The 57,671-nt window shown below is 67.3% G+C and carries 43 protein-coding genes (1 of these 43 running past the window's edge); 25 read left to right on the forward strand and 18 right to left on the reverse strand.

Features of this window, described 5'->3' with window-relative positions; all coding sequences use genetic code 11:
* Window positions 1–143: 143 nt before the first annotated feature.
* Window positions 144–1,862, reverse strand: coding sequence for a gamma-glutamyltransferase (gene ggt / locus PEM_RS14205; RefSeq protein WP_065196510.1), 1,719 nt, complete (start codon window positions 1,860–1,862; stop codon window positions 144–146).
* Between the two features lie 686 nt (window positions 1,863–2,548).
* Between ggt and ilvC the strand changes: the two genes are divergently transcribed.
* From ilvC to leuB, 9 genes are all read left to right on the forward strand, one after another.
* Window positions 2,549–3,523, forward strand: a complete 975-nt coding sequence (ilvC, locus tag PEM_RS14210; RefSeq protein WP_053499062.1) for a ketol-acid reductoisomerase — start codon at window positions 2,549–2,551, stop codon at window positions 3,521–3,523.
* Window positions 3,524–3,562: 39 nt separating this feature from the next.
* Window positions 3,563–5,299 (forward strand): acetolactate synthase 2 catalytic subunit, encoded by a 1,737-nt coding sequence (gene ilvG / locus PEM_RS14215; protein WP_005419106.1) that lies wholly within the window; start codon window positions 3,563–3,565, stop codon window positions 5,297–5,299.
* Window positions 5,283–5,534, forward strand: a complete 252-nt coding sequence (locus PEM_RS14220) for an ACT domain-containing protein (protein WP_005419108.1) — start codon at window positions 5,283–5,285, stop codon at window positions 5,532–5,534. The genes ilvG and PEM_RS14220 overlap by 17 nt, the downstream gene beginning before the upstream one ends.
* 96 nt (window positions 5,535–5,630) lie before the next feature.
* On the forward strand, window positions 5,631–6,722 hold the full coding sequence (locus PEM_RS14225; protein WP_053499063.1) for a threonine dehydratase: 1,092 nt from the start codon (window positions 5,631–5,633) through the stop codon (window positions 6,720–6,722).
* The gene (locus PEM_RS14230; protein ID WP_111129280.1) at window positions 6,719–8,305 is read left to right on the forward strand and encodes a 2-isopropylmalate synthase; all 1,587 of its coding nucleotides are present in this window, start codon (window positions 6,719–6,721) and stop codon (window positions 8,303–8,305) included. The genes PEM_RS14225 and PEM_RS14230 overlap by 4 nt, the downstream gene beginning before the upstream one ends.
* A gap of 10 nt (window positions 8,306–8,315) precedes the next feature.
* Window positions 8,316–9,089: a class I SAM-dependent methyltransferase gene (locus PEM_RS14235; protein ID WP_111129278.1), complete on the forward strand. Its 774-nt coding sequence runs from the start codon at window positions 8,316–8,318 to the stop codon at window positions 9,087–9,089.
* Window positions 9,090–9,149: 60 nt separating this feature from the next.
* A complete protein-coding gene (gene leuC / locus PEM_RS14240) occupies window positions 9,150–10,568 on the forward strand; it encodes a 3-isopropylmalate dehydratase large subunit (protein WP_069139238.1) in 1,419 nt (472 codons plus the stop codon).
* Window positions 10,568–11,146, forward strand: a complete 579-nt coding sequence (gene leuD / locus PEM_RS14245; protein ID WP_005419117.1) for a 3-isopropylmalate dehydratase small subunit — start codon at window positions 10,568–10,570, stop codon at window positions 11,144–11,146. The genes leuC and leuD overlap by 1 nt, the downstream gene beginning before the upstream one ends.
* Window positions 11,136–12,197 carry a 3-isopropylmalate dehydrogenase gene (gene leuB / locus PEM_RS14250; RefSeq protein WP_095377955.1) on the forward strand — a complete coding sequence of 354 codons (1,062 nt, stop codon included), beginning with the start codon at window positions 11,136–11,138 and terminating at the stop codon, window positions 12,195–12,197. Before leuD ends, leuB begins: the two co-directional genes overlap by 11 nt.
* Before the next feature lie 170 nt (window positions 12,198–12,367).
* Here the strand turns inward: leuB and PEM_RS14255 are convergent, their stop codons facing one another.
* Complete coding sequence (locus tag PEM_RS14255) at window positions 12,368–13,141, reverse strand: SDR family oxidoreductase (RefSeq protein WP_005419120.1); 774 nt, start codon at window positions 13,139–13,141, stop codon at window positions 12,368–12,370.
* A 117-nt stretch (window positions 13,142–13,258) separates the two neighbouring features.
* On the opposite strand from PEM_RS14255, the gene PEM_RS14260 reads away from it, so the two are divergent.
* Window positions 13,259–14,164, forward strand: coding sequence for a LysR family transcriptional regulator (locus tag PEM_RS14260; RefSeq protein WP_111129276.1), 906 nt, complete (start codon window positions 13,259–13,261; stop codon window positions 14,162–14,164).
* A gap of 128 nt (window positions 14,165–14,292) precedes the next feature.
* Here PEM_RS14260 and PEM_RS14265 read toward each other — a convergent pair whose 3' ends face one another.
* Complete coding sequence (locus PEM_RS14265; RefSeq protein WP_119706118.1) at window positions 14,293–17,454, reverse strand: efflux RND transporter permease subunit; 3,162 nt, start codon at window positions 17,452–17,454, stop codon at window positions 14,293–14,295.
* 4 nt (window positions 17,455–17,458) lie between these two features.
* The gene (locus tag PEM_RS14270; RefSeq protein ID WP_111129274.1) at window positions 17,459–18,589 is read right to left on the reverse strand and encodes an efflux RND transporter periplasmic adaptor subunit; all 1,131 of its coding nucleotides are present in this window, start codon (window positions 18,587–18,589) and stop codon (window positions 17,459–17,461) included.
* Window positions 18,590–18,708: 119 nt separating this feature from the next.
* Here PEM_RS14270 and PEM_RS14275 point away from each other — a divergent pair, with 119 nt between their 5' ends.
* The 3 genes from PEM_RS14275 (at window position 18,709) to PEM_RS14285 (ending at window position 21,547) form a co-directional block, all read left to right on the forward strand.
* Window positions 18,709–19,389: a TetR/AcrR family transcriptional regulator gene (locus PEM_RS14275; protein ID WP_005419125.1), complete on the forward strand. Its 681-nt coding sequence runs from the start codon at window positions 18,709–18,711 to the stop codon at window positions 19,387–19,389.
* Window positions 19,390–19,524: 135 nt separating this feature from the next.
* Entirely contained in the window at window positions 19,525–20,172 is a 648-nt protein-coding gene (locus tag PEM_RS14280; protein ID WP_111129272.1) for a protein-L-isoaspartate O-methyltransferase, read from the forward strand.
* 16 nt (window positions 20,173–20,188) lie between these two features.
* Entirely contained in the window at window positions 20,189–21,547 is a 1,359-nt protein-coding gene (locus PEM_RS14285; RefSeq protein ID WP_005419128.1) for a TolC family outer membrane protein, read from the forward strand.
* A gap of 103 nt (window positions 21,548–21,650) precedes the next feature.
* Here the strand turns inward: PEM_RS14285 and PEM_RS14290 are convergent, their stop codons facing one another.
* Complete coding sequence (locus tag PEM_RS14290) at window positions 21,651–22,901, reverse strand: amino acid transporter (RefSeq protein WP_111129613.1); 1,251 nt, start codon at window positions 22,899–22,901, stop codon at window positions 21,651–21,653.
* Window positions 22,902–23,124: 223 nt separating this feature from the next.
* On the reverse strand, window positions 23,125–24,423 hold the full coding sequence (gene waaA, locus PEM_RS14295; RefSeq protein WP_005419132.1) for a lipid IV(A) 3-deoxy-D-manno-octulosonic acid transferase: 1,299 nt from the start codon (window positions 24,421–24,423) through the stop codon (window positions 23,125–23,127).
* A gap of 60 nt (window positions 24,424–24,483) precedes the next feature.
* Here waaA and PEM_RS14300 point away from each other — a divergent pair, with 60 nt between their 5' ends.
* Window positions 24,484–25,401, forward strand: coding sequence for an LpxL/LpxP family Kdo(2)-lipid IV(A) lauroyl/palmitoleoyl acyltransferase (locus PEM_RS14300; protein ID WP_111129614.1), 918 nt, complete (start codon window positions 24,484–24,486; stop codon window positions 25,399–25,401).
* Between the two features lie 108 nt (window positions 25,402–25,509).
* Here the strand turns inward: PEM_RS14300 and PEM_RS14305 are convergent, their stop codons facing one another.
* The 4 genes from PEM_RS14305 to PEM_RS14320 form a co-directional block, all read right to left on the reverse strand.
* Window positions 25,510–25,959, reverse strand: coding sequence for a transposase (locus PEM_RS14305; RefSeq protein WP_032954504.1), 450 nt, complete (start codon window positions 25,957–25,959; stop codon window positions 25,510–25,512).
* 137 nt (window positions 25,960–26,096) lie between these two features.
* Window positions 26,097–27,428, reverse strand: coding sequence for an O-antigen ligase family protein (locus PEM_RS14310; protein ID WP_111129615.1), 1,332 nt, complete (start codon window positions 27,426–27,428; stop codon window positions 26,097–26,099).
* Window positions 27,409–28,524, reverse strand: a complete 1,116-nt coding sequence (locus tag PEM_RS14315; protein WP_111129616.1) for a glycosyltransferase — start codon at window positions 28,522–28,524, stop codon at window positions 27,409–27,411. The genes PEM_RS14310 and PEM_RS14315 overlap by 20 nt, the downstream gene beginning before the upstream one ends.
* 15 nt (window positions 28,525–28,539) lie before the next feature.
* Window positions 28,540–28,737: a zinc-finger domain-containing protein gene (locus PEM_RS14320; protein WP_005410967.1), complete on the reverse strand. Its 198-nt coding sequence runs from the start codon at window positions 28,735–28,737 to the stop codon at window positions 28,540–28,542.
* A 418-nt stretch (window positions 28,738–29,155) separates the two neighbouring features.
* On the opposite strand from PEM_RS14320, the gene PEM_RS14325 reads away from it, so the two are divergent.
* Together PEM_RS14325 and PEM_RS14330 are read left to right on the forward strand one after the other, a co-directional pair.
* Window positions 29,156–32,500: a GH92 family glycosyl hydrolase gene (locus PEM_RS14325; protein WP_095377948.1), complete on the forward strand. Its 3,345-nt coding sequence runs from the start codon at window positions 29,156–29,158 to the stop codon at window positions 32,498–32,500.
* A complete protein-coding gene (locus PEM_RS14330) occupies window positions 32,497–33,240 on the forward strand; it encodes a basic secretory protein-like protein (protein WP_111174811.1) in 744 nt (247 codons plus the stop codon). The genes PEM_RS14325 and PEM_RS14330 overlap by 4 nt, the downstream gene beginning before the upstream one ends.
* A 521-nt stretch (window positions 33,241–33,761) precedes the next feature.
* Here PEM_RS14330 and PEM_RS14335 read toward each other — a convergent pair.
* Window positions 33,762–36,053, reverse strand: a complete 2,292-nt coding sequence (locus tag PEM_RS14335; protein ID WP_005419150.1) for an NADP-dependent malic enzyme — start codon at window positions 36,051–36,053, stop codon at window positions 33,762–33,764.
* A gap of 230 nt (window positions 36,054–36,283) precedes the next feature.
* Window positions 36,284–37,627, reverse strand: coding sequence for a dicarboxylate/amino acid:cation symporter (locus tag PEM_RS14340; RefSeq protein ID WP_005419151.1), 1,344 nt, complete (start codon window positions 37,625–37,627; stop codon window positions 36,284–36,286).
* A 332-nt stretch (window positions 37,628–37,959) separates the two neighbouring features.
* On the opposite strand from PEM_RS14340, the gene PEM_RS14345 reads away from it, so the two are divergent.
* The 3 genes from PEM_RS14345 (at window position 37,960) to PEM_RS20320 (ending at window position 42,761) form a co-directional block, all read left to right on the forward strand.
* On the forward strand, window positions 37,960–39,129 hold the full coding sequence (locus PEM_RS14345) for a porin (protein WP_005419152.1): 1,170 nt from the start codon (window positions 37,960–37,962) through the stop codon (window positions 39,127–39,129).
* A gap of 66 nt (window positions 39,130–39,195) precedes the next feature.
* On the forward strand, window positions 39,196–41,844 hold the full coding sequence (locus PEM_RS14350) for a PAS-domain containing protein (protein WP_111129618.1): 2,649 nt from the start codon (window positions 39,196–39,198) through the stop codon (window positions 41,842–41,844).
* A 530-nt stretch (window positions 41,845–42,374) separates the two neighbouring features.
* Window positions 42,375–42,761, forward strand: a complete 387-nt coding sequence (locus tag PEM_RS20320; protein ID WP_005419165.1) for a hypothetical protein — start codon at window positions 42,375–42,377, stop codon at window positions 42,759–42,761.
* An 84-nt stretch (window positions 42,762–42,845) separates the two neighbouring features.
* On the opposite strand, the gene PEM_RS14360 is transcribed toward PEM_RS20320, so the two are convergent.
* Genes PEM_RS14360 through PEM_RS14375 form a run of 4 tightly spaced genes read right to left on the reverse strand, consistent with a single transcriptional unit; the run spans window position 42,846 to window position 46,656 of the window.
* Window positions 42,846–43,502, reverse strand: coding sequence for a response regulator transcription factor (locus PEM_RS14360; protein ID WP_005419171.1), 657 nt, complete (start codon window positions 43,500–43,502; stop codon window positions 42,846–42,848).
* Between the two features lie 28 nt (window positions 43,503–43,530).
* The gene (locus tag PEM_RS14365) at window positions 43,531–44,586 is read right to left on the reverse strand and encodes an ABC transporter substrate-binding protein (protein WP_095377943.1); all 1,056 of its coding nucleotides are present in this window, start codon (window positions 44,584–44,586) and stop codon (window positions 43,531–43,533) included.
* Window positions 44,583–45,974: a sensor histidine kinase gene (locus PEM_RS14370; protein WP_032954514.1), complete on the reverse strand. Its 1,392-nt coding sequence runs from the start codon at window positions 45,972–45,974 to the stop codon at window positions 44,583–44,585. The genes PEM_RS14365 and PEM_RS14370 overlap by 4 nt, the downstream gene beginning before the upstream one ends.
* Window positions 45,967–46,656, reverse strand: coding sequence for a response regulator transcription factor (locus PEM_RS14375; RefSeq protein ID WP_005419188.1), 690 nt, complete (start codon window positions 46,654–46,656; stop codon window positions 45,967–45,969). The genes PEM_RS14370 and PEM_RS14375 overlap by 8 nt, the downstream gene beginning before the upstream one ends.
* A gap of 242 nt (window positions 46,657–46,898) precedes the next feature.
* Here PEM_RS14375 and PEM_RS14380 point away from each other — a divergent pair, with 242 nt between their 5' ends.
* The 5 genes from PEM_RS14380 (at window position 46,899) to PEM_RS14400 (ending at window position 54,706) form a co-directional block, all read left to right on the forward strand.
* Window positions 46,899–48,038, forward strand: a complete 1,140-nt coding sequence (locus tag PEM_RS14380) for a porin (protein WP_111129620.1) — start codon at window positions 46,899–46,901, stop codon at window positions 48,036–48,038.
* 75 nt (window positions 48,039–48,113) lie between these two features.
* On the forward strand, window positions 48,114–49,442 hold the full coding sequence (locus PEM_RS14385; RefSeq protein WP_005419191.1) for a CitMHS family transporter: 1,329 nt from the start codon (window positions 48,114–48,116) through the stop codon (window positions 49,440–49,442).
* A 24-nt stretch (window positions 49,443–49,466) separates the two neighbouring features.
* Complete coding sequence (gene phbB / locus PEM_RS14390) at window positions 49,467–50,207, forward strand: acetoacetyl-CoA reductase (RefSeq protein ID WP_005419193.1); 741 nt, start codon at window positions 49,467–49,469, stop codon at window positions 50,205–50,207.
* A 201-nt stretch (window positions 50,208–50,408) separates the two neighbouring features.
* Window positions 50,409–52,706 (forward strand): TonB-dependent receptor, encoded by a 2,298-nt coding sequence (locus PEM_RS14395; RefSeq protein WP_111129621.1) that lies wholly within the window; start codon window positions 50,409–50,411, stop codon window positions 52,704–52,706.
* Between the two features lie 581 nt (window positions 52,707–53,287).
* Window positions 53,288–54,706 carry a DEAD/DEAH box helicase gene (locus PEM_RS14400; protein WP_005415154.1) on the forward strand — a complete coding sequence of 473 codons (1,419 nt, stop codon included), beginning with the start codon at window positions 53,288–53,290 and terminating at the stop codon, window positions 54,704–54,706.
* A gap of 276 nt (window positions 54,707–54,982) precedes the next feature.
* On the opposite strand, the gene PEM_RS14405 is transcribed toward PEM_RS14400, so the two are convergent.
* Together PEM_RS14405 and rsgA are read right to left on the reverse strand one after the other, a co-directional pair.
* Entirely contained in the window at window positions 54,983–56,236 is a 1,254-nt protein-coding gene (locus PEM_RS14405; protein ID WP_072167608.1) for a flavohemoglobin expression-modulating QEGLA motif protein, read from the reverse strand.
* A gap of 183 nt (window positions 56,237–56,419) precedes the next feature.
* Window positions 56,420–57,529, reverse strand: coding sequence for a ribosome small subunit-dependent GTPase A (gene rsgA / locus PEM_RS14410; RefSeq protein ID WP_053501006.1), 1,110 nt, complete (start codon window positions 57,527–57,529; stop codon window positions 56,420–56,422).
* Window positions 57,530–57,643: 114 nt separating this feature from the next.
* Here rsgA and PEM_RS14415 point away from each other — a divergent pair, with 114 nt between their 5' ends.
* On the forward strand, window positions 57,644–57,671 hold the 5' portion of the coding sequence (locus PEM_RS14415; protein WP_111127545.1) for a pyridoxal phosphate-dependent aminotransferase. 1,247 nt of this gene lie beyond the right edge of the window; only the first 28 of its 1,275 coding nucleotides appear in the window; it begins with the start codon at window positions 57,644–57,646; its stop codon lies off the right edge, out of view.

A 57,671-nucleotide genomic window follows, 5' to 3' on the forward strand; every position in this document is an offset into this window, starting at 1 on the left:
TGTGGGGGCGTGAGCCGCATGGATGCGGCGACCGAGCTTACATGGACGTACTTGCAGCGGCCCCCAGACGATCCACCCGCCCGGCTAAGCCCCGTATCGCTGCCATCACCGCAGAGGGGGCTCAGCCCGGTGGCCGGGAAACCTCAATACCCCGCCGCCTGCCCATCCTTGCGGCTCTCCGAAGCACCGTAGTACACCCCGGTCTCGGGATCGCGCATGATCGCCTGATAGCCACCATACGGGCCGTCGGCGAACACGATGCGATGCCCCTTGCGCATCAGCGCGCGCACGGTCTCGTACGGGAAGCCGGTTTCCAGATTCACTTCGCCACCGTCGGTCATCGCCGTGGCCTGGCCGGTCGGCTCGGTGGAACCCTCATGCTGGATGCGCGGTGCGTCACCGGCTTCCTGCAGGTTCATGCCGAAGTCCACCAGGTTCATCACGATCTGCGCATGGCCCTGCGGTTGCATCGCGCCGCCCATCACGCCGAAGCTGGCATACGGCTTGCCCCCCTTGGTGATGAACGCCGGAATGATCGTCTGGAAGGGGCGCTTGCCCGGTGCGTATCCGTTGGGATGGTTCTTCTGCAGCACGAACATCTCGCCGCGGTCCTGCAGGATGAAGCCCAACCCCGGCGGCGCCATGCCGCTGCCCATGCCGCGGTAATTGGACTGGATCAACGAGACCATCATGCCGTCGGCGTCGGCCACCGTCATGTAGATCGTGTCGCCTTCCTCCAGCTGCTTCGGTGTGCCCGGCTGCACTTCCTTCAAGGCCTTGTCCATCGAGATCAGCGCGCGGCGCTGCGCGGCGTACTCCTTGGAGATCAGCTTCTGCACCGGCGCCGGCTGGAATGCCATGTCGGCGTAGAAGCGCGCACGGTCGGCGAAGGCCAGCTTCTTCGCCTCAACGAACAGGTGCACATGCTCGGGTGAGCCGAACGGGATCTTCGAGAAATCGTAGCCTTCCAGCACGTTGAGGATCTGAAGCGCAGCGATGCCCTGGCTGTTGGGTGGCAGCTCCCAGACATCGTAGCCACGGTAGTTGCTGCTGACCGGCTCGACCCATTCACCGTGGTGGTCGGCCATGTCCTGGTAGCTCAGGTAGCCACCGTTGGCCTTGAAGTAGTCACCGATGGTGCGCGCGATCTCGCCCTTGTAGAAGGCGTCGCGCCCGCCGTCGGCGATCTTCTGCAGGGTGCTGGCCAGGTTCGGGTTCTTCCACATCTCGCCCTTGCGCGGGGCGTGGCCGTTGATCGTGAACTGCTCCTTGAAGCCCGGGTACTGCGACAGCTTGGGCACCGAACGGTCCCAGTAGTAGGCGATCACCTCGGCCACCGGGTGGCCCTCGCGGGCGTAGCGGATGGCCGGCGCCAGGTTATCGGCCATCGGCTTGCGACCGAAACGGTCGTGCAGGGCGAACCAGCCGTCGACCGCACCGGGCACCGACACCGGCAACGGGCCGGTGGCCGGGATGTCCTTCAGGCCACGACGCTGGAACTCGGCCAGGGTGAGCGACTTCGGCGAGCGGCCCGAGCCGTTGTAGCCGTAGAGCTTCTGCGTCTTTGGGTCCCAGACGATGGCGAACAGGTCGCCACCGATGCCGTTGCCGGTCGGCTCCATCAAGCCGAGCGCGGCATTGGCCGCGATCGCCGCGTCGACCGCCGAGCCACCGCCCTTCATCACGTCCAGCGCGATCTGGGTGGCCAGCGGCTGCGAGGTAGCCGCCATCGCATGCGGGGCGATCACCTCCGAACGGGTGGCGAAGGTGTGGCCGGTGATGCGGTCGGCGGCGATGGACAGTGCAGGCACGGCAGCCAGCACGGCGGCGGCGAGCAGGGAGCGGGCAAGGCGTCGGGACACGGTCGGGTTCCGGTGGAAGGTGGTTCCGCGATCTTCGCCGCTGCGGCCTTCATGCGGTATCGGGCAGAGGTCATGGGCGATGGCCTTTCGGTGGGTGCCGACCAAGGTCCGCCCCAGCATGGCGAACAGCGACCCGGAATCCGCGCAAAAAGCGTGTTGAAAGGAGTGAATTCGGGTTCACTGAAACACTTTCAGTGGCAACCATCCTTGCGGCGCAAGCGATTTCGCTGGACTCACTGGAAACCGATAAAAAAACTGTCGTGAGGGTTGACACCGCCAAAACGCCTGTGTTTCTCTCGATCGCATGTTGCATCACAACACGCCACCGCGAACCCACATCGAAGCCGCCGCCATCGGCGCCGCCTCGCTGCGTTCGATTCTTGTGCTCGTACTTATTACCCAACCCACAGGTGCGGGACGAGCCAGCGTGTAAGCAACAGACACACCGGAACTCTTCAAAAACCCGCACCCGCCCCGGTGCGGGTTTTTTCATTTCAGAACCTGGTTTCAGACGCAACCACCATGACCAACGCTCATCGCACAACCCGGACCTGCAGCACCACGCCTCGTGGTGGCTGTGCCTGTGCGATGCGCGGCGCCCCCTCCACCGCTTTCCCCTGACCGGCCGGCACGTCACCTCGACGACCGGCCGTTCTTTTTTCTTCCCACCGCAAGGAACCTCCCCCATGAGCACCAACGACCTGCCCCAGACCAAGATCGCCGTCATCGGCTACGGCAGCCAGGGCCGCGCCCACGCACTGAACCTGCGCGAATCCGGCTTCGACGTGGTGGTAGGCCTGCGTCCGGGCGGCCCGACCGAAGCCAAGGCCCAGGCCGATGGATTCACCGTGGTCGCGCCCGCCGATGCGGTGAAGGACGCCGATCTGGTCGCCGTGCTGACCCCCGACATGGTGCAGAAGAAGCTCTACAACGATGTGCTGGCGCCGAACATGAAGCAGGGGGCGTGCCTGCTGTTCGCCCACGGACTGAACGTGCACTACGGCATGATCGAGCCGCGCGCCGATCTGGACGTGGTGCTGGTCGCGCCGAAGGGCCCGGGTGCGCTGGTGCGCCGTGAGTACGAGATCGGCCGTGGCGTGCCGTGCATCTGGGCGGTCTACCAGGACGTCAGCGGCAAGGCCGCGCAGCATGCCCAGGCCTATGCGGCCGGCCTCGGCGGTGCCCGCGCCAACCTGATCCAGACCACCTTCAAGGAAGAGACCGAGACCGATCTGTTCGGCGAGCAGGCGGTGCTGTGTGGTGGTGCGTCGGCGCTGGTGCAGGCCGGTTTCGAGACCCTGGTGGAAGCTGGCTACCAGCCGGAGATCGCCTACTACGAAGTACTGCACGAGCTGAAGCTGATCGTCGACCTGTTCTACGAAGGCGGCATCTCGCGCATGCTGGAATTCATCTCCGAGACCGCGCAGTACGGCGACTACGTCAGCGGCCCGCGCGTGATCGACGCTGGCACCAAGGCACGCATGAAGGAAGTACTGAAGGACATCCAGGACGGCACCTTCACCAAGAACTGGGTGGCCGAGTACGAAGCGGGCCTGCCGAACTACAACAGGTTCAAGCAGGCCGACCTGGAGCACCCGATCGAAAAGGTGGGCAAGGAACTGCGCGCCAAGATGGTCTGGTTGCAAGGACAGGCCGCGTAACCGCGCGGCCCTCCCCCACCCGCTTTGCAAGGTTCCCCCATGAACTCTTCCACACACCGCAGCGCGCCGCCCAACGGCGCGCGCTGGCTGACCCAGGCGCTGGAGGCCGAAGGCGTCCGCACGCTGTTCGGCTATCCCGGTGGCACCATCATGCCGTTCTACGACGCGCTGGTGGACTCGTCGCTGAAGCACATCCTGGTGCGCCACGAGCAGGGTGCCGCCCTGGCCGCCAATGGTTTCGCCCGCGCCAGCAACCAGGTGGGCGTCTGCGTGGCCACCTCCGGGCCGGGCGCGTCGAACCTGGTCACCGGCATCGCCGATGCGATGCTGGACTCGGTACCGATGGTCTGCATCACCGGCCAGGTCGGCACGCCGCTGCTGGGCACCGACGCCTTCCAGGAACTGGATGTGTTCGGCCTGACGATGCCGATCGTCAAGCACAGCTGGCTGGTGCGCAGCGTCGATGACCTGCCGCGCGTGGTGGCCGATGCGTTCCGGATCGCCCGCGAAGGTCGCCCCGGCCCGGTGCTGATCGACCTGCCCAAGGACGTGCAGCTGGCCGACGCCAGCCATCTGCCGGCCCATGCGCCCAGCAGCGTCGAACCACCGCCGGCGCCGGCCGAGGCCGCCATTGCCGAAGCCATTGCCGCGCTGGCCGCGGCCGAGAAGCCGGTGGTCTACGCCGGCGGTGGCATCGCGCTGGGTGATGCGGTGCAGGACCTGCGCGATTTCGTCGAGGCCAGTGCCATCCCCACCGTGATGACGCTGCGCGGCCTGGGCGCACTGCCGGCCAGCCATCCGCAGTCGCTGGGCATGCTGGGCATGCACGGGACCCGCGCGGCCAACATGGCGGTGCAGGAAAGCGACCTGCTGCTGGTGCTGGGCGCACGCTTCGACGACCGTGCCACCGGCAAGCTGGCGGAGTTCGCACCGTTCGCCCGCGTCGTTCACATCGATGCGGACGCATATGAGATCTCCAAGCTGCGCAGCGCCGATGTCGCTGTGCCTGGCAATGTCGGCCATGCCATCCGCGCCCTGCGTGCGGCCTTCCCCTCCCCCAAGGCCCACCAGGACGCATGGCGCAAGCGCTGTGCACAGCATCGCGATCGTTTCGCAGCGCGCTACGACGCACCGGGCCAGCACATCTACGCCCCGGCGCTGCTGAAGCGCCTGAGCGAACTGGCCCCGGCCGATGCGGTGATCGCCTGCGACGTCGGCCAGCACCAGATGTGGGTGGCGCAGCACTGCCGCTTCAACCACCCGCGCAACCACCTGACCAGTGGCGCGCTGGGGACCATGGGCTTCGGCCTGCCGGCAGCGATGGGTGCGCAGTTCGCCTGCCCCGATCGCACCGTGGTGCTGGTGTCCGGCGACGGCAGCTTCATGATGAACGTGCAGGAGCTGGCGACCATCGCGCGTTGCCGCCTGCCGGTGAAGATCGTGCTGCTGGACAACAGTTCGCTGGGCATGGTGCGGCAATGGCAGGAGCTGTTCTTCGCCGAGCGCTACAGCGAGATCGACCTGTCCGACAACCCGGACTTCGTGGCGCTGGCGCAGGTGTTCGGCATTTCCGCCACCCGCATCGACGCGCGGGATGACGTCGAGGGTGGCCTGGCCGCGCTGCTGGCCGAACCCGGCCCGGCACTGCTGCACGTCGCCATCGATGCACGCGCCAACGTATGGCCGCTGGTGCCACCGAACACCGCCAACAGCACGATGCTGGAAAGCAACCCCGCCCATGCCCGCCAGGAGATCCCCAATGCACTACCGGCTTGACCTGGTGCTGCACCCGGCCGAAGGCGCGCTGTTGCGCGTGATCGGCATGGCCGAGCGCCGTGGCTTCGCGCCGCGTGCGATCAGCGGTGCGCCGGTGGCCGCCGACGATGGCCGCTGGCACCTGCAACTGGTGGTGGATGGCCAGCGCCCGGCGGAAACGCTGTGCCGGCAGATCGAGAAGATCTACGACTGCGTGTCCGTGCAGGTCACCGCCGTGGAAGGAGCATCCGTATGAACACCCGTACCGTAGTGACCACGGTGCCGGTACGGAGGCGTCTTCTTCGCCGCCCGTGCCCGCATGCGGCGGTCGCCTGCACCCCGCTGGTGGCCCATGCCGGCCGCTGATGCCAGCCAGGAAAGCGATGTCGGCGACGTAAGCGTCGCCGACGTACTGGCGGCGCAGGCCCGGCTGCGCCGCTTCCTGCCGCCTACCCCGCTGCACCATGCCGAGCGCTTCGGCACCTGGCTGAAGCTGGAGAACCTGCAGCGCACCGGGTCCTACAAAGTGCGCGGCGCGTTGAACGCGCTGCTGGCCGGCCGCGAGCGCGGCGATACCCGGCCGGTGATCTGCGCCTCGGCCGGCAACCATGCCCAGGGCGTGGCGTGGGCGGCCTACCGCCTGGACGTTCCGGCCATCACCGTGATGCCACATGGCGCGCCGGCCACCAAGATCGCCGGCGTCGCTCACTGGGGCGCCACCGTGCGCCAGCATGGCACCAGCTATGACGAGGCCTACGCCTTCGCGGTTGAACTGGCACAACGCCACGGCTACCGCTTCCTTTCCGCGTTCGACGACGCCGATGTGATTGCCGGTCAGGGTACGGTCGGCATCGAGCTGGCCGCGCACGCACCGGACGTGGTGATCGTGCCGATCGGCGGCGGTGGCCTGGCCTCCGGCGTTGCACTGGCGCTGAAATCACAGGGCGTGCGCGTGATCGGTGCCCAGGTGGAAGGCGTTGACTCAATGGCGCGCGCCATCCGCGGCGACGTACGCGAGATCGCCCCCGTCGCCTCGCTGGCCGACGGCGTGCGGGTGAAGATCCCTGGATTCCTGACCCGACGCCTGTGCACCTCGCTGCTGGACGACGTAGTGATCGTGCGCGAAGCCGAACTGCGTGAAACCCTGGTCCGGCTGGCACTGGAAGAACACATCATCGCCGAGGGCGCCGGTGCGCTGGCGCTGGCAGCAGGCCGCCGTGTCGCTGGCCGCCGCAAGTGCGCGGTGGTGTCCGGCGGGAATATCGATGCGGGTGTCCTGGCCGGCCTGCTCACCGACATCCGGCCGCGCCCGCCGCGCAAACCACGGCGACGGCGTAGTGAAACCCCGCGCTCGCCCGGCAAGGCCAGCGCCCTCGCGTCCCCCACCTCTTCCCCTTCCCCCCTGCAAGCCGCCGCACCCGCTGTCGAGGAGATTTCCCTGTGACCACCATCGAACGAATTACCACCCCGCGCATCCGCATCTTCGACACCACCCTGCGTGACGGCGAGCAGTCCCCCGGCTGCAGCATGAGCCCGCCGCAGAAGCTGGTGATGGCGCGTGCGCTGGACGAACTGGGCGTGGACATCATCGAGACCGGCTTCCCGGCCAGCTCGCAGTCCGACCGCGAAGCGATGGCACTGATCGGCCGCGAACTGCGCCGCCCGAGCCTGACCCTGGCGGTGCTGTCTCGCTGCCTGCAGGCCGACATCGAGACCTCGGCACGCGCACTGGAAGCTGCGGCCAACCCGCGCCTGCACGTGTTCCTGTCCACCAGCCCGCTGCACCGCGAACACAAGCTGCGGATGACCCGCGAGCAGGTGCTGGAATCGGTACGCAAGCACGTCTCGCTGGCTCGCTCCTACATCGACGATGTCGAGTTCTCGGCCGAGGATGCCACCCGCACCGAGCTGGACTACCTGATCGAAGTCTCGCGCGTAGCCATTGCCGCCGGCGCCACCACCATCAACCTGCCCGACACCGTCGGCTTCACCACGCCGGAAGAGATCCGCGCGATGTTCCAGCAGGTCATCGCCGGCGTCGCCGATGTGCCGAATGCCGCCAACGTGATCTTCAGCGCGCACTGCCACAATGACCTGGGCCTGGCGGTGGCCAACTCGCTGGCCGCCATCGAAGGCGGTGCACGCCAGGTCGAGTGCACCGTCAACGGCATCGGCGAGCGCGCCGGCAACTGTTCGCTGGAAGAGATCGCGATGGTGCTGAAGGTGCGCCAGGCCTTCTACGAACAGGACAGTTCGATCAACACCCCGCGCATCGTCGGCACCTCGCAGCTGCTGCAGCGCCTGGTCGGCATGCCGGTACAGCGCAACAAGGCCATCGTCGGTGCCAATGCCTTCGCCCACGAATCGGGCATCCACCAGCACGGCATGCTGCGCCATCGCGGCACCTACGAAATCATGCGCCCGGAAGACGTGGGCTGGGAAGATTCGCAGATGGTGCTGGGTCGCCACAGTGGCCGCGCCGCCGTCGAAGCACGCCTGCGTGCACTGGGCTTCTGGCTGGACGAAGACGAACTGAAGCTGGTGTTCGAGCAGTTCAAGGGCCTGTGCGAACAGCAGCGCGTGGTCACCGATGCCGACCTGCAAACCTTGATGCAGGGCGGCTCCAACGCGCAGGGCTATCGCCTGGCGTCGATGACCATCAGCGACGTCGGCAGCCGCGCCAATGCACTGGTCGAACTGTCCGACCCGGACGGCAACCGCGTGGCCGAGACCGCGCAGGGCGACGGCCCGGTCGATGCGCTGTTCGGCGCGCTGTCGGCTGCCACCGGCGTGCAGCTGATGCTGGACAGCTACCAGGTGCACAGCGTCGGCATCGGCGCCGATGCGCGCGGTGAAGCCAATCTGAGCGTGCGCCACGACGGCGTGGAGTACGACGGCACCGGCACCAGCAAGGACATCATCGAAGCCTCCGCGCTGGCCTGGCTGGATGTGGCCAACCGCCTGCTGCGCCAGCGCCAGGCCACCGCCCACAGCAGCACCGACGTTCCCACCCCTGCCACCGCCTGAGGAACCCGAGATGAGCGCCTTCGACACTCCTACCGCAGCCGCTGGCCAGCAGTGGAACGCCCAGGACTATGCGATCGATGCCGGCTTCGTACCGTTGCTCGGTGGCGCGGTCGCGCGCCTGCTCGATCCGCGCGCCGGTGAGCGCATCCTCGACCTGGGCTGTGGCGATGGCGTGCTCAGCACCGAGCTGGCCCTGAGCGGCGCGTGCATCCACGGCGTGGACGCGTCGCCGGAACTGGTGATCGCCGCCCGTGCACGTGGCGTCGACGCGCAGGTGATGGACGGCCACGCGCTGTCGTTCGACAGCGAGTTCGATGCGGTCTTCAGCAATGCCGCATTGCATTGGATGGGCAACCCGGACCGCGTGCTGGAAGGCGTGCGTCGCGCGCTGCGCCCCGGTGGCCGCTTCGTCGCCGAGTTCGGCGGCCATGGCAACGTGGCCACGATCGTCGCGGCGGTACAGGCCGCACGCGTGGCCCACGGCCATGGCGCCAGCACCTTCCAGTGGTACTTCCCGACCGCCGATGCCTATGCCGACCGCCTGCGCCAGCATGGCTTCCAGGTGCAACTGATCGAATGCACGCCGCGCCCGACCCCGCTGCCGACCGGCGTGGCCGGCTGGCTGCGGGTATTCGCCGCGCCACTGCTGGATGACCTGCCCGCCGAGGCCCGCGCCACCGTGCGCGAGGCGGCTACTAGCCTGCTTGCCGAGTTGCCTCGTGACGCATTCGGCCAGCCGCTGGCCGACTACGTGCGGCTGCGGGTCCTCGCCCGCCGTCGCTGACTTGACCCTTTCATATTCATTCCTGATGTTCGCAACTTCGTACTTCTGCCAGGCATACGCATGACTTCCGCACCCCGCACCCTGTACGACAAACTGTGGGACGCCCACGTGGTGGTTCCCGAATCCGACAGCGCACCCGCCGTGCTGTACATCGACCTGCACCTGATCCATGAGGTCACCTCGCCGCAGGCATTCACCGAACTGCGCGAGCGCGGCCTGGCGCCGCGCCGGCCGGACCGCACCAAGGCGACGATGGACCACTCCACGCCGACCCTGCCGGCTGCGGCCGACGGCACGTTGCCCTACGCCAGCGCCGCTTCCGAGGCACAGGTCGCAACCCTGGCGCGAAACTGCGCCGAGCACGGCATCGAACTGTTCGACATGGCCTCGGACAACCGCGGCATCGTCCATGTCATTGCGCCGGAACAGGGCTTCACCCAGCCGGGCATGACCATCGTCTGCGGTGACAGCCACACCTCCACCCACGGTGCATTCGGCTCGCTGGCCTTCGGCATCGGCACCAGCGAGGTCGGCCACGTGCTGGCCACGCAGTGCCTGCTGCAGCGCAAAGCCAAGACCTTCGCGATCACCGTTGACGGTGCGCTGGCACCCGGCGTCGGCGCCAAGGATGTGGTCCTGCACATCATCGGCGTGATCGGCGTCAACGGCGGCACCGGCCACGTGATCGAGTTCCGTGGCAGCACCATCGAAGCGATGGACATGGAACAGCGCATGACCCTGTGCAACATGTCGATCGAGGCCGGTGCACGCGCCGGCATGGTCGCGCCCGACCAGGTCACCTTCGACTTCGTCGCCGCTACGCCGCGCGGCCCCAAGGGCGCCGACTTCGACGCTGCCGTGGCGCGCTGGCAACAGCTGCGCAGCGATGACGGCGCGCGCTTCGACAGCGAAGTGCACATCGACGCCGCCGACATCCGCCCGACCCTGACCTGGGGTACGCATCCGGGTACCGCGATCGCCGTGGATGCGCCGATTCCCGCCGCCAACGATGCCGCCGCACAGAAGGGCCTGGACTACATGCACTTCCAGGCCGGCAAGGCGCTGGCGGGCACACCGGTGGACGTAGTGTTCGTTGGTTCGTGCACCAACGGCCGCCTGAGCGACATGCGCGAAGTCGCACAGGTGCTGCGCGGCCGTCGTGTTGCCGAGCGCGTACGCATGCTGGTGGTACCGGGCTCGGAGATCGTCAAGCGCGAGGCCGAGGCCGAGGGCATCCACGAGATCGTGCGCGCGGCCGGTGCCGAATGGCGCGAGCCGGGCTGCTCGATGTGCATCGCGATGAACGGCGATCTGGTCGCCCCCGGCCAGCTGGCCGTGAGTACCAGCAACCGCAATTTTGAAGGCCGGCAGGGGCCCGGTTCGCGCACGCTGCTGGCCTCGCCGATGAGCGCGGCGTGGGCCGCGGTGAACGGGCACGTTGCCGACACCCGCGAACTGTTCGCACAGGAGGTGGCGTGATGGCCGGTTTCCGTACCCTGACCTCGGCCAGCGTGGTGCTGCGCCAGACCAACATCGACACCGACCAGATCATCCCGGCGCGGTTCCTGTCCACCACCGAGCGTGCCGGGCTGGGTCGCAACGCGTTCAACGACTGGCGCTGGCAAGCTGATGGTTCGCCGGTGGCCGACTTCGCCTTCAACCAGCCGCACAACGCCGGCCGCAGCATCCTGCTGGCGGGCCGCAACTTCGGCTGCGGTTCTTCGCGCGAGCATGCACCGTGGGCGCTGACCGACCTGGGCCTGCGTGCCATCGTCAGCAGCGAGATCGCGGACATCTTCCGCGGCAACGCGCTGAAGAACGGCCTGCTGCCGATCGTGCTGGACGAGGCCGACGTACAGGCGCTGATGCAGCGCCCGGACGATGCGCTGACCATCGACGTGGCTGCGCGCGAACTGCGCACCCCCGATGGCCAGGTCTATTCCTTCCCGCTGGATGGCTTCTCGCAGACCTGCCTGCTGGAAGGCGTCGACCAGTTGGGGTATCTGTTGGGCCGTGTCCCTGAAATCGAACGTTACGAGAGTGAGCATGCACGCTGAAATTGTTGTCCTGCCCGGTGATGGCATCGGCCCGGAAGTGTCCGCCGCGGCAGTTGCCGTCCTGAAGGCGGTCGCCGGACGCTTCAACCACACCTTCACCTTCAGCGAGCACGACATCGGTGGCATCGCCATCGACCGCCACGGTGAACCGCTACCGGCGTCGACGCTGGCCGCCTGCCAGGCCGCCAATGCGGTGCTGCTGGGCGCGGTCGGCGGCCCGAAGTGGTCCGACCCGAACGCCAAGGTGCGCCCGGAACAGGGCCTGCTGGCGATCCGCAAGGCGCTGGGCCTGTATGCCAACCTGCGCCCGGTGCGTACCCACGAGGCCGCGCTGCACGCCTCGCCGATCAAGGCCGAGCTGCTGCAGGGCGTGGACTTCGTGGTGGTGCGCGAACTGACCGGCGGCATCTACTTCGGCGACAAGACCCGCGATGCCGACAGTGCCAGCGACCTGTGCCGCTACACCGTGGCCGAGATCGAGCGCGTGCTGCGCAGCGCCTTCCGCCTGGCCCAGCAGCGTCGCGGCAAGGTCACCTCGGTGGACAAGGCCAATGTACTGGAAACCTCGCGCCTGTGGCGCGACGTGGCCGCACGCATCGGCCGCGAAGAATTCCCGGACGTGGCGCTGGAGCACCAGCTGGTCGATTCGATGGCCATGCACCTGCTGGCCAAGCCACGCGAGTACGACGTGATCGTCACCGAGAACATGTTCGGCGACATCCTCACCGATGAGGCCTCGATGCTGGCCGGTTCGCTGGGCCTGCTGCCGTCGGCCTCGCTGGGCGAGCCCGGTGCGGTGGGCATTTACGAGCCCATCCACGGTTCGGCCCCGGACATCGCCGGCAAGGGCATCGCCAATCCGTACGCGACAATCTTCAGCGCCGCGATGCTGCTGCGCCATTCGCTGGGGCTGGAAGCCGAAGCGGCCGCGGTGGAAGACGCCGTGCATGCGGTGCTGGATGATGGGGTGTTCACTGCCGACCTGGCCGCCAAGGGCCAGGCCGTCAGCACCGCCGCGGCAACCGACGCGGTGCTGGCGAAGCTGGGCTGATCCATCGGGCAACACCTGTAGAGTCGAGCATGGCACGGCTCTACAGGGGGCCCGTGGCCACTGCCCGACTCCGTGCCAACCAAGGTTGGCACCTACCACAGCGGTAGATCCACGCCATGCGTGGATGATTCGGTTCCCGCGCAGTAGGGCCACGCCATGCATGGCTTTGCTTACTTGGTGGTGTACCCACCATTGACCAGAATCGTCTGCCCGGTCATCCACCAGCCATCGGTCACCAGGAAGCGGATCCACGGCACGATGTCGGCGATGTCGGTCAGCCCGGTGCGGGTGAACGCCGATAGCGCCGCCGCGGTCTTGTGGTAGGCCTGCGCATCGGCGCTCTCGGCCGGATAGAAGAACGGCGTGTCCATCGGACCGGGACCGATCGCGGTCACCGAGATGCCGCGCTCGCCGAACTCCTTCGACGCCGCACGGGTGAAATGCTCGACCGGCGCCTTGGTGCCGGCATAGCTGGAATAGAACGGCGTGAACGCACCCAGCAGCGAGGTGACCAGGGTGCAGATGCGGCCACCGTCATTGATGTGGCGACCTGCCTCCTTCAGGAAGAAGAACGCGGCCTTGGCATTGACCGCGCTCATCTCGTCGTACTCCGCCTCGCTGATGTCCAGCAGCGGCTTCTTGAGTACCTTTCCCACCGTATTGATGGCGATGTCAGGACGGCCGACTGCGGCCACGGCATCGACGAACAAGCGCTCCATCGCTGCCGCCGACGTCAGGTCGCCCTGCAGGGCCACCGCCTTGCTGCCGGCGGCCTGCACCGCGGCTACAGTCGCTTCTGCATCGGCCTGGGTAGCGGCACTGTTGTAGTGGATGACGATGGCTTTGGCGCCCTGTGCGGCGAAGTCGCGGGCGATCAGGCCGCCCAGGTTCTTGGCGCCACCGGCGATCAGTACGGTCTTGCCCTTGAGGGAATGCTCGGTCATGGCTTCGGTCTCGGGAGGGGGCTGCCCGGGGTGGCAACCCTGCCCTGACGACGATATCGTGCAGAAAAAGCGGATAAAGCCCGCCACATTGACTTAACTTTCCAGAGTCAGCGAACAATGGACCGGATCGATCGCTTCCGCATCTTCACCCGGGTCGTGGAGTGCGCGAGCTTCACCCGCGCCGCCGACCAGCTCGGCCTGCCCCGCTCCACTGTCTCGGCAGCCATTGCGGAGCTGGAGCAGCGGCTCGGCACCCGCCTGCTGCAGCGCTCGACCCGGCGGGTGTCCACCACCCACGACGGCGACGTGTTCCATGCCCGCTGCCTGCGCCTGATCGCCGAGGTCGAGGACGCCGAAACCCTGTTCCGCCAGGACGACGCGCAGCCGATGGGCCTGCTGAAGATCGACGTGCCCAGCCGCATCGGCCGTCGCATCATCGCTCCGGCGCTGCCCGGGTTCTTCGCGCAGTATCCGCAGGTGGAAGTGGACCTGGGCATGACCGACCGCGCAGTGAACCTGATCGAAGACGGCTGCGATGCCGTGCTGCGGGTCGGCCAGCTGGGTGACTCCAGCCTGGTGGCGCGCGAGCTGGGCCAGCTGGACTTCGTCAACGTCGCCGCACCGGCCTACCTGCGCGAGCACGGAGTGCCGCAGCACCCCGCCGATCTGCAGCAGCATCGCGCGGTGAACTATGCGTCGCCGACGAATGCACGGGTGGAACCCTGGGAATGGCAGGACGGCGGCCAGCTTCACATGCAGCCGATGCCGGGCTGGGTACGAGTGAACAGCGCCGAGGCGTCGATCGCCTGCTGCGTGGCGGGACTAGGGCTGTTGCAGATTCCGCGCTACGACGTACAGGCGGAACTGCAGTCAGGTGCCTTAGTGGAGGTGATGCCGCAACACGTGGCGCAGCCATTGCCGGTGACACTTCTGCAGCCGCATCGGCAACACCGCGCACAGCGTGTGCAGGTGTTCATCGAATGGCTGCTGCCGGTGCTGCGGAGCGGCCTGCAGCTGCAGTAGATCCACGCCATGCGTGAATGCATGCATCCGTGCCAACCAAGGTTGGCACCTACCAGGGCAAAGACCAACCGGCGTGGGTGGGGTCAGAGCCCTTTCCCGGAGGAAAAGGGATCCGACCCTGGTCGGCATCACGCCCCGGATTCATCGGGCTTCACCCGGAACCAGGCCGCGTACAACGCCGGCAGGAACACCAGGGTCAGCACCGTACCGACGATCAGGCCACCCATGATCGAGATCGCCATCGAGCCATAGAATGCGCTGCGCGACAGCGGAATCATCGCCAGCACGGCTGCCAGTGCGGTCAGCACGATCGGGCGGAAACGGCGCACCGTGGCATCGATGATCGAATGCCAGCGGTCATGCCCGGCATCGATGTCCTGCTGGATCTGGTCGATCAGGATCACCGAGTTGCGCATGATCATGCCGGCCAGTGCGATCGTGCCCAGCAGCGCGACGAAGCCGAACGGCGCGCGGAACAGCAGCAGGAACAGCGTCGCGCCGATGATGCCCAGCGGCGCGGTCACCAGCACCATCGCTGCACGCGAGAAGCTGCGCAGCTGCAGCATCAGCAGCGTGGCCACCACCACCAGGAACAGCGGCATGCCGGCCTTGATCGAGTTCTGGCCACGCGCCGAATCCTCCACGGTACCGCCGGTTTCCAGCAGGTAACCACTGGGCAGCTCGGCACGGATGCCGTCCAGTGTGGGCAGGATCTGATGCACCACGTCCAGCGCCTGCATGCCATCACTGATGTCGGCGCGCACGGTCACCGTCGGCAACCGGTTGCGGTGCCAGATGATGCCGTCCTCGAAGCCGTACTCCATCGTCGCCACCTGCGACAGCGTGATGCTGCCACCGTTGGCGGTGGGCATCGACAGGCTGGACAGCAGCTCCAGTTGATTGCGCTCATCGGCCGGCCCGCGCAGCAGCATCTCGATCTGGCGATTGCCCTCGCGATACACGCTTACCGATTGCCCGGCCAACGAACTGGCCAGGAACTGGCTGACCTGGGCGCTGCTCACGCCCAGCGCGCGGGCGCGCTCCTGGTCGACCACCAGGCGCACCACCTTGCTCGGCTCGCTCCAGTCCAGGTTGACGTTCATCACGTGCGGGTTCTCCCGCACCTTGGCCTCGACCTGGCGCGCGATCGCCTGCACCTTCTCGATGTGCTCGCCGGAGATGCGCATCTGCACCGGATAGCCGACCGGCGGGCCGTTCTCCAGGCGGGTCACGCGCATCTGCACGTCCGGGAACTTCGGGATCACCTCGTGCAGCAGCCAGTCGCGGGTGCTTTCGCGTGAAGTGATGTCCTTGGCCAGCACCACGAACTGGGCGAAGTTGGTCGCCGGCAGCTGCTGGTCCAGCGGCAGGTAGAAGCGCGGCGAACCGGTGCCCACATAGGACACGTAGTTGGCAATGCCCTCGCGGCTGGACAGCAGCTTCTCAAGCTTCTCGGCCTGGGCCTGGGTCGAGCGCAGCGAGGCGCCCTCGGCCAGCTCGATGTCCACCATCAGTTCCGGCCGGGTCGAATCCGGGAAGAACTGCTGCGGCACGAAGCGGAACATCATCAGCGAGAACACGAACAGGCCGATGGTCGCCGCGATCACCCACCAGCGATGCCGCAGGCAGGTATCGAGGAAGCGACGGAAACTACGATAGAACGGGCGCTGGTACGGATCGTGGTCGTGCCCGTGCTGCGGCGGCGCGATCAGATTGGCCAGCGCCGGATAGCGGTCGGCCCACTGCTGGCGCTTGGCGTGCCAGCGCGCTGACAGGCTGCCCGGCTTCGGCGGCTGCGGATTGAACAGGTCCGGCAGCATCTTGTCGCCCAGGTAAGGGATGAACAGCACCGCTGCGATCCACGACACCACCAGCGCGATGGTCACCACCTGGAACAGCGAGCGGGTGTATTCACCGGTACTCGATGCCGCAGTGGCAATGGGCAGGAAGCCGGCCGCGGTGATCAGGGTGCCGGTCAGCATCGGGAACGCGGTCGACTCCCAGGCGAAACTGGCGGCGCGCAGGCGGTCGTAGCCCTGCTCCATCTTGGTGGCCATCATCTCCACCGCGATGATCGCATCGTCCACCAGCAGTCCCAGCGCCAGCACCAATGCACCCAGCGAGATCTTGTGCAGGCCGATGTCGAAGTAGTGCATGACAAAGAAGGTCATCGCCAGCACCAGCGGGATGGTCACGCCCACCACCAGGCCGGTGCGCAGGCCCAGCGAGAAGAAGCTGACCAGCAGCACGATCACCACCGCCTCGGTCAGCACCTGCACGAACTCGCCGACCGACTCTTCCACCGATTGCGGCTGGTCGGACACCTTGCGCAGCTGCATGCCGGCCGGCAGGGTCTTCTGCAGGCGTTCGAACTCGGCATCGAGGTTGGCGCCGAGCTTGAGGATGTCACCGCCATCCTTCATCGCCACCGCCAGGCCGATCGCCTCTTCACCCATGAAGCGCATCTTCGGCGACGCCGGATCGGCGAAGCCACGCTTGACCTCGGCGATGTCGCCCAGGTGCACGGTGCGGTCGCCGGCGCGGATCGGGAACTGGCGGATCGCTTCGATGTCGTTGAACTGGCCGGTCACCCGCAGCTGCACGCGATCGGTGGCGGTCTCGAAGAAGCTGGTGCCGGTCACTGCGTTCTGGTCGGCCAGCGCCTGCTGCACCTGCTGCATCGACACGCCCAGCGTGGCCAGCCGGGTGTTGGACAGTTCGATCCACACCTTCTCGTCCTGCAGGCCGACCAGGTCGATCTTGCCGACGTCGGGCACCCGCTGCAGTTCCAGCTGGATGCGGTCGGCGTAGTCGCGCATCACCGAGTAGTCGAAGCCCTTGCCGGTCAACGCATAGATGTTGCCGTAGGTGTCGCCGAACTCATCGTTGAAGAACGGACCGACGATCTCGCGCGGCAGCGTCGGGCGGATGTCGCCCACGCGCTTGCGCACCTGGTACCACAGGTCCGGGATCTGCCTGGAACGCAGGCTGTCGCGCGCCATGAAGATGATCTGCGATTCGCCCGGGCGCGAGTACGAGCGGATGAACTCGTACTCGCCGGTATTCATCAGCGCCTTCTCAAGCGGCTCGGTCACCTGCCGCGAGACCTGCTCGGCGGTCGCCCCCGGCCACAATGTGCGCACCACCATCGCCTTGAAGGTGAACGGCGGGTCCTCGGACTGGCCCAGATGCTTGTACGACCATGCGCCGATCAGCGCGAAAGCCAGCATCGCAAACAGCACCAGCGGGCGGTTGGACAACGCCCACTCGGAAAGATTGAAGCGGCGCACCGGCTTACTCCCTGGCCTTGGCGGCAGCGGCCGGCGTAGCCGGCTTCAGCACGGGACGGTTCTGCCGGTCCACGGCGATCACCGGCTGGCCGGCCCGCAGCAGGTGGCCACCCGCAGCAACTACCCAGTCGCCCGCGTTCACGCCCGACAGTACCGGTACCGTCTCGCTGCCAAACGCACCGGTGGTAACCGTTGCGGCCTTCAGCGTGCTGTTGCCCGGATCGACCACCCATACGCTGGCGGCACCGTTGGCACCACGCTGCAGCGCGCCCAGCGGCAGCTGCAGGGTGCCGTGGCGACCGGCGCTGCTGTAGACGCGTGCACTCTGGCCCAGTTCGACGTCGGCCAGCGCATCGGCGGGCAGGCTGACCCGGGTCGCATAGGTACGTGCCTGCGGATCGGCAGCGGCGGCGATCTCCCGGATCGTGCCCGGCAGGCGCTGGCCGGGGCGGTTCCACAACTCCACCTCGACCGGTTGGCCCACAGCATAGTCGCGGATGGTGGCCTCGGGCAGGTCGATCAGCACTTCGCGGCCACCGTCGGCGGCCAGGTTGAAGATGGTCTGCCCGGCGGACACTACCTGCCCGGCCTCGGCCTCGCGGCTGGCGATCACACCGTCGGCCGGCGCACGCAGCTGTGCGTAGCCGGCCTGGTTGCGGAGCACATCGAGGTTGGCGCGGGCGGCGTTGGCCTGGCCCTGCGCGGCCTTGAACGCGGCGGACTGCTGGTCCAGCTGCGAGCGGCTGACCAGCTGCTGGTCGGCCAGCACCTGGTAACGCTTGAGGTCATCGCGGGCGCGCACCAGATCGGCTTCGGCTGCCGCCAGCTGCGCCTGCGAGGCACGGGCCTGCAGCGCGAAGTCGGCCACGTCCAGCTCGGCCAGCACGTCGCCCTTCTTCACCCGTTGCCCGGCATCGACGTGGCGCTTGACCAGGTTGCCGCCAACGCGGAACGACAGCGGGCTTTCCTGTCGCGCACGCACCGTGCCCGGGAACGCCGCCGGCGCCTGCCCGGCCTGCTCGCCGGGGTGAACCACCAGCACCGGTACGGCCGCCGGTGGCGCCTGTTCCTGCCCCGAACAGGCTGCCAGCGCAGCCATCCACACCATACCGCCCATCCAGCGCACGATCTTCATCGGTCAACGTCCTGAAAACGCAGGGTTGCAACTAAGGGAGGAGCCGCGACTGCCGGCCCAATTTAATAAACCGGCCGGTATAGTATAAATATCGAACCGCTTGGTCTAGTATTGTCGCGATGAGTTCCCACATTTCCCGCAAGCCGTCGGCCAAGCCCGCTGCCAAGGCCGCCGGACCCGGGCGCCCCAAGGACCTCGGCAAGCGCGCGGCGATCCTTGAAGCAGCCAAGGCACTGTTCATCGAACAGGGCTATACCGGCGTGAGCATGGACACCATCGCCGCTCAGGCCGGCGTCTCGAAGCTGACTGTGTACAGCCACTTCGGCGACAAGGAGACGCTGTTCTCCGAGGCGGTGCAGTCAAAGTGCATTGAAATGCTGCCCGACGCGCTGTTCGTAGCCGACGCGGACGGCCCGCTGCGCGACCAGCTGATCGGTATCGGCCTGGCCTTCTTCGAGCTGATCACCTCCGACGCGGCGATCTCGATCCAGCGCATGATGATGGCGCCGGAGACCGACGAACGCCTGCGCGCGCTGTTCTGGAAAGCCGGCCCCGAGCGTACCTGCGAGGCCCTGGCCGATTTCCTGCGTGCCCGCGCCGAACGTGGCGAACTGGATATCCCCGACTGTGCTCTGGCCGGCGAGCAGTTCCTGACCCTGGTCAAGGGCGAAGTGCACATGCATATGATGTGCGGCATGCCACTGTCACCCGTGGAATGCGACCCTCTTGCCCACGTGACCGCCAGCATCGACTTCTTCCTGCGCGCCTACGCGCCGCGAGGGGCCGGAACGGCTGAATAACCAAAACTGAACGAACCGGAGGTCGCGATGACTTCCGGCACTGCGACCCCGGCCCCCGGCAGCTGATGCTCTGGGCGCGCCGCCGGCCTCCGGCACCGGTAAAATGGCCGGCCCACTGCGCTGGATTTGAACCTCATGACGATTGATTACGCCCACGCCCGCGAACTGATGGTGGAACAGCAGATCCGTCCCTGGGACGTGCTGGACATCAAGGTGCTCGACGTCCTGGCCCGCCTGCCACGCGAGGCCTTTGTCGCCGACGCGCACCGGGCACTGGCCTACGCCGATGTCGAACTGCCGATCGGCCACGGCCAGAAGATGATGAAGCCGGTCATCGAGGGCCGTACCCTGCAGGCATTGGACCTGCAGCCGGGTGACGAAGTGCTGGAAATCGGCACGGGCAGCGGCTTCCTGTCGGCCTGCATCGGCGCGCTGGCGCGCGATGTGCTGAGCTTGGAAATCGACCCTGAGCTGGCCTCCGCTGCGCGTGCCCGCCTGGACGCCTCCGGCCTGGGCACCAACGTCCGCGTGGAAGTGGCCGATGCCCTGTCCTGGCAGACCGAACGCCGCTTTGACGTGATCTGTGTCACTGGTGCGGTCGACGTGGTGCCGTCACAGTTCGCCTCGTGGCTGCGTCCGGGTGGCCGCCTGTTCGTGATCCACGGCCGCTCGCCGGCGATGGAGGCCCTGCTGGTCAAGGCCGACGGTAGCTCCGAGTCCCTGTTCGAGACCGATATCGATTACCTGCGTGGTGCCGCCCCGGCCCCCCAGTTCCACCTCTGAGTCCAAGGAAGCCGCAATGATCCGCCGATCCCTCGCTGTTGCGCTGGCCACTGCCCTGCTGCCGTTGTCCGCCCATGCCGCCGACCTGCTGCAGGTCTACGAAATGGCCCGCAACGGCGATCCGCAGCTGTCGGCCGCCGAATCGACCCGGCTGTACGACAAGGAAGGCGCCGTGCAGGCGCGTGCCGCCCTGCTGCCGCAGATCAACGGCCAGGCCGCGCTGAACCGCACGCGCAGCGAGCCGAACGCCGACGCCAACTCCGGCTCGTTCACCAACAAGCGCCGCACCTACACGATCGACGGCAGCCAGACGCTGTTCAACTGGACCCAGATCAACAACCTGCGCTCGCAGCGTGAGCTGAGCAAGGCGGCGGACTTCACCCTCGAATCGGCCAACGACAACCTGATCGTGCGCACCTCGGCGGCCTACTTCAACGTGCTGGTGGCGATCGAATCGCTGAACGCCGCACAGACCAATGAAGCTGCCGCGAAGAAGCAGTTCGACTTCGCCGACAAGCGCCTGGAAGTGGGCCTGGCGCCGATCACCGACGTGCACGAAGCACGCGCCCAGTACGACCAGGCGCGCGCCAACACCATCATCGCGCAGAACACCCTGGCCGATAACTACCAGGCCCTGACCGAACTGACCGGCCAGCCGGTGACCAACCTGCGTGGCCTGCCGGCGGACTTCCGCCCGGAAGTGCCGGCCAACCGCGGCAACATCGACGAGCTGGTGCAGCAGGCTACGACCCAGAATCCGGCGCTGAAGGCGCAGGAGCTGAAGGTCAGTGCCGCTGAAGCCGGCGTGCAGGCTGCCCGTGGTGGTCATTACCCGACCCTGTCGCTAGGCGGCAGCTGGGGCAAGAGCGCCACCTGGGGCGACAGCACCGGTGCCGGCTCGCTGTCGCCGGATGCGCGCACCAACAGCATCGGCCTGACCCTGAGCGTGCCGATCTTCTCCGGTGGTGCCACCCAGTCCGGCGTGCGCCAGGCGCTGGCGCAGCGTGACATCGCCCAGGACGGCTACGAGCAGCAGAAGCGTGCCCTGGATCGCAATACCCGCAATGCCTACCAGACCCTGGTGCAGGGCATCAGCGAAGTGGAAGCCCGCCGCCTGGCGGTGGTCTCGGCGCAGAGCGCGTACGACGCTTCGCAGGTCGGCCTGGAAGTCGGTACCCGTACCGTGCTGGATGTGATCCAGAACCAGCGCATCCTGTTCTCGGCGCAGCTGGACTATGCCCAGGCCCGTTACACCTTCCTGCAGAACCGCCTGCTGCTGAGCCAGTCGCTGGGTGCGCTGGACGTGGCCGAACTGCAGGACGTCAATCGGCTGCTGACCCAGGACGCGGGCAACCCGGCCACGACCACGCACTGAGTCGTCGCCCCTGCAACTAAAAAGCCACCCGCGAGGGTGGCTTTTTTGCAGGTGCTGCATCCACACACGCGCCCCCCCCCCCCCGGCGGGGCCCCTCGAACCGTCAGCCCGGCCACGCGCGCAGGCGTTCCAACGCCGCAAGCACGCACAGCGCGGCTGCCAAAGGGGCCAGCATCGACATCATCAGCCCGCAGCCGGCTGCGCCTTGCCGGGTGTCATCCCGACGCCGCCGCAGCACCGCCAGGCACAGCGCCGCCATCACCACCAGCGTTGCCGGACCCGGCAGCGCCGGCAAGGTGCCCTGCGGCAGCCCCAGCACCAGCATCACCGCCGGCAGCGCAACCACCATTGCGCTCAGGCCCGTGCGGGATCGTCCCGCCGCGTCAGCTGCGCGGGGCCACAACGATGTGGCCAACCGGACGGCCAGCATCAGCAGCACCAACTGCAGGGCGGCCAGGCCCGCTGCCCCGGCCAGGGGCAACAATGGCAGCATCCACTGCAGCTGGGGGTGCACCTGCAGCGCCACGGCCAGTGGCCGGGTACTGGCGAGCGCGGAAAACTCGACCAGCCCGGCCTGCAATGCTGCCAGCACGATCAGCAGCAGCATCGCCAGCAACGAGACCAGCGCCAGCACCGCCGGCTGCCACATCGCGCCCTGGCGGCGCAGCGCAGGAAAGCCCAGTGCCAGGCCCACGCTGGCAAATATGCCCAGCAGCGGCACCGCAGCCGCCAGCACGCCCCCCAGCCCGAAGCGATACGGCGCGGTCGCCGGAGGCAGCCAGGGAATCCAATGCCCGTAGTGCACGTGACGTGCCGCCAGCGCCAGCAGCAACACCCCCACACCGATCTTCACCGTCAGCAGCGCACAGGCCGCAAGGGCCACACCCCGCGGCGGCAGCAACGCGAGCGCGCTCAACGTCAGCAGGCCCACGGCCGCCGCTATCTGCACGGGCAGCCAGTCGTTGGCATGGAGGCCTCCGGTAGCCAGCACCGCATGTACATGGCGGGCCATGGACTGTGCCGCGCCCGCCGTGGTCGCCGTCAGCTCAAGCAACAGGATCGTGCCCAGAACGACGGCCACCCGTGGCCCCCAGCTGGCGGCCAGCAGCCCGTACAGGCCATCGGCCGCCGGCAGTCGCAGCACCAGATCCTGCAGGCAGCACAGCACCAGGCCAGCCCCCAGTGCGGCCAGCAACAGGCTCAGTACGATGGCGGGGCCCGCCTGTGCCGCCGTGTGCTGGCCCACCAGCGCGATCACGCTGCCGCCCACCAGCAGCGTCAGTGCCACCACAGCCAGGTGGTCCATCCCCAAGCGCGCCCCACCGGTGCCGTCCCTGCCCCTGTCGCCGTCCATCGCAAGTTCCCTTGATATCCGCCCAAGCGCGGTCGACAGCAGGCTGGCAGCCTGCGTCGTCCTGCGGAATCGGAATCGGTGCTGCGTGCGCCACGATGTGATGGCAGGCACGCTGCCATCGGCAGGGTCGGTCCAGCAACGACAGAAAAATCGTTGCTAAGCAGAATTGATGAAGTTGATCACGACAACGCTGCACAGCGCCGCCGACGCCGCGCTGCCGGGATCACTCGCGTGCCGGTGGCAGGTGCGGTGCGACCAGCGCAAGCGTGCGCTGCAGCGCGCCACGGCCATTGCTGACCAACGTGCAGCCCGCACGCGCCATGTCTTCGCGGGCCTGCGCATCTTCAAGCAGATGCTGCAGCAGGTCGCCCACTGCCTGCGCATCTTCGCCGATCAGCAGCGCACCGGCCTCGCGCATGCGCCGGGAGATTTCCGCGAAGTTGTGCAGGTGCGGGCCGGTCACCGCCGCGGTTCCCATCGCAGCGGGCTCCAGCAGGTTGTGGCCACCGATGGCCTGCAGGCTGCCGCCGACGAAGGCGACCTGGGCGCAGGCGTAGAACGGCATCAGCTCGCCGAGGGTGTCGATGACGAACACGTCTGTGGCGGCGCGCGGCCACTGGTCCACGCGGCGGGTCGCCACGCTCCAGCCCTGTTCGCGCGCCAGCGCTTCCACCTTGGGGAAACGTTCGGGATGGCGCGGTGCCCACAGCAGCAGCAGATCCGGATGCTGCTGGCGCAGGCGGCGGTGCAGGTCGATCACCGCCTGCTCTTCGCCGTCATGGGTACTGGCGGCGATCCATACCGGGCGCGCGCCCGGCACCCGTGCATGGAACTGTTCGACGAAGCCCTGCACGTCCGGCGTGGTGATGTCGAACTTCAGGTTGCCCAGTGCCTGCACCTGGCCGGGCTCCGCCCCCAGCTGCACGAAGCGCTCGGCATCGTCCTGCGACTGCGCGGCCACGCAGGTGACGGTGCGCAGGGCGCGGCGGATCAATGCGGCCAGCAGCCGGTAGCCGCGCAGCGAACGCGCCGACAACCGGGCATTGAGGATGTAGACCGGAACGCCACGGTCACGGCAGCCGAACAGCATGTTCGGCCACAACTCGGTTTCCAGGATCAGCGCCAGGCTGGGCTGGAAATGGCCGAGGAAGCGATTGACGCTGCCCGGCACGTCGTACGGCAGGTAGACATGGTCCAGCGCGTCGCCCCAGAGCGCACGCACGCGCTCGGAGCCGGTCGGAGTGATGGTGGTGATGACCCAGCGGATGTCCGGGCGCTGCTGGCGCAGGGCGTTGACCAGCGGCGCGGCGGCATTGACCTCGCCCACCGAGACCGCGTGCAGCCACACCCGTGGCTGGCCGGTCGGCTGCGGATAGGAGGCGTAGCGTTCGTCCCAGCGCCGGAAGTACTCACGGACCCGGAAACCGCGCCAGACCAGGTGGTACACGGTGATCGGCAGCAGGATATAGAGCACGACCGAGTACAGGCCGCGCAGGATCCATTCGACAGGGTCTTTACGCATGCGGCAAGGATACGGGAGCCCCCCGGGAAAGACACGCGGCCGCCTTGGTAGAATGGCCCCATGTCAGATGCTTCCACCGCCGTCCGCCCGTCGCTGCGCGATCCGCGCAACTGGCCGATGTTCGCCGCCATGTTCGGCGCCTTCGCCATCGCCCGCCTGCCGTGGATGCTGCAGCGCGCGCTGGGCCGGGGCGTCGGCTGGATCACCTGGCGCCTGCTCGGCAGCCGCCGCCGCGCCGCCGAGGTCAACCTGCAGCTGTGCTTCCCCGAGAGGGACGAAGCGTGGCGGCAGCGCCTGGTGCGGGACAGTTTCGATGCGCTGGGCGTCGGCGTATTCGAGTGCATCCGCGCCTGGTGGGGCAGCATCGACAGCATCCGCCCGCGGGTACGGATCGAAGGCCTGGAACACCTGCGGCAGATGCAGGCCGAAGGCCGCGGCGTCCTGCTGGTCTCCGGCCACTTCATGACCCTGGAGATGTGCGGCCGCCTGCTGTGCGACTACGTCGATCTTTCCGGCATGTACCGCAAGCACAAGAACCCGGTGTACGAGTGGGCGGTCAAGTTCGGCCGCCTGCGCTATGCCAAGGCGATGTTCGCCAACGAGGACATCCGCGCGACCGTGCGCCACCTGAAGAAGGGCGGTTTCCTCTGGTACGCGCCAGACCAGGACATGCGAGGCAAGGACACGGTATTCGTGCCGTTCTTCGGCCACACCGCTTCGACCATCACCGCCACCCATCAGCTGGCGCGCATGACCGGCTGTGCGGTGATTCCGTACTTCCACCGGCGCGAAGGCGGAAAGTACTTCCTGAAGATCGGCGCGCCGCTGGAGAACTTCCCCAGCGAGGATGTGGAAGCCGATACCACGCGGGTCAACCAGGCCATCGAAGCGATGGTGCGCGAGGCTCCCGACCAGTACCTGTGGATCCACCGCCGCTTCAAGCGCCAGCCCGGCGGCCGGAGTGATTTCTACAAATAACGGTGGGGCGGGAGGGTTTCGTCCACGCACGGCGTGAATTTGATGACGCGGAGCATTCTGAAGTGGATCCACGCCATGCGTGGATGCTCTACATCCGGGTGCCGGCACCTACAACGGCCAACGGCACCATGCGTGCGGGTACTCACCCAACGTGCCGGCCAGGCCCGCACGGACCGGATTGGCCAGGATGTACATCGCCTTCTCATGAAGGGATTCATCGCTGCGTACGGCATGATCGTGGTAACCGTGCTGCCACAGCGCCCCTCGTCGCTCCAATCGCCGGTTCAGCAGTCGGCTGCTGCGTGATTTGAGCAGGGCCATACACTCGGCCAGGGTTCCTCCGCGCAGCTCCATCAGCCAGTGCAGATGGTCGGGCATGACCACCCAGGCGAGGCTGTGGCTGAAGCCCTTGCGCTCTACGAAGCGCAGGGTGTCGATAAGGATCGCCACGTTTGCCGCATCGGCGAACAACGGTTCGCGGCCGAGGGTTGCTGTGGTCAATGAATACACGTTGCCGGATCGGGAATACCGACCGTAGCGAAGTCTGGGGCTGGCCATGCCTCCAGCGTGCGCGAACTGCCGGGGCACCGATAGTGGAGATGTCACCGTGTTCAGGTCGGGAAAGCCTCATCCACGCATGGCGTGGATCTACTGATCGACTCCATGGTTGATCCCTACCATGCGCGGATGCGCGGTCACTTCACCGGCGGGGAATCATCTGCGTCGCGGGCCAGCAGGCTGCCGGCGAACAGGGCTGCCAGCAGCACCGTCAGGCCACCCCAGAACGCGGAATAGAACGCCAGGTGCGTATTGAGCGGGAACACCGTAACCGCCAGCGCCAGCATCGCCGGTCGGGCGCGATCACGCGCAGCCGCCGGGGCATAGCGCCAGGCCCGCCAGGCCTGCGCCACCGCCGCCAACCACAGCAGCAGGCCCAGAACGCCGGTCTCGGCAAGGATTTCCAGCACGATCTGGTGGGCGTGCAACGCCGGTTGGTTACCCCACACGGCGGGACCCTCATCTGACAGGCAGGCCGGATACGCATCGCGGAAGCCGCGCGCACCGACACCGTTGACCGGATGCTCCTCGATCATGCACACCGCTGCGGTCCAGATGCGCGCGCGCCCCGAAAGCGCCTCGTCAACGCCCTGCCCGTCTTCGTTCCATGCCTGCGCCGTGCGCGCGACACGCTCGCGCAGCTGCGGCACGCCCGCTGTCAGTGCGGCCGTACCCAGCGCTGCCACCAGGGCCAGCAGCAGCAGCCGCTTCCAGCCGAACTGGCGCACGCCGCTGTAGGCCAGCACCAGCACAAAGGTGATCCACGAGGCGCGCGAACCTGCCAGCAGCAGCACGCACCCCAGTGTTGCAGCGGCCAGCAGCCACCCTGCATTGCCGAAACGCTGCGCCATCGGCAGCAGCAGGAACGGTGACAGGCTGGCCAGCACCTGGCCGAATTTCAGATTGCAGGGCCCAAGCGCGCCACTGAGGCGGTCGGCCAGTGCGGCTTCTTCGGCCGGGCACAACGCGTGGCCACTCACGGCCAGCTTCAGGTGTTCCAGCGACCAGAACCACGGGCTGGTGCCAGCCAGCGCCTGCACCAGCGCGTCCAGCGTCCACACGCCGGTGATCAGCGCCAGGCCACCGAAGGTCAAGCGCCGCCGTTCCGGCGTGGCCACCGCGATCGCCACCAGCCACATGAAGGGCAGGTAGCGCAGTCCGGCGGCCGCCTTGGTCCACGAGGCCGAAGGGTCGATCGCATCGATGGCCGAAAACGCCTGCGGCAGCCAGTAGCCGAGGAACAGGATCGAGGTCAGCGCCCACGCCGCCGTGCTCAACAGGTGCGGGCGGCGCTGCAGCCGGCGCATCACCATGCGCGCGGCAGCATAGACCGCGCCAAGGCCCAGCACGGTTTCGGCAATGCCCGGCAGCGGCCACATCGCCACGTACGCCAGCACCCACCAGGGCGCCCAGCGCCCGGCACGGTCGTCGCGCACGATGGCAGCGGGGTCAGCCGGCGAGATCGGCATAGAGGCGGAGGGTATCGCGCTGCATGGCCTGCAGGGTAAACGGGATGCGGGTCGGCAGGGACGGCGGCTGCGCCAGCAGGGCCAGCGCACGTTCACCCAGCGCGCGCGCGTCGCCGAGCGGCACCGCACCGCTGGGCTGCAGCTGCAGCAGCAGTTCGCCGACGCCACCATGGTCCCAGCCCAGCACCGGGCGACCGACCGACAGCGCCTCAACCACGGTGCGGCCAAAGGCTTCCGGCTTGTCCGACAGCTGCAGCACCAGATCGCTGGCGGCGTAGGCCTGGGCGATGCGGACGGTAGGCGTGCTGATCTGTACGGCCTTGACCACGCCCAGTGCCGCGGCCTGGCGGCGCAGGTCAGCCACGTAGGCCTCGCGCCCGGGTTCGTCGGTGCCCAGCATCCACAGCTGGGCAGGCACGCCGGCGGCACGCACGTCGGCCAGCAGCTGCAGCGCGTGGGTGTGGCCCTTCAGCCGGGTGCCGCGCCCCGGCAGCAGCAGCAGCGGGCCTTCGACCTGGGCCAGCCACGGGTAATCGGCCGCCAGCGCCAGCCGCGGGCGGCGGTCGGCGCGCGCCACGCGCGGGAACTGGTTGACGTCGACACCTCTCGGTATGACCCGCAGTTTTTCTTCCGGCACCGTCGGGTAATGGCGTTGCACGTAGGCGCGCACGGTGTTGGACACGCAGATCACGCGTTCGCCACTGGTCATCACCGCGCTGTAGCGGCTGGGCGAGTTCAACCCGTGCACGGTGGTCACCCAATGCGGGCGCTGTGCGGCGGGCATGGCGCGGATCGCGTACAGGCCCAACCAGGCCGGCAGCCGCGAACGGGCATGCACGATGTCCGCACCAACTTCGGCAAACAGCCGGCGCAGGGTCGGCAGATGGCGCAGGGTCAGCAGCGACTTGCGGCCGATATCCAGGGTGAGGTGCTCGGCACCACTGTCCAGCAGCGGCTGCACCAGGCGGCCACCGGCAGACACCACCAGCGCGCGATGGCCGGCGGCAACCAGGGCCGCAGCGATTTCCAGGGTCGAGCGCTCGACACCACCGGAGTGCAGCGCCGGCAGCAACTGCACCACGGTCAATCGGCGCATCGAAGGGGCCGCCGTTTAGTCGGCCAGCACGAACACGGAACCGCAGTACGGGCACTGCGCTTCGCCGTTGGGCTCGTCTTCGATCGGCAGGTACACGCGCGGATGCGAGTTCCACAGCGCCATTTCCGGGGTCGGGCAGCTCAACGGCAGATCGCTGCGGTGCACGGTGTAGCGCTTCTCGGCGTTGGCGGGCGCGGTGGCGGTATGGCTCATGGCGGATTCGGTGAACGGGTTGCGAGGCCCGTGATTCTAGCATCTGGGCCGCAACGACATTGCCCCGCAACGGGCCTTTGCACGCCGCCGCCGATGCCTCGCATCTCCCCACCACACGCCGGGCGGCGGCGATTCCGGGGATTTCGCGGTCGTTCCGGCAGGTTCGCTCGCCAGAATCGACTCCAGCGATATTTCCCGCATTTGGATCGAACTAAATGGCACTTGCCAGCGCGCGGCGGCTGTTGCAGGATCGGGCCAGGTCGCACCCCGACCCACCCAATCCAACCCGATCGCATGGCCCGCCCCCACCGGACCGGCATCGCCTCTTCCACTGCCAGCCTGGCGGGCGGAGCGATGCTGTCCGTGGTGTCCGCCGATGCGGGTTCGCCCGCCGCCAGCCCTTCCGGGAGACCCTTGCATGACCCTGTCCGATCCGCGCCGCGCCCTGCTTCCGCTCGCCCTGGCCCTGGCCTGTGCGACCACTGCGATGCCGGCGCGGGCGCAGGGGCTGCAGACCTCGTTCGAACCGGGCGAACCTGTACCGGCGCAGGCCACCGGTGCGCTTCAGGTCACGATCGGCAATGGACCGGCCGCGCCCTACGCCGCCAAGCGCAACGCCGGCTACAGCGGCCTGCATGCGCTGCGCTACAGCAGCGAAGGCGGCAGCGCGCGGCGCGAACTGTTCAAGGCCGACCTGCCCATCGAGGCCGATACCACGCTGTCGTGGCTGGTGCTGCCGGAAATCGTCGGCAAGGACACCGTCGCCTCGACCTATGTATCGCTGGACCTGCTGCTGGACGATGGCAGCCGCGTTTCGGCCGGTGCGGCACGCGACCAGCATGGCGTGGCGATCGGCGCACGCGCGCAGGGCGAATCGAAGACGCTGTACCCGCAACAATGGGCCCGCAAGGCAGTGCGGCTGGGCGACGTGCCCACGCTGAAGGGCCGCCGCGTGGTTGCGATCGAGCTGGAGGTAGCCAGTGCCGAGGGCGCGCCGGTCTCTGGCTGGATTGATGACGTGCGCCTGGATGCCCAACCGCGGCAGCGGCCGCAGCGCGTCTCCGACTGGGTGCTGACCACCCGCGGGACCCAGGCCAACGGCACCTTCTCGCGCGGCAACAATTTCCCGGCCACGGCGGTGCCGCACGGGTTCAACTTCTGGACCCCGGTGACCGACGCCGGCGCACTGAACTGGCTGTACCGCTGGAACGAACAGAACGATGCGCAGAACCGCCCGCAGCTGCAGGCACTGGCACTGAGCCACCAGCCCAGCCCGTGGATGGGCGACCGCCAGACCTTCCAGGTGATGCCCTCGGCCAGCCGTGGCGTGCCGGACGCCGACCGCCGCAAGCGCGCGCTGTCGTTCGACCGCCGTCATGAAAGCGCGCGCCCCTACCGCTACGACGTGCGCTTCGACAATGGCATCGCTGCTGCCATCGCACCGACCGACCATGCCGCGCTGTTCCGCTTCGAGTTCCCCGAGGGCGGCGACGCCAACCTGCTGTTCGACAATGTCGATGCGCGTGGTGGCCTGACCCTGGACACGGCCACGCAGACCCTCAGCGGCTACACCGATACGCGCAGTGGCCTGTCCAACGGCGCCAGCCGCATGTACGTGGTGGCCAGCTTCGACAAGCCGTGGCGCAGCAGCGGCCGCCTCGACACCGGCCGCCCGACCGGTTACATCAAGTTCGATGCTGGCAGCGACCGGCAGGTGACGATGCGCATCGCGACCTCGCTGATCTCGGTGGAACAGGCGCGTCACAACCTGGCGCTGGAAATCTCCGCCGCCGACACGCTGGAAAGCGTGGCGGGCCGTGCGCAGGATGCATGGGACGCGCGCCTGGCCCGCTTCGACATCGGCGATGCCACTGACGACCAGAAGACCACCTTGTATTCCAGCCTGTACCGGCTGTACCTGTATCCCAACTCCGGCCACGAGAATGCCGGCAGCGCGGCCGCGCCTGACTGGCGCTACGCCAACCAGGCCAGCGCCAGCGACGACAACACCGAAGGCAGCGCGAACCGCAGCTTCACCGGCGTGCGCGATGGCAAGGTGTTCGTCAACAACGGCTTCTGGGACACCTTCCGCACCACCTGGCCAGCCTATGCGCTGTTCACGCCCGACGATGCCGGGCAGATGGTGCAGGGCTTCATCGAGCAGTACCGTGCCGGTGGCTGGATCGCACGCTGGTCGTCGCCGGGCTACGCCGACCTGATGGTCGGCACCAGTTCGGACGTTGCCTTCGCCGATGCGTGGCTGAAGGGCATCGGCGGCTTCGATCCGGCCGAGGCCTACGCCGCCGCGCTGAAGAACGCGACCGTGGTCCCCCCCGACCGCCATGTCGGCCGCAAGGGCATGGACCGTTCGACCTTCCGTGGCTACGCCAGCGCGGACGTGCACGAAGGCATGTCGTGGACGATGGAAGGCGCACTGAATGACTTCGGCATCGCCAACATGGCCGACGCTCTGGCCAAGCGCGCGACCACGCCGGCCGCACGCGAGCGCTACAGCACCGAGGCCGACTACTTCCGCCATCGCGCCGCCAGCTACGCGACGATGTTCGATCCGGCCGCCGGCTTCTTCCAGGGCCGCAACGCCGATGGCCAGTGGCGCGTGGACGCCAAGGCCTACGACCCGCGCGTGTGGGGCCACGACTACACCGAATCCAATGGCTGGACCTTCGCCTTCACCGCCGCCCACGATGGCGAAGGACTCGCCGCGCTCTATGGTGGCCGTGACAAGCTGGCAGCGAAGCTGGATGCCTTCTTCTCCACGCCGGAAACCGCCGACCCCGCGTTTGCCGGATCCTACGGCGGCACCATCCACGAGATGACCGAAGCGCGCGATGTGCGCATGGGCATGTACGCACACAGCAACCAACCGGCGCACCACATCCCATGGATGTACCTGTACGCCGGGCAGCCGTGGAAGACCCAGCAGCACGTGCGCGAGATCCTGTCGCGGCTGTATGTGGGCAGCGAGATCGGCCAGGGCTATCCGGGCGACGAGGACAACGGCGAGACCTCCGCGTGGTACGTGCTGGCTTCGCTGGGCCTGTATCCGCTGCGCATGGGCGCCCCGGAGTACGTGATCGGTTCACCGGCGTTCGAACATGCGAGGGTGGAACTGCAGGGCGGCGCGGTGCTGACCGTGAACGCGGCCAACAACTCACGCGAGAACGTCTACGTGCAGTCGCTGAAGATCAATGGCAAGCCGTGGACGAAGACCTGGGTGCCGCACGAGCTGATCGCCAAGGGCGCGACGCTGGACTTCGTGATGGGGCCGCAGCCGTCGCGCTGGGGCAGCGGCGTGGATGACGTGCCGCGCTCGCTGACCGCGCGGGGCCAGCGCCCGCAGCTGCTGCACGACCTGCTCGGCAGTGGCGCCAAGGCGACGCTGGCCGATGGCCGCGCCCTGCCGGCGCTGGTCGATGACGATGCAGCCACCACCGTCGGCCTGGGCGGCGGCGCAACCATCGCACTGACCGGCCTGGGCGACGGCGCGCCGACCATGTACACGCTCACCAGCGGTGACGGCCGCATCCAGGGCGGCGAATGGACGCTGGAAGCGCGCAGTGGCAACGGCCGCTGGATCGTGCTCGACCAGCGCAGCGGCGAAGCCTTCGAGTCTGCCCGCCAGACCCGACCGTTCCGCATCGCCAAACCCGGTCGTTACAGCGAGTATCGGCTGCGCCTGGCCGCACCGGGCCGGCTGCCGCTGGCGGAGATCGAACTGTTGGCGCCCAGCGCCGTACAATGAGCCCCATGCGCTACCGTCTGCTGCCTCTGGCCCTTGTTGCCCTTTCCTTCTCCAGCTTCGGCCAGACCCAGGCCTTTGATGCGCAGCTGACCCGCGATGGCGTGACGCTGAACTACCAGGACGCCCGTGGCGCCCTGGCCGCGCCGCAGCGAAAGCGGGTGATCGATACGTTCTACTTCGCCTACCTGCGCGAACGTGCGGACTTCCACCCGGCCGCGCCGTCGATGGTGCGCATCGTGATCGACCCGGCCTACACCGGGATCGCCTTTGTCGGTGACAAGGACCAGGCCGCGACGATCACCATCAACCCGGGTTGGCTGGCGCAGCACCTCAACGACATCGACCTGGTCACCCATGAGGCCATGCACATCGTGCAGGGCTATCCGGGCTATGGCGACGCACGGGTGCCGGGTTGGCTGGTGGAAGGCATCGCCGACTACGCACGCGACCGCTACGGCATGGACAATGCCGCTGCGGGCTGGGCACTGCCGGGCAAGGTCGAGAAGGGGCAGAACTTCGACAGCGGCTACCGTGTCACCGGTGCGTTCCTGAAATGGGCCGACGCCGAACATCCGGGCCTGGTGCTGGCACTGGACAAGGCCCTGCGCGACGGCCGCTATGCACCGGCGCTGTGGCAGAAGCACACCGGCAAGGCACTGCCGGCGCTGTGGGCGCAGTACGCCAAGCCGCGTTCCGACGCTCCGCCGCCGACCCCTGCACGCCGCGGCAAGCGGCGCTGACTGGGCGATCAACTGGGTATAGCCGCGACTGGATAGAGTCGACTGGGTAGAGTCGACTGTTGGTCGACTGACTTTCGTCCAGCCCCCGAAAACCCCGCGCTTCGCGCGATAGTCGACCGACGGTCGACTCTACCTCGCTGGCGTCTACGCCTCAGCGCGACTGCACGAAACCGGCGTACAGCGCGAACAGCTGCTGGAAGTACCGCCGCGTCACTCGATTGCGCATGACACCCTCGCCGATGGGAAGTTGGTCGGGCCCAGGGTGGGAAGGCCGGTCCGGTCCCTTCCCACGGCCGGGCCGCGTGGGCGTATTGGGCCGCAGCGGCGTTGCAGGGAAATGACCGGGCAGCGTAGCGCGTGTGGCACAGACCGGAGTAGGACCGGCCGCTGGCCGGCTGCCGTCGTGTATCTGAGCACGATTGGGGTTGCCGGCCAGCGGCCGGCACTACCCGTTTCCGCTGCGCGGAAACAAAAACGCGCCCCGTGGGGCGCGTTTCCGCAGCTGTCGCTGGAAAGAAGGCTTATGCCTTCTTTTCCGCTTCCAGCTGCTTCCTGATCTGCGCATCGACCGCCGCAATGGCGGTCATGTTCAGGATCCGGCGCGAGGTCGCGCTGGTGGTCAGGATGTGCACTGGCTTGTTCACGCCCATCAGGATCGGGCCGATCGCCACGCCGTCGGTGAACACCCGCACCAGGTTGTAAGCGATGTTGGCCGCTTCCAGGTTCGGCAGCACGAACAGGTTGGCGCGGCCCTGCAGGGTCGAGCCCGGCAGCAGCTTCTGGCGCAGCGCTTCATCCCATGCGGTGTCGCCCTGCATTTCGCCATCCACGTTCAGGCGCGGGTTGCGCTTGAGCAGCAGCTCGCGCACCTGGCGCATCTTCAGCGCATCCTTCGAATCATGGCTGCCAAAGTTGGAGTGCGACAGCAGCGCCACCTTCGGCTCGATGCCGAACAGCTTCATGCGATAGGCCGCCTGCAGGGTCGCCTCGCACAGCTGCTCGGCGGTCGGATCTTCCTGCACGTGGGTATCGACGAAGAAGAACACGCCCTGCTGGTTGATCACGCCGGTCATCGCCGAGGTCGAGGTGACCTTCGGCTCCAGCGGCAGCACGCTGCGCACGTAGCCCAGCTTCTTGTGGAAGCGACCGACGATGCCGGTCAGCATCGCATCGGCCTCGCCACGGGCCACCATCACCGCTGCGATCAGGGTCGGGCGCGAACGCATCAGGTTCTTCGCCGCGGCCACGGTCACGCCACGACGGCCGGTCAGGCCGTGGTAGTACTGCCAGTATTCGTTGAAGCGCGGGTCGTCGTTGATGTTGGTGACTTCAACGTTCTCGCCGATCTTCAGGCGCAGGCCCAGGCGCTCGATGCGCGACTCGATCACTTCCGGGCGGCCGATCAGGATCGGATGCGCCAGGCCGTCATCGACCACGTTCTGCACCGCCTGCAGCACCACTTCCTCTTCGCCCTCGGCGTACACCACGCGCTGCTTGTCGCTGCGCGCGCGGTCGTACACCGGCTTCATCATCAGGCTGGTGCGGTAGACGAACTGGGCCAGCTTGTCGCGGTAGGCGCCCATGTCCTCGATCGGGCGCGAGGCCACGCCCGAATCCATCGCGGCCTGGGCCACGGCGGCCGACAGTTCCACCAGCAGGCGGCGGTCGAACGGGCGCGGGATCAGGTATTCACGGCCGAAGCTCGGGGTCTCGCCGCCGTAGGCCGAACCCATGTCGGTGGCTGCACGGCGTGCCAGTGCAGCGATGGCACGCACGCAGGCGATCTTCATTTCCTCGTTGATCGCGGTGGCGCCCACGTCCAGCGCACCACGGAACAGGTACGGGAAGCACAGCACGTTGTTGACCTGGTTCGGGTAGTCCGAACGGCCGGTGCCGATGATCGCGTCCGGACGCGCAGCGCGCGCCACCTCCGGCATGATTTCCGGGGTCGGGTTGGCCAGCGCGAAGATCACCGGATCCGGCGCCATGGTCTTGACCATGTCGGCGGTCAGGATGCCCGGTGCCGACAGGCCCAGGAAAATGTCCGCGCCGTCGACGATCTCGGCCAGGGTGCGCTTGTCGGTGTCACGCGCATAGCGCTGCTTTTCCGGGTCCAGGTCGGTACGACCGGTGTGGATCACGCCCTCGCGATCGAAGGCCAGGATGTTCTCCGGCTTCAGGCCCAGCTGCACCAGCATGTTCACGCAGGAAATGCCGGCCGCGCCCATGCCCGTGGTCGCCAGCTTCACTTCCTCGATCTTCTTGCCGGTGATCGCCATCGCGTTGAGCACGGCCGCGCCGACGATGATCGCCGTGCCGTGCTGGTCGTCATGGAACACCGGGATCTTCATGCGCTCGCGCAGCTTGCGCTCGACCACGAAGCATTCCGGCGCCTTGATGTCCTCCAGGTTGATGCCGCCGAAGGTCGGTTCCAGCGAGGCGATGATGTCGACCAGCTTGTCCGGGTCGGTCTCATCCACTTCGATGTCGAACACATCGATGCCGGCGAACTTCTGGAACAGCACGCCCTTGCCTTCCATCACCGGCTTGCCGGCCAGCGCGCCGATGTTGCCCAGGCCCAGCACCGCGGTGCCGTTGGAGATCACCGCCACCAGGTTGCCGCGGGCGGTCAGCTCGCTGGCCTGCTGCGGGTCGGCCTTGATCGCTTCACAGGCGTACGCCACGCCCGGCGAATACGCCAGCGACAGGTCGCGCTGGGTCAGCATGGGCTTGGTAGCGGAAACCTTGATCTTTCCCGGCGGGGACATCCGGTGGTAATCGAGGGCGGCCTGTTTGAAATCTTCGTTGGACATCGATGTGGGTTACATGAATGGGCAGAAGGGACAGGGGATGATACCCCCGTTGGAGCGTCCGGACCTGTCGCTATCCTGTCGCAAGCATGCTGCGACCGCACAATTCCGTGCCGTATGCGACGGTACCGCGATACCAGCTTCGGCGCTGCCCATGACAGCCATGGGACGCCCTGAAACGCCGCGGGGCCGTACCACTGACGTGATCGGCCCCGCGGTACCACACACCTGGATCAGCCCTTGGCCGGCAGCGCCTCGGGCAGCGCATCGACCGGCGGCGGCAGTTCGCTCTCGCGGCCATCCAGCGCCAGCTGCAGGCGGTTGCGGTCCAGCGCGCCTTCCCAGCGCGAGACCACCACGGTGGCCACCGCATTGCCGATGAAATTGGTCAGCGAGCGGCATTCGCTCATGAACCGGTCCACGCCCAGGATCAGCGCCATGCCAGCCACCGGCACCTCCGGCACCACGGCCAGGGTGGCGGCCAGGGTGATGAAACCGGCGCCGGTGACACCCGCCGCGCCCTTGGAGCTGAGCATGGCGACCAGCAGCAGGGCGATCTGGTGGCCCAGGGTCAGTTCGGTGTTGGTGGCCTGGGCGATGAACAGTGCCGCCAGGGTCATGTAGATGTTGGTGCCGTCCAGGTTGAACGAGTAGCCGGTCGGGACCACCAGGCCCACCACCGACTTGCTGCAGCCGGCGCGTTCCATCTTCTCCATCAGCGACGGCAGCGCCGACTCCGACGAGGAGGTGCCGAGCACCAGCAGCAGTTCGGCCTTCAGGTAGCGCGCCAGCTTAAACACCGAGAAGCCGCACAGGCGGCAGACCAGGCCCAGGATCACCGCGACGAACAGGAACGCGGTGAGGTAGAACGAGCCCACCAGCCAGGCCAGGTTGATCAGCGAGCCGACGCCGTACTTGCCGATGGTGAAGGCGATCGCACCGAAGGCACCGATCGGGGCGGCCTTCATCAGGATGTGCACCAGCTTGAACACCGGGGCAACCAGCGCCTCCAGGAAGTTCAGCACCGGCTTGCCCTTGTCGCCCACCATCGCCAGCGCGATGCCGAACAGCACGGCCACGAACAGCACCTGCAGGATGTTGCCATCGACAAAAGCGCTGAGCAGCGTCTTCGGGATGATGTCCATCAGGAAGCCGACCAGGGTCAGGTCATGCGACTTCTCGACGTAGCTGTGCACTGCGGTCTGGTCCAGCTCGGCCGGGTTGATGTTCATGCCCGCGCCGGGCTGCACCACGTGCGCCACGATCATGCCGACAATCAGCGCCAGCGTGGAGAAGAACAGGAAGTACGCCATCGCCTTGGCGAACACCCGGCCCACCGTGCGCAGGTGGGTCATGCTGGCGATGCCGGTGACGATGGTGAGGAAGATCACCGGCGCGATGATCATCTTCACCAGGTTGATGAAGGCATCGCCGAGCGGCTTCATCTTCTCGCCGACCAGCGGTTCGTAGTGGCCGAGGATGGCACCCAGGACGATCGCCACGATCACCTGGAAGTACAGCTGGCGATAGATCGGCAACGGCTTTGCAGGCACCGGTGCTGCGGTCGGGATGTGCATGGCGGACTCCGGAAGGGGCGTTTTCAGGCACGTACGGCCCCGGGACTGCACGGGAGCCGTTACCGTGGAAACTGACCGCAGGCCCTGTACTGCACGCACAGGGGGTGCGACCAATGGACGCCTTTGTACGCGCCAGGCACGCCGGCGCAGATAACCTATTGGTACTAGCCCCCCGGTTCAGGTGGCACAGGTGCCTACACTGGCGCCGCACCGCCCAGAAACGGGAAGGCCGGTGGCCCGGGCTGAACGGCTGGGCATGTCCCTGCGAAAGTTTCGGCCCCTGCGGCCGCTGATGTCCTGTCCACACGCAATCTGAGAGAGCCGCACCCAACATGCGCCCGAATCCCACCTTGCTGGCCCTGTCGCTGGCCGCCCTACCCGCCCTCGCTTCGGCTGCGGATTTCGACAACTGGCCGACCAAGTACACCTTCGGCGACGGCACCGAGTTGGCCGCTACCGCGAACATCGCCTACGACTACAACGACTTTTCCTCGGCCAGTGGCCTCGAGGACGACGACGCCGTGCGCCGCAAGGAATTCGGTGCGACGCTGAAGAAGAAGGGCGTGTACGACGCGATGGTCTACTACGACTTCCAGGCCGATACCTGGCTGGACGTGTTCGTGCGCTTCGAGAGCAAGGCCTTCTTCGGCCGTGACGTCGGCCGCTTCCGCTTCGGCTACATGAAGACGCCGGTCGGCCTGGATGCGAACACCTCTTCGCGTGCCGGCAGCTTCCTGGAAACCTCGCTGCCGGTGCAGGCCTTCTACGAAGGCCGCCGTACCGGTGTGGAATGGGTGCTGGAGCGCCCGCAGTACCTGCTGCAGGCAGGCGCCTATGGCGGCAAGGACCTGCAGGGCGACAACCCCGGCACCACCCAGGCGGTGCGTGCGGTGTGGACGCCGGTGAAGGCACCGGGTGACGTTATCCACCTGGGCCTGGCCTACTCGCAGGAGAACCCACGCGGCTACAGCGATGGCCGCGACGTGCACCACGAGGCCAGCGCCCGCCTGCGCGCGCGCCCGGAAGCCGGCCTGACCGACATCCGCTACGTCGATTCCGGCGCGCTGGTCACCGCCGACCAGATCCGCCGCACCGGCCTGGAAGGCATCTGGATCCGCGGCCCGTTCTCGCTGCAGGCCGAAGCGCTGCGCGCCACGGTCACCCGCCATGACGGCAAGCCCGACTTCACCGGCAGCGGCCAGTACGCGATGGCCAGCTGGGTGCTGACCGGCGAATCGCGGCCGTACAACGCCGGTGCGGTGGCCAACATCAAGCCGGCGCACAACTACGGTGCGGTGGAACTGGTGGCGCGTTACAGCCGCCTGGACCTCGACGATGGTGACATCCTGGGTGGCCGCCAGCACGACCTGACGTTGGGTGCGAACTGGTACCTGACCAGCCACTTCAAGTTCCAGGCCAACTACGTGAAGGTCGACGCCAGCCGTCGTGGCGTGCACAGCACGCCGGAGATCTTCGAACTGCGCGCGCAGATGCACTTCTGACCCCTTCCACGTCAGACCCCGGCGGGCGTGCACGCCACGCCCGCCGGCCCTGCGTAGACTGCCGCCATGTACTGGCTCAGCCGCCACCGGATGCTGTTGCTGACGATCCTGGTGATGGTCGGTGGCACCGTGCTGTGCGCGGTCGCCGCTGGCCATTACGCCTGGCGGCGCGCGCTCGGCGACGAAAGCAGCCAGGTGCAACGCCAGCTGCAGCTGTATGGCCAGGGCCTGCAACAGCGCATCGACCGCTTCGGCACCTTGCCGCAGGTCATGGCGCTGGATCCGGATCTGCTGCACGCACTGCGTGTGCCGCCCTCGCCCGGCGAACGGCAGCGACTGAACCTGAAGCTGCAACGTGCCAATGAAGTCACCCGGGCCTCGACCCTGACCCTGGTCGGCCACGATGGTGTGGCGGTGGCGGCCAGCAACTGGGACCAACCGACCAGCAACGTCGGCGAGAACTACAGCTACCGCCCCTACTACCGCCAGGCGCTGGCGCAGGGCCGTGGCCGCTTCTACGGCATCGGCATGACTACCGGCGTGCCCGGCTATTACCTTTCGCAGGCCATCGAGGATGACGGCAAGCGGCTCGGCGTGGTGGTGATCAAGGTCGAGCTGTCCGCGCTGGAACAGGAATGGTTGAGCAGCCCGGACGTGGTGCTGGCCAGCGACGACCATGACGTCGTGTTCCTGTCCAACCGGGACAGCTGGCGCTACCGGCTGCTGCGTCCGCTGCGTGCCGGTGAGCGCCGCGAAATGCTCGATGCACGTCAGTACGCCGACCGTGCCCTGCAGCCCTTGCGTGCACGTACCCAAGACGTGCTGTCCGATGGCGGCCGCATGGTGCGGCTGCTGGATCCTGCGCTGCCGCAGCCGATGCTGTGGCAAAGCCTGGCGCTGCCCGCCGAGGGCTGGAACCTGCACCTGCTGCACGACGCCGGCGCCGCTACTGCTGCCGGTCGCGCGGCCGCCCTGACCGGCGGTGCCGCGTGGCTGGCCTTGGGCTTCCTGGTGCTGTTCGTGCAGCAGCGCAGGCGCTTGGCCAAGCATCGCCTGCGCAGCCGCCGCGAACTGGAAACCCTGCTCAAGCAGCACGCACAGGAGCTGCGCACCGCACAGGATGGCCTGCTGCAGGCCGCCACCGACGCCGACAGTGGTCTCAGCCGCAGCCTCGAACACCTGCCGCAGGGTGTGGTGGTGATCGACCGCGACCTGCGCCTGGTCGCGTGGAATTCGCGCTATCTGGAACTGTTCCGGTTCCCGGCAGACCTGGTGCGCGTGGGCCGGCCGATCGAGGAACTGTTCCGTTTCAATGCCCGTCGTGGCCTGCTCGGTCCCGGCCCGGTGGACGAGGCCATCGAGCGCCGCCTGAACCACCTGCGCAGTGGCCGCCCGCACATGCGCGAGAGCGAAAAGGACGACGGCACGGTGCTGGAGATCCGCGGCAATCCCCTGCCTGATGGCGGCTTCGTCACCAGCTACGCCGACATCACCAGCTACAAGAATGCCGCGCGCGAACTGCGCTCGCTGGCCGATGCGCTGGAACACCGCATCGCCGAACGCACCCGTGACCTGGACGAGGCGCGGCGCGAGGCCGAGCAGGCCAACCGCTACAAGACCCGCTTCGTCGCCTCGGCGGTGCACGACCTGCTGCAGCCGCTCAACGCTGCGCGCATGTTCGTCTCGGTGCTGCGCGGCAAGCTGGGCGACCCGGCGCAGCAGCAGACTGCCGATCATATCGATGCCGCGCTGGCGGCGCAGGACGCGATCCTCAACAGCCTGCTGGATATCTCGCGCCTGGAATCAGGATCGCTGCAGGTCCGCGTGCGCACGTTTGCACTTTCTCCGCTGCTGGAGACCCTGGCGCGCGAGTTCGGCATCGCCGCCCAGACCCGTGGCCTGCAGCTTGACTGGGTGGATACCCGCGCAGTGGTGGTCAGCGATGAAGCCCTGCTGCGGCGGATCCTGCAGAATTTTCTGTCCAACGCGTTGCGCTACACCCCACGTGGGCGCCTGCTGATCGGCTGCCGGCGTGCAGGCGATCAACTGCGCATCGAAGTGCATGACCAGGGCCCGGGCATTCCGGAAAGCCTGCAGGGTGAGATTTTCGAGGAGTTCCGCCGGCTGAACGACGGCGTGGAACAGGAACGTGGCGCCGGCCTGGGCCTGGCCATCGTCGAACGCATCGGCCGCCTGCTCGGCCACCGCATCAGCCTGCGCTCTACACTGGGCAAGGGCAGCGTCTTCGCCGTGAGCGTAGCAGTCGGGCGCGCCGACGATGTGATCGCACCTGCCGCAGCGCCGGTCATCGCGAGCGAACCCTCCGACGACAGCCCACTGCGAAAGTGCCGGGTGTGGAGCATCGACGATGATCCCCACGTCTGTGCGGCGACCCGTGCGCTGCTGGAGCGCTGGGGTTGCCAGGTGGAACTTGCCGACGGTCCGCAGGGTGCACTGGAAATCGCCAGTGCATTGAACGTGCCGCAGTTGCTGCTGCTGGACGTGCGCATGGGGCAATGGCACGGACCGGACCTGTATGAAGCGCTGTGCACGCTGTGGAAGGCGCGGCCGCCGGTGATCCTGGTGACCGCCGAGCGTGATGAGGCACTGAAAGCGCATGCCGCCGAGAACGGCTGGGGCTTCCTGCTCAAGCCGGTGCGACCGCCCGCGTTGCGGGCATTGATGACGCAGATGTTGTTGCGGCATCGGGGCTAGGACGGCTCGGCCACGCGGGCGTCGCGTTGCAGGCGCACGCTGGCTTTGCTCCTCGTTGATTCCGTACCGAATTCCCAAACCTCTTCGCGCGACAGCCATGGGCAAGGAGGAAATGGATGCGCCGCGTCATTGCGTAGGGCATGGAGAAAATCCGAGTGGGGAGAGAGCAGTCTCCTGACTGACCGGCGCTGCTGAGGATCAGTAGATTTCAACGTTCGGCTGATCGGCAGATCGTACTGAAGACAGCCACAGCCTACGGCCAAGGATCCAGCATGCCCTGCCATCACCTATCCATCGCCCCCCTCCGATACCTCCATCGAATCACAGCAATGCTCTTCTGCCTGTGCTGCGCGGGATGCATGGCTGACAGCACACCAGATACGGACGTCAGCCTCAGGAGGGCCGCGACAGAAGCAAAGGCTCCTCCAGCCATATCGAATGCGGACGCCTCGCCGAACCCCGGCATTCCGACAGCGGCCACGCATCGCGCAGCATCTTCGCTCGCGCTTCTTCGGTCAGAATCCGCACTCATGTTCAAGGACGGCATCTCGATCCTGGCCGCCGAGGGCCTCCTGCAGTCAAGCAGAAACATGTCGGATGCGATCAACCGCATGACGCAGGATGCAGCTTCCAGCCCCGAGGCGCAGGACCTGACCCGGCACTATCGATCATCACTTGAACGTGCAATCGGTCAAGAAGGTGTACTTGAACGCTTTTCGTGTGGCCTGAGCATCTGCATCGGTATCGCCCGGACCCGAAGCAGCGCGGATCATGAGGCGTGGGGTCACAGGTTTGCGTCAGATGCATCCTCTCCCACTTACAGCTATGCCGAAGCGTCTGAGCATTCCTGGATGGGATACGAGAACAGGTTCATCTTTTCGATCGACCCGCAGATGAGTTCGATCAGCGGCAACTGACGGGCCAGACTCCATTTTCGCGTTGGCGCAGTTGATTCGAGCAGCTCAGAATGCTCTCACCGAGAGCCAAGTGCCCTGCCCAGGTCAGCCGTCCATCCCTGCCCGCGCGTCGCCTTCCGGTTCCAGCGCCTTCACCAGCACCGCCGCCTGCGTGCGGCTATGGCATTCGAGCTTCTTCAGGATGGCAGTGACGTGCACCTTCACCGTGTTCTCGGCCAGGCCCAGCTCGTAGGCGATCTGCTTGTTGAGCAGGCCATCCGCCAGGCACAGCAGCACGCGGAACTGCTGCGGGGTCAGCTGGGCCAGACGGCTGGCCAGCAGCGCATCGGCCTCCGAGCGCTCGGCGGCCATTGCCGGGAACCACAGGCCGCCGTCGAGCACCGCCTGCACGGCCTCGCCGATGGTCTCGGCCGGGGCCGACTTCGGGATGAAACCGGCCGCGCCGAACTGCTGGGCACGGCGGATCACCCGCGGATGGTCGTTGGAGGAGAGGATCACCACCGGAATGTCGGGATGCGAGCCACGCACGTGCAGCAGCGCGGAAAAGCCGTGCGCGCCAGGCATGGTCAGGTCGAGCAGCACCAGGTCCACGTCCGGCTGCGCGTCGAGCGTCTCGGCCAATGCCTCGGCGCTCGCAACCTCGCGCACCTGTGCCAACGGCAGGCTCTGCCGCAAGGACTGCACCACCGCCGAACGCAGCAGCGGGTGGTCATCGGCGATCAGGATGGTGTATTCGCTCATACCGCCATTGTACGGGCAGGTCGCCGCCTCAGCGCCCGGCCGGCTCGACGCTGCTGCGCCAGGCATCGAGAAACTGGCGACGCTTGAGCGCGTCCAGATACACCAGCAGGCCCGGACCCAGCTGGATCGGGCGGCGGCTGCGGCCCGGCGCATCATCGCCGCGCGCGTTGCCGGTCACGATCGGCATCAGCCGTGCCTCGCGCGACAGCACCTGCTGGCCGCGTGGCGACAGCAGGTAGTCGAGGAAGCGCCGGGCTTCTTCCGGGTGTGGGCCGGTACGCGGGATCACTGCGGTACGCAGCACCACCAGCGTGTAGTCCTCGGGCTCCACAATGCCCAGCGGCGCGCCGGCATCAACGCGCGCCTGCGCGTAGGAGCCAAGCACGTTGTAGACCAGCGACAGCTGGCCACTGGCCACCTGGTCCAGCAGCACGCCGGTGCGCTCCTCGCGCACCACGTCGTTGTCGCCGAGCGCGCCCAGCAGCGCGCCGGCAATGCTGCCGCGCTGCGCGTCCTGGGTCGCCAACAGGTAGCCGACGCTGCTGCGCTCGATGTCATAGGTGCCGACCCTGCCGCGCAGGGGTGCACCTTCAGCACGCAGCCGGTCCAGCAGCTGGCGGCGCGTGTGCGGCACCTTGGCCGAAGGAATCGCGCGGGTGTTGTAGACCATCACCACCGGCTCGTAGCTGATGCCGAACGCCTCGTTGCGCCACTGTGCCCAGGCCGGCAGCGCGGCGGTCTGCGCCGAACGGTGTGGCAGCGCGTGACCGTCATTGACCAGCTTGGTCTGCAGGTCCATGCCGCTGGAGATCAGCAGGTCCGGTGATGCCGGGCCGCCGCGGTCGTGCAGGTACCGCGCGTACAGGTCCTGGGTGATGATGTCCTCGTACACCACCTCGGTGCCGGGGTGCAGGCGCTGGTAGTCGGCGATGACCACCGCGAACACTTCGATGTCGGTGGTGCCGTGGATGCGCAGCTGAGCGGTGGCCGCTCCCTGTGCGGGAAAACGGCGCACATCGCCGGGCGCAGCCAACACCGGCAGGGCCAGCAGCAGCGCAACAGTCGTGGCGAACAAGCGGATCATGGACTGCTCCGGGGCAGGCGGATGGTGGCGACCAGCCCGCCCTGCGGGCGGTTGCTCAGGTCAATGCGGCCGCCATGGCTGTCGACCACGCGCTTGACGATGGCCAGGCCCAGCCCGGCACCACCTGAGGGCGCGCCTTCGCCACGGGCGAAACGCTCGAATACGCGCTCGGCATCGGCCGGGGCGATGCCCGCGCCGTGGTCGGCGATGGTCAGCACGGCCTGCTCGCCTTCCACGGTAAGGGCAATCTGCAAGTCGCCGTCACCGCCGTACTTCAGTGCGTTGTCGACCAGGTTCTTGATCGCCTCGCGCAGCAGCAGCGCATCGCCGTGCACCAATGCCGGTTCGGCGGTCATCGCCAACTGCACGCGCGGCGCCGGACCGGCCTGCGGCAGCGCTTCATGCAGGGCCTGGTGCACGGTCTCGGCCAGGTCCACCGCCGCAAAGCGCTGCAGGTGCGAACGATGGATCACGCTGGCGTCGCTGAGCAGCTGGTTGAGCAGCCGGCTCATATGCGTGGCGTTGCGCTCGATCGCCTGCAGGCTGCGTCGCATGTCCTCCGGATCGTCATCATCCAGCGCCAGCTGTGCCTGTGCGCGCAATGCCGCCAGCGGCGTGCGCATCTGGTGCGCAGCCTCGGCCATGAACGCGCGCAGTGTCTCGTTGCTGCTGGACAGGCGTTCCATGAAGCGGTTCAGCGCCGCCACCATCTGGTCCATCTCGCGCGGAACGCGGGCATCCAGCGGCTTCAGGTCGGACGGCTCCCGTCGCGACAGCTCGCGCTCCACCCGCACCAGCGGCCGGAATGCGCGATGCACGCCGAACGCCACCAGTGCCAGCAGCAGCCCGGACAGCACGCCGATCGCCAGCAACGCGCGATTGACCATGTCCTGCGCGACCGCTTCACGCGCACGCCGGGTCTGGCCGACCTGGACCTGCACCTCGCCCTGCGCCGAGGCAGCGGCGAAGCTGCGGCCGACCACCACGAAGCGCACGGTCTCGCCGCTGTAGGTGGCATCGAACAGCTGCGGCTGGGTACCGGGCCGGCGCGGCGCTGCCGGCAGGTCATCGTAGCCGGTGATCAGCGTGCCGCGGCTGTCGGCCACGCGATAGAACACGCGGTCCTCCGGCGCCATCGCCAGCAGGTCCAGCGCCGCATACGGCAGATCGACCTGCCACTGCCCATCGACCAGCGCCACCGAATCGGCGATGGACAGCGCCGAGGACACCAGCAGGTGATCGTAGGAACGGTTGGCGGCACGCTGGCCGTAATCGCGTGCGGCGAACAGCAGGGCCACCGCGAACACCGCCAGCAGCACGCCGAGATAGAGCAGCAGCGTGCGCCGCAGCGAACCCGGCGCCGCAGTCGCAGCGCGCGCGTCAGCCATCGGCGTCGGCATGGGTATCGCTGGCCTCCAGCAGATAGCCGACACCGCGCACCGTGGTGATGCGCAGCGGTGCGCCCGCCAGCTTCTTTCTCAGGCGGCCAACATACAACTCGATGGCATTCGGGCCCGCTTCGTCATCGAAACCGAACAGGCCGTTGCCGATCTCATCCTTGCCGACCACTTGGCCGAGGCGCCCGACCAGAATCTCCAGCAGGCGGTACTCGCGGTTGGGCAGTTCGATCGGTTCGCCGTCGAGGCTGACCCGGTGCGCAGCGTTGTCGAACTGGAAGCCGCCGATCTGCACCACTTCGCTGGCCTGGCCACGCGCACGCCGCAGCAGCACGCGGCAGCGCGCTTCGAACTCGCGGAAATCGAACGGCTTGCCCAGATAATCGTCGGCACCGACATCCAGCGCCTGCACGCGATCCTCGATGCCATCGCGCGCGGTCAGCATCAGCACCGGCGTGCTGTCACCGCGCTCGCGCATGCCGGCCAGCACGCGCAGGCCATCGAGCTTGGGCAGGCCGATGTCCAGCACCACCAGGTCGAAGCTCTGGTAACGCAGCACGCTGGCGGCGGCCAGGCCATCGGCCTGCCAGTCCACGGCGTGCCCGCTGCGGCGCATCCGGCGGATGATCGCATCGGCCAGATCCGGGTTGTCTTCGACCAGCAGCAGGCGCATGGGCACACGGGTGGGAGGGGAACCGAATGCTACCGCATGCCGCCGCCGCGCTTGCTGGGCACGGCACGGCGAGATCGGCGACACGCTTTTCGCTGCACCGCACAAACCGCTGACAGGACGATGACAGCTTGCCCGACCCAGACTGCGGCCGCGCACCGTCCGGTGCCCACGATTGCCGCGCGCCTGGCGCGCACCTGGGAGGGTTTGTGGAATTCACGTTTGCCTGGCGGCGTCCTGCCGCCATGATGGCGCTGGCTGCCCTGTCGGCGCCGGCCTTCGCTGCCGAAGACAACCGCCCGGTCACCGCCACCCTCGGTGGCCGCCTGCACCTGGACTTCGCCACCTTCGACAACGACAACCGCGGCACCCCGAACAAGGACGACACCGAGATCCGTCGCGCCTGGCTGGACGTGTCCGGCAAATTCTTCGTGGTCGACTACAAGCTGGAAGCCGACTTCTCCGGCGACCGCGTCGAGGCCAAGGATGTCTACCTGGCACGCAGCTTCGGCGAGGCCGGCAAGCTGACCGTCGGCCAGTTCAAGCAGTACTTCTCGCTGGATGACCGTACCAGCTCCAACTACGGCAGCTTCCTGGAGCGCGGCAACGCCGGCACCACGCTGGCGCCGCTGTACCGGCTGGGTGCGTCCTGGCAGGCCAACCCGGGGGATTTCACCTGGGCGGCCAGCCTCTACAGCCTGGAGAGCATCGACGCCTGGCAGGTGAAGGGCCGCGCGGCGGGTGGTCGCGTCACCTGGGCACCCACGCCCAGCGACGGTGACGTGCTGCACCTGGGGCTGTCGCTGGCCCGCGAGGCCTACGACAACCCGGGTGCCAACGGCGTGCCCGGCCTGCGCATCCGTCCGCGCCCGGCCGGCCACCTGTCCGACAACAGCCGCCTGACCCTGGTCGACTTCTCCGCCGGCCGCGATACCGACGTCAACAAGTGGTCGCTGGAATACGCGCAGGTGCGCGGCCCGCTGTCATGGCAGGGCGAGTTCAGTGGCGCCACCTTCGATGATGGCGCCCAACGCGGCGACGTGATGGCGGCCTACGCCATGCTCAGCTGGTTCGTCACCGGCGAAAGCCGTGCCTACGACCGCAAGACCGGCCGCTTCGCACGGGTCAAGGACATCCGCCACAAGGCTGGGGCCTTCGAAGTAGCGCTGCGTTACGACCAGATGTGGGGCGCGCAGCACCTCGATGGCGCGCCGGACCTGCGCCGTGGCAGCACCGAAGCCTGGACGCTGGGTGGCAACTGGTACCTGCGCGACAACCTGCGCTTCATGCTCAACGTGATCGAAAGCCGCAACCGCGACCGCCTGGCCGGGGTCACGGTGGACCGCACGCGCGCGGTCACCGGCCGCCTGCAGTACGACTTCTAAGCCAGCTGTGCCGGGCAAACCACCCGGCCCCCTTCCACTCCCCCACATCCTGTTTTCGCAAGGAGTCCGCAGATGATGCTGAGCATCCTCGGCTTTGGCATGGTCATTACATTCATGTACTTGATCATGAGCAAGCGGTTGTCGCCGCTGGTGGCCCTGATCACCATTCCCATCCTGTTCGCGCTGATCGGCGGCTTCGGTGCCGGCATCGACGAGATGATGCTGGAGGGCATCAAGAAGATCGCGCCGACCGGCGTGATGCTGATGTTCGCCATCCTCTACTTCGGGGTGATGATCGACGCCGGCCTGTTCGATCCGCTCGTAAGGGTGATCCTGCGCTTCGTCAAGGGCGACCCGATGAAGATCGTGCTTGGCACTGCGGTGCTGGCGATGCTGATCTCGCTCGATGGCGACGGTTCGACCACCTACATGATCACCGTCTCGGCGATGCTGCCGCTGTACCAGCGCCTCGGCATGAACGCGCTGAACATGACCTGCGTGACCATCCTGGCCGGCGGCGTGATGAACCTGACCCCGTGGGGCGGCCCGACCGCACGCGCGGCCACCGCGCTGCACGTGGACCCGGCCGATGTGTTCGTGCCGCTGATCCCGTCGATGGTGATCGCCTGTGCCGGCGTGCTGCTGCTGGCCTGGTACCTGGGCCTGAAGGAACGCCGTCGCCTCGGCGTGGTGACCCTGCCCAAGGGCGGCAGCTGGATGGACAACAGCGTGTCCGATGACAGCAATCCGCTGCCGACCGTGGAAGACGCCGAGGACATCAAGCGTCCGAAGCTGCTGTGGGTCAACCTGGCCCTGACCGTGGCGCTGATGACCGCGCTGATCATCGGCGTGCTGCCGATGCCGGTGCTGTTCATGGTCGGCTTCGCCATCGCACTGGTGATCAACTACCCGAACCTGGCCGAACAGCGCCGCCGCGTGGTCAACCATGCCGGCAACGTGCTGTCGGTGGTGTCGCTGATCTTCGCTGCGGGCATCTTCACCGGCATCCTCAACAACACCGGCATGGTCGAAGCGATGTCGCACAGCTTTCTGGCGGTGATTCCGGAGTCGTGGGGCCCGTACCTGGCGGTGATCACCGCCGTGGCGTCGATGCCGTTCACCTTCTTCATGTCCAACGACGCGTTCTACTTCGGCGTGCTGCCGATCCTGTCCGAAGCCGCCGGCAACTACGGCATCACCCCGGTGGAAATGGCGCGCGCCTCGCTGGCCGGCCAGCCGGTGCACCTGCTCAGCCCGCTGGTGCCCTCCACCTACCTGCTGGTGGGTCTGGCCAAGGTCGAATTCGCCGACCACCAGAAGTTCACCCTGAAGTGGGCCATCGCCATCTCGATGCTGCTGATGATCGGCAGCCTGCTGTTCGGCCTTTACCCCCTCGCCGCCTGACCCTTTGCCAAGGAGCCTTCTGCAATGACGCTTCGAATCGCTTACGTCACCAGTGGAATGGGCAGTGTCGGCACTGCCATCTGCCAGAGCCTGGCCCGCAGCGGCCACACCGTGGTTGCCGGCTGCGCGCCGAACTCGCCGCGCAAGGCCAACTGGCTGCGCGAGCAGCGCGAACAGGGCTTCGACTTCATCGCCTCCGAAGGCAACGCCACCGACTGGGCCTCGACCAGCGCCGCGTTCGCCAAGGTCCGCGCAGAAGTCGGTGAAGTGGACGTGCTGGTCAACAACTCCGGCGGCAGCCGCGACCTGCTGTTCCGGCAGATGACGGTGGAAGACTGGAATGCGGTGATCGCCTCCAACCTCAATGCGCTGTTCAACCTGACCAAGCAGGTGGTCGATGGCATGGCCACGCGTGGCTGGGGCCGCATCATCAACATCGGTTCGGTCAGCGCCCACAAGGGCCAGATCGGCCAGGTGAACTACGCCACCGCCAAGGCCGCGATGCACGGTTTCAGCCGTGCACTGGCCGCCGAAGTGGCCTCGCGCGGCGTTACCGTCAACACGCTGTCGCCGGGTTACATCGCCAGCCAGGCGATCAGCAGCTTCCCGCCGGATGTACTGGATCGGCTGGCCGCATCGGTGCCGGTGCGCCGCCTCGGCCGCCCCGAGGAAGTGGCCGGCCTGTGCGCGTGGCTGGCCTCGGATGAAGCCTCGTACGTGACCGGTGCCGACTATCCGGTCAACGGTGGCCTGTACATGGGTTGAGCCCTCCCCCACGGAGTGCGCGGGGCCGGTGAACCGTCGTTCGCGAGGGGGATCCGGCCCCTTTTCTATCGGGTAGCAGGACACGCACGGGGGCCTGCGTCGTTCGTTGGTTTTTCGTAAAGAAGGTTTCATGTTCCGTTCGCATAGTGGCCATGCACCGCGCACGCGTGCCGGTGACCACCCCCCATGCAACGGACCACCATGCAGACCCGACACCTGACGATCGCCGTTGCGATCGCGCTCTCCGCCGCCGCCAGCGCCCATGCCGCCACCGCCGCCGATACCGGCGCCAGCACCGATGCCGCGCTGAGCGCGCAGACGCTGGACACCGTCTCCGTGATCGGCCAGGGCGAGACCCGCCAGGTGCAGCGCATCACCACCGTCGACAAGCAGGTGCTGCCGCCGGGTACCAGTGGCCAGAAGATCCTCGACCGCCTGCCGGGCGTGTCGGTGCAGTCCAACGATGCCTTCGGTGCCAATGAGGAATCGCAGACCATCAGCCTGCGTGGCTTCGACAAGAGCCGCCTCGGCTACACGCTGGACGGCATTCCGCTGGGTGACAACAGCTACGGCAACTACAACGGCCTGAGCATCGCCCGCGCGATCATTGCCGAGAACCTGGCCGGTGCCGAGCTGTCGCAGGGCATCGGTTCGCTGGGCGTGGCTTCGACCAGCAACCTGGGCGGCACCATCCAGTATTTCTCGATGGACCCGTCCGCTGAATTCGGTGGCCGCGCCAGCGTCACCGTCGGCGACAACAACCAGCGCCGTGGCTACCTGCGCGTGGACACCGGCGACCTCAACGGCTTCTCGGCCTATGTGTCCGGCGTGCACCAGGACCAGGACATGTGGGCCGCGCCGTACCAGAACCAGACCACCCGCCAGTTCAACGCCAAGGCCGTGTGGAATATCGGCGACCACCGTTTCGGCGCGTTCGTGGCGACCTCGCGCGCCAGCCAGGCCAACTACGCCTACCTGTCCAAGGACATGCTGGCCCGCGGCCTGGGCTATGACTGGAACATCTACGCACCGGACTGGGACCGCGCCGTCGCTGCTGCGTACTGCGCGCCGGGCACCTACAACAAGGCGCGCTGCAGGTTCAGCGGCGGCGTCAACAGCATCGACGATGCGTACTACCAGAGCCGTGCACTTCGCGACGACAACCTCTATTCGGTCGATGCCGACCTGCGCCTGGGCGAGCAGGGTCGCCTGAAGTTGCTGGCCTACCACCACGACAACCGTGGCCAGGGCCACTGGTGGGCACCGGGCCAGCCGTCCTACCCGGGCACCGACAGGATGCTGCCGATTTCGATCCGCAGCACCAACTACACGATCAACCGCGATGGTGTGACCGCCGCGCTGTCGTGGACGGTGGGCATCCACGAACTGGAGGCCGGCCTGTGGTACGAGCAGAACGACCATAACGTGTCGCGCAACTTCTACTACATCAGCGGCCCGTTCCTGGACGACCTGTACCTGAAGAACCCGGACCGCCTGCTGTTCAACCAGGATTTCGACATCCGCACGCGCCAGTTCTACGTGCAGGACCGCATGCGCTTCCTCGACCAGCGCCTGACCGTGGACGTGGGCATCAAGAGCCCGAACACCCGCATGCGCGCCACCGCCCAGCCGGGCGTGGAAACCAGCATCGCTTCGGGCACGCTGACCGCCAAGAAGTCGGTGCTGCCGCAGGTGGGCCTGGGCTTCAAGCTCAACGCCAACAATGAACTGTTCGCCTCGTACGCCGAGAACATCGCCGCCTTCGTCGGTGGCGGCAGCGGTGGCCCGTTGCAGGTGTCGCCGGAATCGTTCGCAGCCAGCGCCGGCCTGGAGCCGGAGAAGTCCAAGAGCCTGGAAGCCGGCTTCCGTACCTTCGGCGAGAAGTACCAGGCCTCGATCGCGGCCTACAACGTGAAGTTCGACAACCGCCTGCTGTCGCTGAACCCGTGTTCCAGCATCGAAGTCGGCACGCGTCCGGAGTGCGTAACGCGCTTCATCAATGTCGGTTCGGTGAAGAGCCACGGCGCGGAACTGACCTTCATCCTCAAGCCGATCGACGGCCTGCAGTGGTACAACGCGCTGTCCTGGAACAAGACCACCTACGAGGATGACTACACCTCGGGCGGCGCGATCGTGCCGGTGGCCGGCAAGATCACGGTGGATACGCCGCAGCGCATGGCCTCCAGCGAGATCAGCTGGAACCGCGATGGCTTCTTCGCCAGCCTGCGTGCCAAGTACACCGGCAAGCGCTACTACACCTACACCAACGACCAGTCGGTGCCGGGCGTGACCACCTTCGACGCCGGTGCAGGCTACGACTTCGGCCCGGGCCTGGGCCTGCGCAACGTTCGGGTGTCGTTGAATGCGACCAACCTGACCAACAAGCGCTACGCCGGCCAGCTGAGCTCGTTCGCACCGACCGATCCGAAGGGCACGCGCTATGCGATCCATGCGAGCGCACCGCGGCAGCTGTTCATGACGGTGGCGGCGGAGTTCTAAATCGAAAGCGTTGCCCCGCGGCGTCTTGATTACCGCTGCGGGGCAGCGGCCGGATGGGCCGGCGCAGGACACGCCGTAAACCCATCCATGGGGGCTCGATGGCGCCATCCATGGCGCCAACGGTCCTGCGGTGGCGGGAGTGTCCGCGGCATGGATGCCGCGGCCAAGCCCCCATGGACGGGTTTACGGCGTCTCCCGCCACCGGACCCACCCCGCCATCCCTCAGGAACCCGCTTTTGACGTTGACGTCGCTTTGGCCTCTGCGGGTGCAGGGCGCAGCCCTGCAGAGAGAACCCCTTACCTGAACGGGGCTTTTTGCGCGAGGTCTCAGCCATCGGTTAGACTAGGCAGGTCTGCAGCGGCCGTCCGTTTCCCTCCGGGATCGCCGGCGACCAGGGTCCGCCCTCTTCGCCCGCCCCCACTCCGACGCCGTTCGTCACGCATTCCAGCCTGCGCTTCGTGCCGGCTGCACCCAACTTCTCGCAGCGCGGTTCACGGGAACGCTCCGAGTCAGCCGATCACTTTGATCTGCCCCCGTCTGTCCGCTCGGACAGGCGTTTCTTGTACCTGGAGCAATCTCAATGTCTTTTGAATCGCTGGGCCTGGCGCCCTTCCTGCTGCGTGCGCTTGCCGAGCAGGGCTACGAAACCCCGACCCCGATCCAGCAGCAGGCGATCCCGCTGGCGCTGGCCGGTCGCGACCTGCTGGCCGGCGCACAGACCGGTACCGGCAAGACTGCTGCGTTCGGCCTGCCGTTGCTGCAGCACCTGGGCACCGCCTCGCAGGAGGTGCGTGCCGGCCCGCGCAAGCCGCGTGCGCTGATCCTGGCCCCGACCCGCGAACTGGCCACCCAGGTGCATGACAGTCTGCGCGGCTACAGCAAGTATCTGCGCATTCCCAGCGCCTGCATCTACGGCGGTGTCGGCATGGGCAACCAGCTGGACATCCTGCGCCGTGGCGTGGACCTGCTGGTGGCCTGCCCGGGCCGCCTGATCGACCATCTGGAACGTCGCAGTGTCGACCTGTCCGGCATTGAACTGCTGGTGCTGGACGAAGCCGACCGCATGCTCGACATGGGCTTCCTGCCGTCGATCAAGCGCATCCTGGCCAAGCTGCCGAAGCAGAACCGCCAGACGCTGCTGTTCTCGGCCACCTTCGAGGACAACATCCGCCAGCTGGCGCTGGAGTTCATGCGCAACCCGGAACAGATCCAGGTGACGCCGAAGAACACCGTGGCCGAAACCATCACCCATCGCGTGCATCCGGTCGATGCCGGCCGCAAGCGCGACCTGCTGCTGCACCTGCTGGCGCAGGACAGCCGCGAGCAGACCCTGGTGTTCGCACGCACCAAGCACGGCAGCGACAAGCTGGCCACGTTCCTGGAAAAGTCAGGCATCAAGACCGCGGCGATCCATGGCAACAAGAGCCAGGGCCAGCGCCTGCGTGCGCTGGGCGACTTCAAGGCCGGCCGCGTGACCGTGCTGGTGGCCACCGACATCGCTGCGCGCGGCATCGACATCAACGAGCTGCCGAAGGTGATCAACTTCGACCTGCCGATGGTGGCCGAGGACTACGTGCACCGCATCGGTCGTACCGGCCGCAACGGCGCGACCGGCCAGGCGATTTCGCTGGTGGCGCAGGATGAAGTGAAGCTGCTGCGCGCGATCGTGCGCCTGCTGGGCCGCGACATGGACATCCGCGATGTGCCGGGCTTCGAACTGCAGGTTCCGATCCGCTGGGGCAACAGTGCGCCGGGCAAGGCCGAGCACGATACCGGCGAGCGCGCACCGCGCAAGAGCCACGCACGCCGTCCGCACGGTGATGCACCGCGCCATGCGCATGCCGGCCCGAAGAAGGCCGGTGGTGGCCGTCGCGAGGGCGGTGGCAACGGCCAGCAACGTGCGGGTGCAGGCGCCGGTCAGGGCCAGCGTCGTGGCGGTGGCGGTAATGGTGGCGGCCGTGGCCGCGGCCAGGGCGGCGGCGGCGGTCGCGCCGGCTGATCCCAGCTGCCAGGGAGGGTGCTTCCCGCTGCGCGGGGGGCTATCGAGGGACGGCGCTGACGCGCCGTCCTTTTTTTTTGCTGGCTACCGTGGCTGAAAGCACGCGGATGGTTTGGCTTGGGGCGGCGCAGGGCGCAGTGGGTGCAAAACACGCCGTAAACCCATCCATGGGGGCTCGATCGGCGCATCCATGCGCCTCACGGTCCTGGCCAGGGTGCGCCACCGCCGCCCAGCGATATCAATCGAGGCGCCAGCGCATCATCCCGCCAACGCATTTCATTCCGGCGCCAGCTGGTCCATCCGTATCCGGTTGGCAAACAGCGAAAACGCCAGCATGCCGGCCAGCCCATTCGCCCGGCTCACCCAATGCGGCAGCCAGCGCGGTGGCTTCAGCACCCCCGCCTCGAACAACGGTGCGAACGCGATCGCATCGGCCAGGCTCATCTTGCCGGCGAACAACCAGCGGCAGACCTGCAGGCGGTCCTCGGCCAGCATGTGGCGGAAGAAGGTATGCACCGACACCAGGCCGCGCAGGTACACCGTGTCCTTGGTGAAGGCCAGGCCGCCACTCGGCGGCACCCCACGGAACACGCGCTGTGCCGACGCAAAGCTCTCTTCGGCGTTCTGCCCGGCATCGCAGAAGTAGCGGAACACCTCGATGAAGTCGGCGCCTTCGCGGGCCATCGCGATCGCTTCAGTGCGCAGACTGATTCGCTTCAGGCGTTCGATGTCGATGCTGCCGGTGATCTGTTCGGCGAAGGTAGCCAGCCCTTCCTGGGTGGCCGTCACCCGCGGCGAGGACAACGCCAGGCTGGGCAGCACCGGTTGTTCGCGGCCATTCAAGGCGGTCAGCGAATGCACCAGAGCTTCGTGGTGGAACAGCTGCGCGCGGTCGTAGGCACTGAAGCGCGCACTGGTGCGCAGGCGGATGCGGGTCGGTCCGGCAGCGGCCTTGGACACCAGCTCTGGATCGAGCTGCACCTGGATGATGCGCGATTCGAAGAACGCATCCAGGTCATTCTGCAGCTGCAGCTGCAGGGCAATGGCCGAGACCGGCACCTGCTCTTCCGGCGCCAGCAGTTCGTGATCGAGTTCGGCAGCAATCTGGATGAAGTGACGCGCCGCTTCGCGCGTGCTCGGGCCATTGCCTGGCAACGGCTGCTCGGGCGCGCCGAACAGCTGCACCGAACAGGTATCGACGGCGGCAGTGCCCAGCCCCTCAAGCAGCTGCGCGGCCAGGTCCCAGCTCTGTGCCGACTGCCGCACGTAGTGGCCCAGCGGATGGCTGTCATCGCAGTCAGCGGCGATCACAGCCAGCGCGCGACGTTCTTCGCTGAAGTCCAGCCGTGGGTAATCCACCTTCGGCAGCACCGGCTGGCCACGTGCCACGCTGTCCAGGAACGGTGCCTGCAGCGTGGCCGGCCAGCTGGTCAGCCCCAGCAGGCGGATGCCTCCCACGGCCTCGACCAGGCGCGCATCGAGCGCTGCATGGTGGGCCACCTCACGGTCCAGCGTCGCGGTCGGTTCCATGGGCGGACTATAGCGCCCTGCCCTTGCTTTGGTAGGTGCCAACCTTGGTTGGCATGCGCCGACGGCGGGCTGCGGACAGATTCGTGCCAACCAAGGTTGGCACCCACCCGAAGCAGGCAAACGCGGGTTCAATACAGGGGTCGGAGCCCATTGCGAGGCAATGGGATCCGACCCCGACACCCATCAGCGCCTACGCGGCTTTCCGGCCGGGCGGAACTGCTGGCCCTTGCCCTTCCTGCCGCCACGTTCCTGCGCGGTCTCGGCCTGGCGCACCGCCAGCTTGGCGGCAGCGGCGGCCACTTCTTCCTTCAGCTTGAAATAGTTCAGCAGCCGGCTCTCTTCGATCTCGCCAGCGTCGATCGCTGCGCGGACAGCACAGCCCGGTTCCTGCTGGTGCTTGCAGTCGTTGAAACGGCACTGCGTGGCCAGCGCTTCGATGTCGGCGAAGCCACCTTCGGACAGCGTTTCTTCGCCGGTCGGTTTCAGCTCGCGCATGCCGGGGGTGTCGATCAGGCAGGCGCCGGTCGGAAGCGGCATCAACGCGCGATGGGTGGTGGTGTGGCGGCCGCGCGAATCGTTGGCACGCACCGCGTTGGTCTTCATCCGCTGCTCGCCGAGCAGGGTGTTGGTCAGCGTGGATTTGCCGGCACCGGAGGAGCCCACCAGCACCACCGTGCGGCCCGGGCCCAGCCACGGTTGCAGCACCGCCACACTGTCGGCATCCAGGCCGTTGATCGCATGCAACGCGATGCCCTGCATCTCCAGTTCTTCCAGCACCGCCAGCGCATCCTCGCTGTACTCGGTCTGGTCGGCCTTGGTCAGCACCACCACCGGTTCGGCGCCGCCACCGCCGACCAGCAGCAGGTAGCGCTCGATGCGGCGCGGATTGAAGTCGGCATCCAGGCCACAAACGATGAACACCGTATCGATGTTCGCTGCGATCACCTGCTGGTGGTAGTGCTCGCCCGCCGCGCCACGCTTGATCGCGGTGCGACGCGGCAGCAGCGCAACGATGCGGATGCCGTCCAGCAGCACCCAGTCGCCCACTGCAGGCCGCTCGTGGCTGGGGAAGCGCGGGCGCTGCCATTCCGGCAGTGACTCCGCTTTGATCGCCGCATCCGGGCCATCGGCCACCACGTAATGGGTCCGGTGCTGCTCGATCACCCGCGCCGGGCGGGCCTGCGGGTGCGCAGCCATCATGGCCTGCCAGTCGGCCTGCTGCGCCGGGCCCGGCCAGGGCCAGCCGATGGTCTGCAGGGCGATGAAATCGGGGGTCTGGGTCATCGCCGCCATTCTACCTGTGACGGCCCCCGGCCAGCCCAGCAATGGCAGGCGCGGAGCCGTTGCCATGCACTGCAGCAATTCCGGTAGGATGGAATCCCCATGCCTTTTGACGGCCCAGCCCCCATGTCCACCCTTTCGCCCAAGCCCCTGG

It is taken from the genome of Stenotrophomonas sp. Pemsol (assembly GCF_003586545.1).
GTDB lineage: Bacteria > Pseudomonadota > Gammaproteobacteria > Xanthomonadales > Xanthomonadaceae > Stenotrophomonas > Stenotrophomonas sepilia.

What these genes read in the sequence shown, in the direction of transcription:
- PEM_RS14235 (WP_111129278.1), top strand. Translation starts at nt 8,316, where the DNA reads ATGAGCGCCTTCGACACTCCTACCGCAGCCGCTGGCCAGCAGTGGAAC.
- PEM_RS14275 (WP_005419125.1), top strand. Translation starts at nt 18,709, where the DNA reads ATGAGTTCCCACATTTCCCGCAAGCCGTCGGCCAAGCCCGCTGCCAAG.
- PEM_RS14375 (WP_005419188.1), bottom strand. Translation starts at nt 46,656, where the DNA reads ATGCGCCTGCTGCTGGTCGAAGACAACCCGGATCTGGCCGATGCGATC.
- PEM_RS14370 (WP_032954514.1), bottom strand. Translation starts at nt 45,974, where the DNA reads ATGGCTGACGCGCGCGCTGCGACTGCGGCGCCGGGTTCGCTGCGGCGC.
- ilvG (WP_005419106.1), top strand. Translation starts at nt 3,563, where the DNA reads ATGAACTCTTCCACACACCGCAGCGCGCCGCCCAACGGCGCGCGCTGG.
- waaA (WP_005419132.1), bottom strand. Translation starts at nt 24,423, where the DNA reads ATGCGTAAAGACCCTGTCGAATGGATCCTGCGCGGCCTGTACTCGGTC.
- PEM_RS14225 (WP_053499063.1), top strand. Translation starts at nt 5,631, where the DNA reads ATGCCGGCCGCTGATGCCAGCCAGGAAAGCGATGTCGGCGACGTAAGC.
- leuB (WP_095377955.1), top strand. Translation starts at nt 11,136, where the DNA reads ATGCACGCTGAAATTGTTGTCCTGCCCGGTGATGGCATCGGCCCGGAA.
- PEM_RS14310 (WP_111129615.1), bottom strand. Translation starts at nt 27,428, where the DNA reads ATGCCGATCTCGCCGGCTGACCCCGCTGCCATCGTGCGCGACGACCGT.
- PEM_RS14305 (WP_032954504.1), bottom strand. Translation starts at nt 25,959, where the DNA reads ATGGCCAGCCCCAGACTTCGCTACGGTCGGTATTCCCGATCCGGCAAC.
- PEM_RS14335 (WP_005419150.1), bottom strand. Translation starts at nt 36,053, where the DNA reads ATGTCCAACGAAGATTTCAAACAGGCCGCCCTCGATTACCACCGGATG.
- PEM_RS14345 (WP_005419152.1), top strand. Translation starts at nt 37,960, where the DNA reads ATGCGCCCGAATCCCACCTTGCTGGCCCTGTCGCTGGCCGCCCTACCC.
- PEM_RS14385 (WP_005419191.1), top strand. Translation starts at nt 48,114, where the DNA reads ATGCTGAGCATCCTCGGCTTTGGCATGGTCATTACATTCATGTACTTG.
- leuD (WP_005419117.1), top strand. Translation starts at nt 10,568, where the DNA reads ATGGCCGGTTTCCGTACCCTGACCTCGGCCAGCGTGGTGCTGCGCCAG.
- phbB (WP_005419193.1), top strand. Translation starts at nt 49,467, where the DNA reads ATGACGCTTCGAATCGCTTACGTCACCAGTGGAATGGGCAGTGTCGGC.
- PEM_RS14325 (WP_095377948.1), top strand. Translation starts at nt 29,156, where the DNA reads ATGACCCTGTCCGATCCGCGCCGCGCCCTGCTTCCGCTCGCCCTGGCC.
- PEM_RS20320 (WP_005419165.1), top strand. Translation starts at nt 42,375, where the DNA reads ATGTTCAAGGACGGCATCTCGATCCTGGCCGCCGAGGGCCTCCTGCAG.
- PEM_RS14280 (WP_111129272.1), top strand. Translation starts at nt 19,525, where the DNA reads ATGACGATTGATTACGCCCACGCCCGCGAACTGATGGTGGAACAGCAG.
- PEM_RS14315 (WP_111129616.1), bottom strand. Translation starts at nt 28,524, where the DNA reads ATGCGCCGATTGACCGTGGTGCAGTTGCTGCCGGCGCTGCACTCCGGT.
- PEM_RS14300 (WP_111129614.1), top strand. Translation starts at nt 24,484, where the DNA reads ATGTCAGATGCTTCCACCGCCGTCCGCCCGTCGCTGCGCGATCCGCGC.
- PEM_RS14340 (WP_005419151.1), bottom strand. Translation starts at nt 37,627, where the DNA reads ATGCACATCCCGACCGCAGCACCGGTGCCTGCAAAGCCGTTGCCGATC.
- PEM_RS14400 (WP_005415154.1), top strand. Translation starts at nt 53,288, where the DNA reads ATGTCTTTTGAATCGCTGGGCCTGGCGCCCTTCCTGCTGCGTGCGCTT.
- PEM_RS14320 (WP_005410967.1), bottom strand. Translation starts at nt 28,737, where the DNA reads ATGAGCCATACCGCCACCGCGCCCGCCAACGCCGAGAAGCGCTACACC.
- PEM_RS14290 (WP_111129613.1), bottom strand. Translation starts at nt 22,901, where the DNA reads ATGGACGGCGACAGGGGCAGGGACGGCACCGGTGGGGCGCGCTTGGGG.
- ilvC (WP_053499062.1), top strand. Translation starts at nt 2,549, where the DNA reads ATGAGCACCAACGACCTGCCCCAGACCAAGATCGCCGTCATCGGCTAC.
- leuC (WP_069139238.1), top strand. Translation starts at nt 9,150, where the DNA reads ATGACTTCCGCACCCCGCACCCTGTACGACAAACTGTGGGACGCCCAC.
- PEM_RS14285 (WP_005419128.1), top strand. Translation starts at nt 20,189, where the DNA reads ATGATCCGCCGATCCCTCGCTGTTGCGCTGGCCACTGCCCTGCTGCCG.
- PEM_RS14360 (WP_005419171.1), bottom strand. Translation starts at nt 43,502, where the DNA reads ATGAGCGAATACACCATCCTGATCGCCGATGACCACCCGCTGCTGCGT.
- PEM_RS14350 (WP_111129618.1), top strand. Translation starts at nt 39,196, where the DNA reads ATGTACTGGCTCAGCCGCCACCGGATGCTGTTGCTGACGATCCTGGTG.
- PEM_RS14405 (WP_072167608.1), bottom strand. Translation starts at nt 56,236, where the DNA reads ATGGAACCGACCGCGACGCTGGACCGTGAGGTGGCCCACCATGCAGCG.
- PEM_RS14330 (WP_111174811.1), top strand. Translation starts at nt 32,497, where the DNA reads ATGAGCCCCATGCGCTACCGTCTGCTGCCTCTGGCCCTTGTTGCCCTT.
- rsgA (WP_053501006.1), bottom strand. Translation starts at nt 57,529, where the DNA reads ATGGCGGCGATGACCCAGACCCCCGATTTCATCGCCCTGCAGACCATC.
- PEM_RS14395 (WP_111129621.1), top strand. Translation starts at nt 50,409, where the DNA reads ATGCAGACCCGACACCTGACGATCGCCGTTGCGATCGCGCTCTCCGCC.
- PEM_RS14380 (WP_111129620.1), top strand. Translation starts at nt 46,899, where the DNA reads ATGATGGCGCTGGCTGCCCTGTCGGCGCCGGCCTTCGCTGCCGAAGAC.
- PEM_RS14270 (WP_111129274.1), bottom strand. Translation starts at nt 18,589, where the DNA reads ATGAAGATCGTGCGCTGGATGGGCGGTATGGTGTGGATGGCTGCGCTG.
- PEM_RS14220 (WP_005419108.1), top strand. Translation starts at nt 5,283, where the DNA reads ATGCACTACCGGCTTGACCTGGTGCTGCACCCGGCCGAAGGCGCGCTG.
- PEM_RS14260 (WP_111129276.1), top strand. Translation starts at nt 13,259, where the DNA reads ATGGACCGGATCGATCGCTTCCGCATCTTCACCCGGGTCGTGGAGTGC.
- PEM_RS14365 (WP_095377943.1), bottom strand. Translation starts at nt 44,586, where the DNA reads ATGATCCGCTTGTTCGCCACGACTGTTGCGCTGCTGCTGGCCCTGCCG.
- PEM_RS14255 (WP_005419120.1), bottom strand. Translation starts at nt 13,141, where the DNA reads ATGACCGAGCATTCCCTCAAGGGCAAGACCGTACTGATCGCCGGTGGC.